The organism is Streptomyces sp. DH41 (genome assembly GCF_029813785.1).
Taxonomy (GTDB): Bacteria; Actinomycetota; Actinomycetes; order Streptomycetales; family Streptomycetaceae; genus Streptomyces.
Map to the genome: position 1 here is coordinate 109,507 of NZ_JARVKY010000016.1, position 57,671 is coordinate 167,177.

General features: G+C 73.0%; 48 protein-coding genes and 1 riboswitch (2 of these 49 only partly in view). Of the genes, 23 read left to right on the forward strand and 25 right to left on the reverse strand.

Going from position 1 to position 57,671, the window contains the following annotated elements:
• From QC283_RS24840 to QC283_RS24875, 8 genes are all read right to left on the reverse strand, one after another.
• Positions 1-590, reverse strand: partial view of a VgrG-related protein gene (locus tag QC283_RS24840; protein WP_279563879.1) — the beginning only. It extends 1,321 nt beyond the left edge of the window; only the first 590 of its 1,911 coding nucleotides appear in the window; it begins with the start codon at positions 588-590; its stop codon lies beyond the left edge, outside the window.
• Positions 590-1,312, reverse strand: coding sequence for a CIS tube protein (locus QC283_RS24845; protein WP_279563880.1), 723 nt, complete (start codon positions 1,310-1,312; stop codon positions 590-592). The genes QC283_RS24840 and QC283_RS24845 overlap by 1 nt, the downstream gene beginning before the upstream one ends.
• 28 nt (positions 1,313-1,340) lie before the next feature.
• On the reverse strand, positions 1,341-1,763 hold the full coding sequence (locus tag QC283_RS24850; protein WP_279563881.1) for a phage tail protein: 423 nt from the start codon (positions 1,761-1,763) through the stop codon (positions 1,341-1,343).
• Between the two features lie 121 nt (positions 1,764-1,884).
• A complete protein-coding gene (locus tag QC283_RS24855; RefSeq protein ID WP_279563882.1) occupies positions 1,885-6,066 on the reverse strand; it encodes a hypothetical protein in 4,182 nt (1,393 codons plus the stop codon).
• 3 nt (positions 6,067-6,069) lie between these two features.
• Entirely contained in the window at positions 6,070-6,228 is a 159-nt protein-coding gene (locus tag QC283_RS24860) for a DUF6760 family protein (RefSeq protein WP_279563883.1), read from the reverse strand.
• Positions 6,225-6,746: a hypothetical protein gene (locus tag QC283_RS24865; RefSeq protein WP_279563884.1), complete on the reverse strand. Its 522-nt coding sequence runs from the start codon at positions 6,744-6,746 to the stop codon at positions 6,225-6,227. The genes QC283_RS24860 and QC283_RS24865 overlap by 4 nt, the downstream gene beginning before the upstream one ends.
• On the reverse strand, positions 6,746-7,189 hold the full coding sequence (locus QC283_RS24870) for a phage tail protein (RefSeq protein WP_279563885.1): 444 nt from the start codon (positions 7,187-7,189) through the stop codon (positions 6,746-6,748). Before QC283_RS24870 ends, QC283_RS24865 begins: the two co-directional genes overlap by 1 nt.
• Positions 7,190-7,266: 77 nt before the next feature.
• Complete coding sequence (locus QC283_RS24875) at positions 7,267-8,871, reverse strand: phage tail sheath subtilisin-like domain-containing protein (protein ID WP_279563886.1); 1,605 nt, start codon at positions 8,869-8,871, stop codon at positions 7,267-7,269.
• A gap of 527 nt (positions 8,872-9,398) precedes the next feature.
• On the opposite strand from QC283_RS24875, the gene QC283_RS24880 reads away from it, so the two are divergent.
• From QC283_RS24880 to QC283_RS24895, 4 genes are all read left to right on the forward strand, one after another.
• Positions 9,399-12,035 (forward strand): hypothetical protein, encoded by a 2,637-nt coding sequence (locus QC283_RS24880; protein ID WP_279563887.1) that lies wholly within the window; start codon positions 9,399-9,401, stop codon positions 12,033-12,035.
• Between the two features lie 230 nt (positions 12,036-12,265).
• Positions 12,266-12,838 carry an eCIS core domain-containing protein gene (locus QC283_RS24885; RefSeq protein WP_279563888.1) on the forward strand — a complete coding sequence of 191 codons (573 nt, stop codon included), beginning with the start codon at positions 12,266-12,268 and terminating at the stop codon, positions 12,836-12,838.
• A 90-nt stretch (positions 12,839-12,928) separates the two neighbouring features.
• Complete coding sequence (locus QC283_RS24890) at positions 12,929-14,386, forward strand: RICIN domain-containing protein (RefSeq protein ID WP_279563889.1); 1,458 nt, start codon at positions 12,929-12,931, stop codon at positions 14,384-14,386.
• A gap of 95 nt (positions 14,387-14,481) precedes the next feature.
• Entirely contained in the window at positions 14,482-15,945 is a 1,464-nt protein-coding gene (locus tag QC283_RS24895) for an RICIN domain-containing protein (protein WP_279563890.1), read from the forward strand.
• Between the two features lie 108 nt (positions 15,946-16,053).
• Here QC283_RS24895 and QC283_RS24900 read toward each other — a convergent pair whose 3' ends face one another.
• From QC283_RS24900 to QC283_RS24910, 3 genes are all read right to left on the reverse strand, one after another.
• Entirely contained in the window at positions 16,054-18,099 is a 2,046-nt protein-coding gene (locus QC283_RS24900; RefSeq protein WP_279563956.1) for an ATP-binding protein, read from the reverse strand.
• An 80-nt stretch (positions 18,100-18,179) separates the two neighbouring features.
• Positions 18,180-18,923, reverse strand: coding sequence for a DUF4255 domain-containing protein (locus QC283_RS24905; RefSeq protein ID WP_279563891.1), 744 nt, complete (start codon positions 18,921-18,923; stop codon positions 18,180-18,182).
• A gap of 182 nt (positions 18,924-19,105) precedes the next feature.
• Positions 19,106-19,795, reverse strand: coding sequence for a helix-turn-helix transcriptional regulator (locus QC283_RS24910; protein WP_383526252.1), 690 nt, complete (start codon positions 19,793-19,795; stop codon positions 19,106-19,108).
• Positions 19,796-20,200: 405 nt separating this feature from the next.
• Between QC283_RS24910 and QC283_RS24915 the strand changes: the two genes are divergently transcribed.
• Complete coding sequence (locus QC283_RS24915) at positions 20,201-23,371, forward strand: AAA family ATPase (RefSeq protein WP_279563892.1); 3,171 nt, start codon at positions 20,201-20,203, stop codon at positions 23,369-23,371.
• A 139-nt stretch (positions 23,372-23,510) separates the two neighbouring features.
• Here QC283_RS24915 and QC283_RS24920 read toward each other — a convergent pair whose 3' ends face one another.
• From QC283_RS24920 to QC283_RS24930, 3 genes are all read right to left on the reverse strand, one after another.
• Entirely contained in the window at positions 23,511-24,395 is an 885-nt protein-coding gene (locus QC283_RS24920) for an aminoglycoside phosphotransferase family protein (protein WP_279563893.1), read from the reverse strand.
• 101 nt (positions 24,396-24,496) lie between these two features.
• Positions 24,497-25,999, reverse strand: a complete 1,503-nt coding sequence (locus tag QC283_RS24925) for an MFS transporter (RefSeq protein WP_279563894.1) — start codon at positions 25,997-25,999, stop codon at positions 24,497-24,499.
• Between the two features lie 154 nt (positions 26,000-26,153).
• Positions 26,154-27,314, reverse strand: a complete 1,161-nt coding sequence (locus tag QC283_RS24930) for an NAD(P)-binding protein (protein ID WP_279563895.1) — start codon at positions 27,312-27,314, stop codon at positions 26,154-26,156.
• Between the two features lie 153 nt (positions 27,315-27,467).
• On the opposite strand from QC283_RS24930, the gene QC283_RS24935 reads away from it, so the two are divergent.
• Positions 27,468-28,169 carry a pentapeptide repeat-containing protein gene (locus tag QC283_RS24935; RefSeq protein ID WP_279563896.1) on the forward strand — a complete coding sequence of 234 codons (702 nt, stop codon included), beginning with the start codon at positions 27,468-27,470 and terminating at the stop codon, positions 28,167-28,169.
• Between the two features lie 71 nt (positions 28,170-28,240).
• Here the strand turns inward: QC283_RS24935 and QC283_RS24940 are convergent, their stop codons facing one another.
• On the reverse strand, positions 28,241-28,741 hold the full coding sequence (locus QC283_RS24940; RefSeq protein WP_279563897.1) for a hypothetical protein: 501 nt from the start codon (positions 28,739-28,741) through the stop codon (positions 28,241-28,243).
• A 157-nt stretch (positions 28,742-28,898) separates the two neighbouring features.
• Between QC283_RS24940 and QC283_RS24945 the strand changes: the two genes are divergently transcribed.
• Together QC283_RS24945 and QC283_RS24950 are read left to right on the forward strand one after the other, a co-directional pair.
• Complete coding sequence (locus QC283_RS24945; protein ID WP_279563898.1) at positions 28,899-30,641, forward strand: protein kinase domain-containing protein; 1,743 nt, start codon at positions 28,899-28,901, stop codon at positions 30,639-30,641.
• Positions 30,642-30,776: 135 nt separating this feature from the next.
• Complete coding sequence (locus tag QC283_RS24950; RefSeq protein ID WP_279563899.1) at positions 30,777-31,760, forward strand: bifunctional GNAT family N-acetyltransferase/NUDIX hydrolase; 984 nt, start codon at positions 30,777-30,779, stop codon at positions 31,758-31,760.
• 12 nt (positions 31,761-31,772) lie between these two features.
• Here QC283_RS24950 and QC283_RS24955 read toward each other — a convergent pair whose 3' ends face one another.
• Together QC283_RS24955 and QC283_RS24960 are read right to left on the reverse strand one after the other, a co-directional pair.
• Entirely contained in the window at positions 31,773-33,176 is a 1,404-nt protein-coding gene (locus QC283_RS24955) for a M1 family metallopeptidase (RefSeq protein ID WP_279563900.1), read from the reverse strand.
• 129 nt (positions 33,177-33,305) lie between these two features.
• The gene (locus QC283_RS24960) at positions 33,306-33,875 is read right to left on the reverse strand and encodes a GlcG/HbpS family heme-binding protein (RefSeq protein ID WP_279563901.1); all 570 of its coding nucleotides are present in this window, start codon (positions 33,873-33,875) and stop codon (positions 33,306-33,308) included.
• 301 nt (positions 33,876-34,176) lie between these two features.
• Here QC283_RS24960 and QC283_RS24965 point away from each other — a divergent pair, with 301 nt between their 5' ends.
• Together QC283_RS24965 and QC283_RS24970 are read left to right on the forward strand one after the other, a co-directional pair.
• On the forward strand, positions 34,177-35,400 hold the full coding sequence (locus QC283_RS24965; protein WP_279563902.1) for a sensor histidine kinase: 1,224 nt from the start codon (positions 34,177-34,179) through the stop codon (positions 35,398-35,400).
• A gap of 31 nt (positions 35,401-35,431) precedes the next feature.
• Positions 35,432-36,253 carry a response regulator transcription factor gene (locus QC283_RS24970; RefSeq protein ID WP_279563903.1) on the forward strand — a complete coding sequence of 274 codons (822 nt, stop codon included), beginning with the start codon at positions 35,432-35,434 and terminating at the stop codon, positions 36,251-36,253.
• A 64-nt stretch (positions 36,254-36,317) separates the two neighbouring features.
• Here the strand turns inward: QC283_RS24970 and QC283_RS24975 are convergent, their stop codons facing one another.
• Complete coding sequence (locus tag QC283_RS24975) at positions 36,318-36,893, reverse strand: TerD family protein (RefSeq protein ID WP_279563904.1); 576 nt, start codon at positions 36,891-36,893, stop codon at positions 36,318-36,320.
• A 157-nt stretch (positions 36,894-37,050) separates the two neighbouring features.
• Between QC283_RS24975 and arfB the strand changes: the two genes are divergently transcribed.
• On the forward strand, positions 37,051-37,488 hold the full coding sequence (gene arfB, locus QC283_RS24980) for an alternative ribosome rescue aminoacyl-tRNA hydrolase ArfB (protein ID WP_279563905.1): 438 nt from the start codon (positions 37,051-37,053) through the stop codon (positions 37,486-37,488).
• A gap of 102 nt (positions 37,489-37,590) precedes the next feature.
• On the opposite strand, the gene QC283_RS24985 is transcribed toward arfB, so the two are convergent.
• The gene (locus tag QC283_RS24985; RefSeq protein WP_279563906.1) at positions 37,591-38,061 is read right to left on the reverse strand and encodes a GNAT family N-acetyltransferase; all 471 of its coding nucleotides are present in this window, start codon (positions 38,059-38,061) and stop codon (positions 37,591-37,593) included.
• Between the two features lie 48 nt (positions 38,062-38,109).
• Positions 38,110-38,718 carry a flavin reductase family protein gene (locus QC283_RS24990; RefSeq protein WP_279563907.1) on the reverse strand — a complete coding sequence of 203 codons (609 nt, stop codon included), beginning with the start codon at positions 38,716-38,718 and terminating at the stop codon, positions 38,110-38,112.
• A 326-nt stretch (positions 38,719-39,044) separates the two neighbouring features.
• Between QC283_RS24990 and cdgB the strand changes: the two genes are divergently transcribed.
• Positions 39,045-40,727, forward strand: coding sequence for a diguanylate cyclase CdgB (gene cdgB / locus QC283_RS24995; protein ID WP_279563908.1), 1,683 nt, complete (start codon positions 39,045-39,047; stop codon positions 40,725-40,727).
• A gap of 118 nt (positions 40,728-40,845) precedes the next feature.
• Complete coding sequence (locus tag QC283_RS25000; RefSeq protein ID WP_279563909.1) at positions 40,846-41,805, forward strand: CBM35 domain-containing protein; 960 nt, start codon at positions 40,846-40,848, stop codon at positions 41,803-41,805.
• A gap of 39 nt (positions 41,806-41,844) precedes the next feature.
• Here the strand turns inward: QC283_RS25000 and QC283_RS25005 are convergent, their stop codons facing one another.
• The 3 genes from QC283_RS25005 to QC283_RS25015 form a co-directional block, all read right to left on the reverse strand.
• A complete protein-coding gene (locus tag QC283_RS25005; RefSeq protein ID WP_279563910.1) occupies positions 41,845-42,777 on the reverse strand; it encodes a 1-phosphofructokinase family hexose kinase in 933 nt (310 codons plus the stop codon).
• Between the two features lie 125 nt (positions 42,778-42,902).
• A complete protein-coding gene (gene nagA, locus QC283_RS25010; protein WP_279563911.1) occupies positions 42,903-44,048 on the reverse strand; it encodes an N-acetylglucosamine-6-phosphate deacetylase in 1,146 nt (381 codons plus the stop codon).
• Complete coding sequence (locus QC283_RS25015; RefSeq protein WP_383526360.1) at positions 44,048-44,980, reverse strand: ROK family protein; 933 nt, start codon at positions 44,978-44,980, stop codon at positions 44,048-44,050. Before QC283_RS25015 ends, nagA begins: the two co-directional genes overlap by 1 nt.
• A 182-nt stretch (positions 44,981-45,162) precedes the next feature.
• Here QC283_RS25015 and QC283_RS25020 point away from each other — a divergent pair, with 182 nt between their 5' ends.
• From QC283_RS25020 to otsB, 3 genes are all read left to right on the forward strand, one after another.
• On the forward strand, positions 45,163-46,428 hold the full coding sequence (locus QC283_RS25020) for an ABC transporter substrate-binding protein (protein WP_443032682.1): 1,266 nt from the start codon (positions 45,163-45,165) through the stop codon (positions 46,426-46,428).
• Between the two features lie 55 nt (positions 46,429-46,483).
• Entirely contained in the window at positions 46,484-46,708 is a 225-nt protein-coding gene (locus QC283_RS25025; RefSeq protein ID WP_279563913.1) for a DUF3263 domain-containing protein, read from the forward strand.
• A gap of 104 nt (positions 46,709-46,812) precedes the next feature.
• Positions 46,813-47,691, forward strand: coding sequence for a trehalose-phosphatase (gene otsB / locus QC283_RS25030; protein ID WP_279563914.1), 879 nt, complete (start codon positions 46,813-46,815; stop codon positions 47,689-47,691).
• A 167-nt stretch (positions 47,692-47,858) separates the two neighbouring features.
• On the opposite strand, the gene QC283_RS25035 is transcribed toward otsB, so the two are convergent.
• Positions 47,859-49,262, reverse strand: a complete 1,404-nt coding sequence (locus tag QC283_RS25035) for an alpha,alpha-trehalose-phosphate synthase (UDP-forming) (protein WP_279563915.1) — start codon at positions 49,260-49,262, stop codon at positions 47,859-47,861.
• A gap of 144 nt (positions 49,263-49,406) precedes the next feature.
• Here QC283_RS25035 and QC283_RS25040 point away from each other — a divergent pair, with 144 nt between their 5' ends.
• Positions 49,407-50,117, forward strand: a complete 711-nt coding sequence (locus QC283_RS25040) for a hypothetical protein (protein WP_279563916.1) — start codon at positions 49,407-49,409, stop codon at positions 50,115-50,117.
• A gap of 3 nt (positions 50,118-50,120) precedes the next feature.
• Here QC283_RS25040 and QC283_RS25045 read toward each other — a convergent pair whose 3' ends face one another.
• Positions 50,121-51,092 (reverse strand): glucosyl-3-phosphoglycerate synthase, encoded by a 972-nt coding sequence (locus QC283_RS25045; RefSeq protein ID WP_279563917.1) that lies wholly within the window; start codon positions 51,090-51,092, stop codon positions 50,121-50,123.
• Positions 51,093-51,288: 196 nt separating this feature from the next.
• Positions 51,289-51,436: riboswitch (SAM riboswitch) on the forward strand.
• A gap of 17 nt (positions 51,437-51,453) precedes the next feature.
• Between QC283_RS25045 and thrC the strand changes: the two genes are divergently transcribed.
• The 6 genes from thrC to QC283_RS25075 all read left to right on the forward strand — a co-directional run.
• Entirely contained in the window at positions 51,454-52,758 is a 1,305-nt protein-coding gene (thrC, locus tag QC283_RS25050; RefSeq protein ID WP_279563918.1) for a threonine synthase, read from the forward strand.
• On the forward strand, positions 52,755-53,030 hold the full coding sequence (locus tag QC283_RS25055; RefSeq protein ID WP_279563919.1) for a MoaD/ThiS family protein: 276 nt from the start codon (positions 52,755-52,757) through the stop codon (positions 53,028-53,030). Before thrC ends, QC283_RS25055 begins: the two co-directional genes overlap by 4 nt.
• Before the next feature lie 416 nt (positions 53,031-53,446).
• The gene (locus QC283_RS25060) at positions 53,447-53,650 is read left to right on the forward strand and encodes a cold-shock protein (RefSeq protein ID WP_004929928.1); all 204 of its coding nucleotides are present in this window, start codon (positions 53,447-53,449) and stop codon (positions 53,648-53,650) included.
• A gap of 348 nt (positions 53,651-53,998) precedes the next feature.
• Complete coding sequence (gene groL, locus QC283_RS25065) at positions 53,999-55,624, forward strand: chaperonin GroEL (RefSeq protein WP_279563920.1); 1,626 nt, start codon at positions 53,999-54,001, stop codon at positions 55,622-55,624.
• 230 nt (positions 55,625-55,854) lie between these two features.
• The gene (locus QC283_RS25070; protein WP_279563921.1) at positions 55,855-56,985 is read left to right on the forward strand and encodes an NADH:flavin oxidoreductase; all 1,131 of its coding nucleotides are present in this window, start codon (positions 55,855-55,857) and stop codon (positions 56,983-56,985) included.
• A 42-nt stretch (positions 56,986-57,027) separates the two neighbouring features.
• Positions 57,028-57,671, forward strand: the beginning of a protein-coding gene (locus QC283_RS25075) for a carboxylesterase/lipase family protein (protein ID WP_279563922.1). 907 nt of this gene lie beyond the right edge of the window; only the first 644 of its 1,551 coding nucleotides appear in the window; its start codon is at positions 57,028-57,030; its stop codon lies off the right edge, out of view.

A 57,671-nucleotide genomic window follows, 5' to 3' on the forward strand; every position in this document is an offset into this window, starting at 1 on the left:
GCGGGCGAGGGCGCACCGTCGGACGTCTGCGGCTTGACGAACTGGAACCTGCCCTTGGAGTCGAGCGACATCACCCGGTTGTTCTCGTCGGCGAGCCGGGCGAGGAAGTCCCAGTCGGTGACGTTGGACTGGCTGATGAAGTCGTAGGTGCCCTTCGTCGCCGTGATCCGGCCGACGGGCACACCGTCCTGGCCGGCGAGTTTGCGGGCGATGTCGGAGCCGCGCTGGTTGCGGTAGGCGGCCACGCGGCGCTGGCGCATGAGGCGGTGCCCGTAGTCGTAGCCGCGGATGACGGTGAAGCTGCCGGTGCCGTCGTAGTCGGCCTCCATGCCGGTGACCTCGCCGGTCAGCAGCGGGTTGCCGGCGCCCTGGCCGTCGGCGATCGGGGTGATCACCACCTTGGTGCCGAACTGCACGTTCAGGTCGCCGAGGAGCAGCCGGTGGGGGTCGCGGAAGGTGAGCCGGAAGGCGGCGGGGACGCCCGCGCCCTGGTCGACCCAGCCCTCGACGAGCATCGTGGCGACGTCGGGCGGCAGTTTCGCGCCGCCGATCGTGACCTGGACGACGCTGGAGAACGATGCCTGCACCATCAGTGCCGCACCTCCTCGGCGGAGGGCAGCACGAGTTCGGTGCCGGTCGGCAGCCGGGACGGGTCGTCGATGCCGTTGATCTCGGCGATCGCGCGCCAGGCGTTGGCGTTGCCGTACTCGCTCCAGGCCAGCGACTGGAGCGAGTCGCCCGCGACGACCCGGTGCACGCGCTGCGCGGTGAGCGCGCCCGAGGTCGGGTTCTGCCCCTTGGTCTTGCTGGGGATCTCGTTCAGCTGCATCTGGCAGGTGGCGCGGATGGGCACGCCGGTGGTGCTGAACAGGGTGTACGAGGCCTCGATGGAGGCGACGTACGCGGTGAACCGGGCGGTGGAGAAGGAACCCCACTCGAAGATCACCCACGGAGGCGACGGCTGCTTGCGGGCGAAGCTCTTGGGCGTCACCTCGCAGCAGCTCAGCAGCGACTCGACCTTCTTCAGCACGGTGTTGCCGGTCGGCCTGGCGGACGAGTCCAGGAAGATCTCCAAGGACATCGAGCGCGGCTCCGTACCCATGAACTCCGGCTTGGAGCCCTCCCGCACGGCCGGGGCCGGGGTCGCCTTCCACTCGGCGCGGCGGCTGAGCGTCAGCTGCGACGGGTTGAACTCGAAGCTGAACATCTGCATGAGCCCACCGGGCGTGGTGCTCTTGCCGCTCGGGGGCTCGTGGATCGCGAGGGTGGCGCGTACGAGGCTCTTGCCGGCGCCCTTGCTGCCTTTGGCCATGGGTCTTCCTCTCTGCTCTGTGGCGCCGTCAGTCCGTGAATCCGTGGTGGGCGATCTCCAGGACCTCCGTGGCCACGGCGGGGCTGTTGGGGTCGAGGGTGGGTCCTTGCCAGCTGACGGGCAGGACGTCCATCAGCCCCCAGCGGGCGACCAGCGATCCGTCCGCGCGCAGGGCGGAGATCTGCGCGGTGGGCCGCTTGATCCCGGTCTGGATGGAGGAGATCCACTTGGCGACCTTGGCGGTGTCCGGGGTGAGGGGGCGGGTCAGCCGGACGTTGGAGAAGGTGACGCGGGTGGGCAGCTGCCAGACGAACCCGTTGTTGCCGCCCTCCTGGCGCTGCTCGATCTCCACCTGGGACGACAGGCCTTCGCACCCGTTGAAGAAGCCGAGGCTCTCGCCGTCGATGGTGAGGCTGAACCAGATCGTGGAGCCCGGGTCCTGGCGGGGCATCGGGGGTGGGCCTTTCTGTCGGGTGTGCGGCAGGGCGCGCGGGGTGCGTCGGCGGGTGGCCGGTCGGGGACGGGCGGTCGGTCGGGGTGTAACCGGTCGGGGCTGGTCGGTGGGTGGCCGGTCAGCGTGGATCGCGGAGTCTGCCGATCCGTTCGCGGTCCATCCGCAGTTCGGTGCGGACGAGGCGGGTGACGCGGCCGATGATCCGGTGCACCAGTTCGTCGAGCTGGAAGTCGGTCAGTTCGCGCGGGTCGAATCCGCCGTCCGGGACCGCCGTGTACGCGGGCGGCCGGTCCGCCTCCGCGCCGCCCGAGGAGGCGGCGACCGCCGTGTACGGGGGCGGGCTGCCGCCGGGCGGGGACGCGCTGTAGGCAGGCGGCGGGTCGGCCGGCGGGCTGTGCTGCGAGGACGCCGAGTGCCTCAGGCGGCTGAGGCTGGAGGCCACCGTGGACGCCGCCGCCGCGGCGAGGGCACCGGTGGTGGTGCGGCTGCCGCGGCCGAACAGGCGCTGTACGGGGAGCTCGGACGTGCTCTGCGCGGGCGTCGCCGCCGGTGCGCCGGCGGCGGGGAGCGCGACGGGCGGCGCCGGTGGGGGCGGAGTGAGGGCCGCCACGGGGAGCGCGGTCCGGGCGGCGTTCGCGCCGGGGAGCGCGGGCCGGCGCAGAGGTACGGCCGCCCTGGCGGACGCGGTCCGGGTGGCGGGGGCGCGCTGCACCGGGGGCGCGGGGGCGGGGCCGCCGGGGGCGAGGGACGCCGAGGTGAGGGGCGGCGACGTGAGAGACGGCGACGTGAGAGACGGCGACGTGAGGGACGGCGACGTGAGGGACGGTGCGAAAGCGGCCGCTCCGGGGAACGCCGGGGGCTCGGCGGCCATGGCGGGGGAGGGCGGTGTGGGTGCCAGGGGCGGCGCGGGTGCGGGGGGCGGTGCCGAGGGGGCGGTCGGTGCGGTGGCCCGCTGGACCGGCGGAGAGGTACGGCCCTCGGTGTGCGGGCTGTTGGGAACCGGGACCGGGGCCGGGGGTCGGCCCGCGAGCGGCTTGGTGTCGCCCGGTGCCTTGGAGAGGGGGGCGCCCAGCGGAGAACGGCGGGGGGCCGGGGCGGCCGGTGCCGGGCTCGGGGCGGGGGGTGCCTGCGGGGTGGCCGGGGGCTCCGTGCTCGGGCGTACGGCGGTGACCGGCCTGGAGGTGGGGGCGCCGAGGCCGGGGCGGGGCGCCGTGGCGCTGCGCTGCACCGGGCGTGCCGGGGCGGGGGTGGCCGCCTTCTTGGCGAGAGGCACGGCGGCCGGTCCGGCCGGTCCGGCCGATTCACCGGGTCCCGGGAAGGACCGCTGGACGAGGGGCGGCGACGAGGTGACGGGCGGCGTGGAGGCGACCGGTGGGGCGGAGGCGACCGGAGTGACGGAGGAGCCGGGGGCGACGTGGGTGTCGCGGTGCGCGGCGGGCGTCGGGCCGGCGCCGGGCGCGTTCGGCGCCGCTGTGGACCGGTCCGTGGCGCGCTGCACCGGGGGTTGCGCCGTGCGCGGGGTGGCGGCGGCGGGGCCGGCGGTGGGCTGCGGTGCTGTTCCGGGCGTCGTCGGGCCGGAGGCGTCGCGGGCGGCCGGCTGGGGCTGCGCGGGTTGAGGCGCCTTGGGCCGGTCGGGGGCTGCCGTCCGCCGTTGGACGAGGGGCTGCGCACCGCTCGGGGCGACGGGACGGCCTGTGGCTGCGGGGGAACGGTTCGCCGCCGGGGGAGGCGTCGCGGACCTCTGTACTCCGGTCGCTCCGCCGGCGCCGCCCGAGGGGGTGGCTCCGCGGGCGCCCGGGGGACGTCCCTGCCCGGCACCGCCGCCCGACGGCAGGTCGGTGCCGGCCGGCCGGGACGCGGTGGGCCGTCCTTCACCGCCGCCGGAGCCTGGCGCGGGGGTGGTGCGAGCAGCGGCGCGCTGTACCGGCGGCGTGCCGGGGGCGGCACCGGTTCGGGGGGCGCCGCCGGGGCTGTCGCCACGCGTGCCGGAGGCCGCGGTGGCGCGGTCGGCGCGGGTGGACGCCCGCTGGACCGGTGCGCCGGTCGTCGCGCCGCCGTCAGGCGCGGACGCCGCTCGCTCGGCGGGGGTGGCGGGCCGGTCGCGCGGGGGCACGGCCCGTTGGACGGGGGCACCGGCCGCGCTGTCGCCGACCGGGGACGCCGGCCGTCCGGCGGGCGGGACGGCCTTCGACGAGGGTGACGGTGACGGCGCTGACGGCGACGCCGGGTGCGGCGCCGCGTTGCCGGTGCGCGGGGCGTCGCCGGTGGGCCGGGGCGTCCGCTGCACCGGGAGGCCGGTCGTGCCGCTGTCGGCCGGGGTGGCCGTCCGGCCGGTGGCGGGGTCGGCCTTTGGCGTGGACGGGGCCGTGGGTGTGGGCGCGGGGGTGGTGCGAGGCGTGGCGGGGGTGGGCGCGGAGGCAGGGGTGATGGGCTGGGAGGCCGCCCGCTGCACCGGGAGGTTTCCCGCCGCGTCGCCCGACGCGGAGCGGGTCTGCGGCACGGCGCGTTGGACCGGGTTGCCGGTCGGTGCGTCGGCCGGTGTGGCGCTCCCGGCCGCGGAGGCCGCGGACGTCGCCGCCCCGCCGTCGGACCGGGAGGTGGCGGGCCCCGGGTTGGCGCGGGTGGCCGTATCGGGGCTGGACTGCCGGGACACCGCCCGCCGCGCCGGGGAGCCGGGCGTCGTGGACCCCGGCGAAGTGTCCCGGCGCCCGCCGGCGGGAGTGGCCCCGCGGGCGGGCTCGGTGCGGGCGGCCGGAGCCGGGCCCGATGGCGGTACGGCTCGCTGCACGGGTGCGCCGGACGCCGGGTTGCTGCCCGGTGCGTCCGGTGCGGGTGTGGGGGCGTTGCCGGGTTGCGGCAGGGGGCGTGGTGCCGGCGTGCCGGGTGCCGGGCCGCCGCTCGCCGCGCGAGTCGGCGCTTTGCCGGTCTGCGGCAGGGCTCGCTGTACGGGCGGGCCGGATGCCGGATTGTTGCCCGGAGCCGGAGCCGGAGCCGGAGCCGGAGCCGGGGCCGGAGCCGGTGAGGGCGAGGGTGTGGGTGAGGCTGCGCTGCCGGGTTGCGGCAGAGGGCGCCGGGGCGGCGTACCGGATGCCGGGCCGCTGCCCGCCGCGGGTGAGGTCCGGCCGCCGGACCGGGGCACGGCTCGCTGGGCCGGCGTGCCCGTTGCCGTACCGGTCGGCGTGCCGTCGCCGGAAGCGGTCGGTGCGGGGGAGGCACCCCAGGCGCCGGTGGCAGTGGCCGGGGTGGCACCCGGTCCGGGCACCGCTCGCTGTACCGGGAGGCCGGCCGAGGCGTCGCGGCCCGAAGAGGGCGCCGCCGGGACATCGGCGGCCGTCGACCGGTGCTGGTGCTGGCCCGGGCGCACGGCCCGTTGCACCGGGGCGCCGACGGGCGCGGCGGGCGCCGCGGGTGAGGCCGGTCCGCCGTTGGACGGCTGGGCCGGTGAGGTGTCCCGGGCGGGGGCCGAGCCGGGGTCCCCTCGGTCGCCGTCCGCCGACGACGGCGCCGTTCCCGAGGAGTCCGGCAGGGTGTTCGCGCTCCGGGGGCTCGCGGGCAGGGCCCGGCGCTGCACGGCCGGTGACCCGGACGGAGCCTTGGTCAGAGGGTGCCGCGGGCGGGGCGGGGCGGGCGGCACCGGTGTCACGCGGACGCCGCGACCGCTCTGGGCCGGTGTGCTCGCCGGTGCCCCGGACGAGGCCGGCCCGGCGGAACTCGCCCGCTGGACCGGCGTGGCCCGGGCGAGGGGCGCGGAGGCGGCGGCCGGAGCGGTCCGCGTGCCCGTGGCGGGGGCCGTGGGCGCGGGCGACGAGGCCGCGCCGGGTATCGCCCGCAGCGGCGCCACCGGCATGCGCTGCACCGCCGGTGCGCCGGACGGCGACGCCGACGCCGAGGACAGTGACTGCGCGGGGCGGGCGGAGCCCGCCGCCGGGCGGGCCGACGCGTCGGACGTGCCGGACGCGTCGATCGCGCCCGACAGCATGCTGCTGCCCGCCGCCGGGTCCAGTACCGCGGGGGACGGCGCCCCCGTGAACGACGGGTTCTGCCATGTCGGCAGCCGCCCGCCGAACCCGGCGTCCGCGACTCCCGTACGTGCCGCGCCCGTCGCCCGCTGGATCGGCGGCAGGCTCGTCCAGGCGGCGACGGCCACGGGTGGCGCGGGGTCGGTCGTACGCGTCGTACTCCCGCCCGCGTCAGAGCCCGATGCCTCGGCGGAGGTCTCGGCCGAGACCTCCGCCGGGAGCGTGTCGTGGCTCCCTCCGACGCCGTCCCGACGGCCCCGCAGCCGGTCCAGGATTCCCACCGATCAGCCCTCCGCCATTCCACGCGTCACGAGGGACGCGATCTGGTCCGTGTACCGGCGGCGGTCCTGGTGTTCCATGTCCAGGATCGCCTCCAGGCTCCAGTGGAAGTGGTAGGCGACGTACGCGATCTCCTCGTGCAGCCGGTCGGTCGCGTACGTCACGATTCCCCCAGGCGGCTCCCGCCGAGTTCCACCTCGAAGGGCTCCGTGCAGTGCGGACACTGAACGGCCGCGCGGGTGTGGCCCTCCGCGTTGATCTGCCGGTAGAAGTCCTGCAGGAACGCCAGGTCGGAGGCGAACATGTTCTCCACGATCCCGTCGTGCACCATCGTCAGCGTGCCCAGCCGGGTGATGACCCGGCCGAGCAGCACCACCGAGAGGTACGCCGGGTTCTCCTGGACGCGCACGTCGCGCAGCGGGATCAGCTCGTCCCGTGCCGTCGACAGACGCATGACACCGTCGCGGTGGACCGTGCCCGAGTCGTCGACGTACCCGCGCGGCAGCTCGAAGGGGAACTCGGTCTGCAGCTGCTGTCGCGGTGCCGCGGCGACGGGCGGACCGGCCGGCGGACCGGCCGGTGTCTCCGCCGGAGCGGCGGCGGGAGCCGAACGGGGGAAGTCCGCTCCCGCCGCCGCGGTCTGGGGGGCCGGGGCTGACGCCCCGGCGGCCGAACGCCTCATTACTCGATGACCAGCTCTTCGAAGACGATGGTCACGGTCTCGGTGAGCTGGGAGGCCTCGCCGGCCTTCAGCGCACTGGCGTCGATCTTGCTGCACCAGGCGTTGCGCATGTTGTAGCGCTTCACCGGGGAGTTCATGTAATCCATCATGATGATGGAGGCGTTCTTACGGGCCGTGCTCATCTGACCGGCGATCGAGTCGTTGATCCACGACGTGAACGCGGGGGACTGGGTCATGCCGCGAACGACGGTGCACTGCCCGTCCTTCTGCGTACCCGGCAGGAGGCTGACCTCCGGCTGGCCCGACTGGGTGTTCTGGTAGCTCTTGATGACGTCCTGCTCGATGCTGAGGCCGTTGACCTCCGCGAGGTACTCGACCATCACGCCGTCGATCTGGAGACCGAAATTATGTGAGGTAAGGGAGTCACCCGGGCTGAGACTCATGTGTTCTCTGTCCTTCTGATGCTTCGTGAGGGTGGTCTACGAGGTGGCGTACGAGGGTTACGGCGTAGGCGGGCGGCCTACTCCTCCAGCTCCCCGCTGCCGCTGGAGAACTGCGCCAGCCGGAAGATCACGAACTCGGCGGGCTTGACCGGGGCGATGCCGATCTCGCAGATCACCCGGCCGACGTCGACCGACTCCGGCGGGTTGGTCTCCTCGTCGCACTTGACGTAGTACGCCTCCTCGGGCCGGGAGCCGAAGAGGGCGCCGCTGCGCCACTCGTTGACCAGGAACGCGGAGACGTTGCGGCGGATGCGGGCCCAGAGGTTGTGGTCGTTCGGCTCGAACACCACCCACTGGGTGCCGAGCAGGATCGACTCCTCCAGGTAGTTGAAGTACCGGCGGATGTTCAGGTAGCGCCAGGCCGGGTCGGAGGAGATGGTGCGGGCTCCCCAGACGCGGATGCCGCGGCCTGGGAAGGCACGGATGCAGTTCACGCCGATCGGGTTGAGCAGATCCTGCTCACCGCGGGTGATCTGGAGCTCGAGGTCGACGGCGCCGCGGACGACCTCGTTCGCGGGGGCCTTGTGCACACCGCGCTCGAAGTCGTTGCGCGCCCAGATGCCGGCGACGTGGCCGCTCGGCGGGACCAGGCGGGACTGGCCGCTGGACGGGTCGAAGGACTTGATCCAGGGGTAGTACAGGGCCGCGTACTTGGAGTCGTAGCCGGCCGTCTCCTGGCGCCAGACGCGGATCTGGCGGGCGTTCTGGTTGGGCGGCGGGTCGATGATGGCGACGCGGTCGCCCATCAGCTCGCAGTGGGCGATGAGGCCGAGCTGGACGGCCTTCACGGCCTCCAGGTCGATCGCGCCGCGCTGGTAGGCGGCCATCAGGTCGGGCACCGCGACCATGGAGATCTCGTCGATGGCCTCGAGGCCGCCGAAGCCGGTGCGGTCCGCGGAGTCGCCGAGGTACTGGGCCGGCCCGGGGTGCGCGGTCTCGGCCTTCTGGGCCGGTACGGCGGGGGCGGCGGCCGGCGGGGCGGGCAGCGTCAGGGACTGGTTCTCCGGTCGGGCCAGCTGCGCGGACGGCGCGGCCTCCGTCACGGTGATGAGCTTGGAGCGCTCCTTGACCTGCGTGACGACGTAGGAGCGGTTGCCCTTCTTGGCGCTCACGTCGAACGTCTCGACCGGCTTGTCGCCGTCCTTGACGATCAGCTTGAAGCGCTCGGCGGGGCCCTCGCCCTCGGGGTCCGCGACCTCGACGGTCAGCGGGCCGTTCTGGCCGGGGGCGGTGGCCGTCACGGCGAAGGTGCCGAGCTGCTTGGGCTCGGCGGCGGGCAGCGCGGCCTGAGCGGCCGTGCCCGTCACGGCCGCGGGGGTGGAGCCCGCGCCCGTGGCGTCGCCGGTGGCGTCCTCGGCGGAGCCGCCGACCCGGACGACGTACGCGGCGCTGCCGCCGTTGTTGAAGAACCCGTAGACGGAGTGCGCGAGGTAGTACCCGCCGGTGAAGTCACCGAAGGCCGCGACGTACTGCGTCCAGTTGGTCACCAGCGTGGGCTCGTTCAGCGGGCCGGACGGGGCGAGTCCGACGAAGGCCGCCACCGAAGTGCCCACTCCCTCGATCGGGCGCGAGCCGCTGGCCACCTCCTCGACGTAGACGCCGGGCGACAGGTAGGACGGCATGCTCTGCTCTCCTCGGGGTACGAGACAGGACGCCCCTCAGCCTCACGCGCGCGTTGCCGTCACCGAAACGTCCCCGGGTGCCGGAGTGGGGGCATGGTGGTTGCCCCCGGCCGTGCCCGTTGGGGCAGACTCCTCACCTTTCTCCGGTGGACCCCTGGTGGACGACTGGTGTTTCTGTTTCAACATCGTGTGTTGAGTGTCAGTTTGCCAGGACGTCATCTCGCGATCAGGCCCCGTTGAGGGGCGTTCCGTCCCGCCGCGTCCGGCGCGGAGCAGCGGTCACATGAGTGGTGACGGAACGTCAGGAGGGGTTGTCCGTGTCGGACCGCTTGCACGAAACGCAGACCCGTCGCGCGGACACCGCCGCGCCGTCCCGGCCCCGCCCGCGGCAACCGCGACCGGCCTTGGCCTCCTTGCAGGCCAAGGCGGGGAACAAGGCCGTCGCCGCGGCGATCCAGCGAGCGGCGGTCACCCAGGAGGCCGAGGCCGTGGGCCAGTCCCGGGCGAGCTCTTCGGGGACGCGGAGTGTGGTGGCCGCCGGCACTGAGCGGCCGGGTTCCGTCGTCGGCTCCGTGAGTCCGGTCGCTCCGGCGTCGGGGGCCGGGCAGGCACCGCAGGAGCGTCAGGGGGACGACGCCGAGGCTCGGAAGCAGAAGGCCGAGGCCGAGGCCAAGGAGCTGAAGGCGCTGAAGGGCCGGACGGCGAGCGCGGCTCAGGAGCGGGTGAACGCCGAGGCTCTGACGCAGGGCAGGACCGAGGCGATGACTGACGCGCGGAGCCGGGTGGCTGGGGCCGAGCACAAGGCGAAGGAGTGGGCGGGTACGGCCGCGGCGGCGGAGCGGCAGCGGGCGGAGGCCGCGGGCGAGGTGGAAACGCGGACGGAGGAGGTCGAGAAGGCGGAGGAGAGGCGGAAGACGGCCGAGGGTGATGTGCGGACGCGGGCCGGCGAGGAGGCCGCGGCGAAGGAGCAGGTGACCGAGGCGGCGCAGGCGTTGAAGGACGCCGAGGCCGAACTGGGGACGCTCACGCGCAAGGCCGAGGCCGCGGCGAAGGCGTTGAAGGACGCCGAGGTCGAACTGGAGGCGCTCACGCGGAAGTTCGAGGCCGCGGCGAAGGCGTTGAAGGACGCCGAGGCCGAACTGGAGACGCTCACGCGCAAGGCCGATGCCGCGGCGAAGGCGTTGGAGGACGCCGAGGCCGAGGTGGAGAAGCGGGCGGCTGCCGAGGGCGAGGCGGAGGAGCAGGCGGAGCAGGCTGTGGCCGCCGCGCGGGACGAGGCGCAGAAGTGGGCCAAGGCGCTGGCGAAGGCGAAGGAGCAGATGGGTGGGTTCGAGAAGGCGGCGAAGGAGGGAGAGGAGAAGGTAGGCCCCGCGAACGAGAAGCAGGCGGATGCCGCCGCCGCCGTGCAGAAGTGGGCCAAGCCCGTGAACGACGCGCAGGAGGCGGTGGCCGCTGCCCAGGTTCTCGTGGAGGAGAAGGAGAGCGAGTGCGAGACCGCGGCGCGGGCGCGGGTGGCCGCGGAGACCGCGCTGGGGGATCGGGAGAAGGACGAGGAAACGGCGCAGGAGCAGCTGAGTAGGGCTGTGACCGAGCAGAAGACGTACGCGGCGGCCAAGGCCGAGGCTCAGGAGGAGATGAGGAAGGCTCACGCTGCCGCGGGCGTCCACAGACAGGCGGAGAACGAGGCGCGAACAGAGGCGGCGGCCGCGGCGCGGGAGCAGCTGCGGGCGAGGAAGGCCGAGGCCGCGGCACGAGAGGCTGTGGCCGCGAAGGAGAAGGCGGCGAAAGACGCGGCGGGGGCACAGCAGCCGGAAAAGCCGCGTTTCCTGGAGAAGGCCAAGGCGAAGACCAAGAGCGCCTTCGGTCTCACCAATGCGAAAAAGAGGCTCGATCCGAGCGACACGGCCATCCTTCGCGTCACCGCACCCTCAGGAGTGGCAGCTCAAGCACATGCGAAGGACTCGAACACCGACATGGCGTTCGGTAGCGCGCCACAGCTGCAGGTCGAGTCCGGGTCCAACGTCGTCGTCTCCGTCCTGGGGGCATACAACGACGGGCGCGGCTACCTCTCCGCGCGGAAGGCCAAGGACGCGAAGGGAGCCGAGGCCCACCAGGCGGACAAGGACAAGAAGGGAAAGCCCGCCGGCTTCGTTACGAACGCCCTCATGACCGTCAGCGACGGGCTGAAAGTGGGCAACGCCGCGATGAAGAACAAGGGCGTCGCGGAGGGGGTGGCGGGTCTCGGAGAGGGAACCGGCGTTCTCACCGGAGTGTTCTCCGTAGGTATCGGTGCTCGTGAGGGCCGAGTCATCCACCGTACCAAGCACAAGCGCCGTAATCTCAAGGAGCATTCTCTGCGGGATGTGGAAGCGGTTCGGAACCGAACGCTTCAGACGGTGCTGGACCGTTTGGACGAGGTGAGTGCGGAGCTGGCCGGGAAAACGGCCGGGCTGTCGGGCGGCCCCCAGGCCGGCCCGACCGCGGAACAGCTGAAATCCCTTGGCGAGTCCCAGGCGGAGGCGGACAGCCTGAGGAAGGAGCTGATGGAGCATCTCGCCAGCGGACAGCAGTACGCGATAAAGAAGCAGGACAGGAAGATCGTGAAGCGTGCGGTCAACCTGGGTGGCAACGTGGTTCGTACCGCAGGTGGCATCCTGGGGGTCATAGCCCTCGCGGGGACACTCGCCACTCCGGCCGCACCTGCCGTGGGCGGCGTGGCGGCAGCCACTCTGGGTGGCCTTGCCGCCTACAAGGGAGGCAAGGCCGGCTACAAGCGCGCCACCGAGGTGCGGCATCCTGCCAAGTGGGCCCGAACCACGCTGGCTCAGGGGGAGACCGAATTCACCGAGCAGACCGCGGAGAATGAGAAGAAGGGCAGCAAGCGGAGCGCGACGGCGGAATTCCTCAAGGTGACGAAGTCCGTCGGGCAGGGAGAGCGTCAGCTCACGGCGCAGGAAATCTACGCGCTCGCGGCCGGGCCGGCCGTCCCCGTGGGCAAGAGCGTACCCGCGGATGTTCGTGCCAAGGCCCGTGAGTTGCTCATAGACCTCAACTGCACCTGGGAGAGGCGCAAGGAGACGAAGGAGGAGTGGGAGGCCTCGCTCAACGACCCCGATCAGCAGGAGGGCTGGGAGAAGTACATAGCCAAGCAACTGGCCTCCTGAATGCCACCCACCGTGCCGGGCCCCGTCGTCCGGCGGTGACGCTGCCCCCGGCGTTGCCCGCGCGGGCCTGCCGGTGGCCGGGGCGGTCCGGTAAGGCTGGTGGCCGGACATCCGGTGTCGAAGGGAGCATGGTGCGCGCTCACGAGGAAGCCGCCGATCAGAAGGCCGTGAGAGGCGGTCAGGCTCCGCGCCGGGCCGTGACCGCGCCCGTCGGCGTGCGAGGCGGGCCGATGACCCCCGCGACGGCCCTTGCGCTCCAGCGCTCCGTCGGCAACCGGGCGGTCGCCCGCATGGTCGACCAGGGCCAGGACCAGCACGTGCACGGTGCCGGCTGCGGGCACGGCGGGGTCGAGGACAGCAGCCCCGAGGGCCAGCGCCAGCTCCTGGACGCGGCCATGGCCACGCCGAGCCGCCCGCTGGCCGGGTCGGTGCGCTCCGAGGCCGAGTCGTTCTACCAGAACGACCTCTCGCCCACCCGTATCCACGACAGCCCGACGGCCCAGCGCGCCACCGTGGCGCTGGGCGCCCAGGCCATGACGGTCGGCACCCATGTCTTCCTCGGGCCGCAGGCGTCCGGCCGGAAGGACCTCCTCGGCCACGAGCTGGGCCACGTCGACAAGAACCTCCGAGGCAACCGGGAGACCGGCAACAACAACGGCGCCGGAGTCACCGTGACCGACCCCGGCCAGGACTCCGAGCGGACGGCGGCGGCCGACGGCGCGGCCTTCGCGGCGGGGGTGCGGACCGCACCGTCCGTCGTCGCCCAGCGAGCGGCCACGGAACACGCGGACGACGTGGAGTAGCCCCGACCGCCACCCGAACGGCCTCTTCGGGCAACACGGTGTGCCCTATCGGCTCCTGACGGCACATCAGTGCGTCCGTAACCTCGCCAGGTGACACTTTGGACCTCCCTGGAGCCCGCGTCCGCCACCGTCGACCCCGGCAGCAGCACCTGTGTGCGCCTGAGGGTGCGTAATACCGGTGATGTCGTTGATGAGTACCGGTTCGAGCCGGTGGGGGATGTGGCCCCGTGGACGGTGGTGGAGCCGCAGACTCTGCGGTTGTATCCGGGGACTACGGGGACGGTGGAGCTGACGTTCGCTCCGCCTCGGACGCCGGATGCGGTGGCGGGTCCGAATCCGTATGCGGTGCGGATCACGCCGACGGAGCATCCGGACGCGGTGACGGTGCCGGAGGGGAATCTGACGGTCACGCCGTTCACGGAGGTGCGGGCGGAGCTGGTGCCGCCGACGGTGAAGGGCCGGTTCCGGGGGCGTCCGAAGCTGGCGGTGGACAACCTCGGTAATACGAAGGTGACGGCGTCGGTCGCCGGGAGTGATACCGGGGATCATCTGTCGTACGAGATCCGTCCGGGGAACGTGCAGATCGAGCCGGGTCGTGCGGCGTTCGTGGAGACGACGCTGAAGCCGCGGCAGATCATCTGGTTCGGGTCGAAGGAGGAGCGGCCGTACACGTTGGCGGTGCGCCGGTCCGGGGTCGATCCGACCGAGGTGGAGGGTACGTACGTCCAGCGGGGTTTCCTGCCGCGCTGGCTGGCGACGTTCCTGGGGATCGCTCTCGCGTTGACCGTGGCGTTCGTGATGATCTGGATCGCCTACAAGCCGCAGGTCCGCACCAGCGCCACCGAACAGCTGGAGCAGACGGGCATCGAGCTCGCCCCCAGCCCCAGCGCCGACGGGCAGAAGCTGCCGAGTGGCGGTGAGTCGGCGCCCGTCGAGCAGCCCCAGCCGGAGCAGACCTCCGAGGAACCCAAGAACGACGGTGGTGGCGGCGACGGCGATGGCGGTGGCGGCGACGGTGGCGGCGAGAAGCAGCCCGAGAAGCCGGCCAAGAAGGAGCCGTCCGTGGTCCCCGCCAACAACGTCCTGCTGCGCAACACCGTCACGAAGATGTGCGCCGAACTCCCCGGACGTGAGGGCGGAGAGATCAACGGCCCTGTCCAGCAGTCCGCCTGTCGTGAGGGAGTCGCCGACAACCAGGTCTGGAACCTGGAGGTGAAGTACCCGAAGGCGGGCCCCGGCGGGACGGCGCTCTTCCAGATCCGGAACATCAAGGACCAGCTCTGCATGGACCTGCCGGAGTACGGAGCCCAGCCCACCAAGACGCCGATCACCGAGTTCACCTGCACGGGCACCCAGGCCGACAACCAGCTCTGGTGGGTCGACAAGCAGAAGAGCGGCCACTACTGGATCCGCAACTTCGCCAGCAACAACAAGTGCCTCAACGTGGAGGGCTGGAGCGACGGCGGCGAGTTCGCCAAGCTCACCCTCTTCGACTGCCTGGACGGCGATGACCAGGAGTGGGAGATCCTCACTTCGCTGAAGGACTGACGACACGCTCCGGCTCACCGAGCGGGGTCGCCGGGGCAACAGGTTGTGCCCCAGCGGCTCCTGACCGGACATCGGTCATTGCGTAGCGTCGGGGCGTGAGCCTATGGACTTCGCTGGAGCCCGCGTCCGCGACTGTGGACCCCGGCAGTAGTACGTGTGTGCGCCTGAGGGTGCGTAATACCGGTGATGTCGTTGATGAGTACCGGTTCGAGCCGGTGGGGGATGTGGCCCCGTGGACGGTGGTGGAGCCGCAGACTCTGCGGTTGTATCCGGGGACTACGGGGACGGTGGAGCTGACGTTCGCTCCGCCTCGGACGCCGGATGCGGTGGCGGGTCCGAATCCGTATGCGGTGCGGATCACGCCGACGGAGCATCCGGACGCGGTGACGGTGCCGGAGGGGAATCTGACGGTCACGCCGTTCACGGAGGTGCGGGCGGAGCTGGTGCCGCCGACGGTGAAGGGCCGGTTCCGGGGGCGTCCGAAGCTGGCGGTGGACAACCTCGGTAATACGAAGGTGACGGCGTCGGTCGCCGGGAGTGATACCGGGGATCATCTGTCGTACGAGATCCGTCCGGGGAACGTGCAGATCGAGCCGGGTCGTGCGGCGTTCGTGGAGACGACGCTGAAGCCGCGGCAGATCATCTGGTTCGGGTCGAAGGAGGAGCGGCCGTACACGTTGGCGGTGCGCCGGTCCGGGGTCGATCCGACCGAGGTGGAGGGTACGTACGTCCAGCGGGGTTTCCTGCCGCGCTGGCTGGCGACGTTCCTGGGGATCGCTCTCGCGTTGACCGTGGCGTTCGTGATGATCTGGATCGCCTACAAGCCGCAGGTCCGCACCAGCGCCACCGAACAGCTGGAGCAGACGGGCATCGAGCTCGCCCCCAGCCCCAACGCCAGCGCCGGTGCGGAGAAGCTGCCCAGCACGGAGGAGCCGGCCCTCGCTCAGCCCCCCGCGCCGCAGCAGACCACCGAGGAACCGAAGAAGGACGGGAACAAGGACAGCGGCGGCGGCGGTGGCGGTGGCGGCGGCGGTGGCGACAAGCAGACCGAGAAGCCGGCCGAGGAGCCCGACGTCGTACCCGCCAGCAGGGTCCTGCTGCGCAACACCACCACCGAGTACTGCGCCGAGCTGCCGGGGCACGAGAAGGGGGAGATCGACGGTCCCGTCTGGCAGTCCGTCTGCGATCCCACCGACGCCGACAACCAGCTCTGGAACCTGGAGGTGAAGTACCCGAAGGGCGGCCCCGGCGGGGCGGCGCTCTTCCAGATCCGGAACGTGAAGGACCAGCTCTGCATGGACCTTCCCGGCCTCGGAGCCAACCCCATCAGGACGCCGGTCACCGAGTTCACCTGCGACGGCACGCAGGCCGACAACCAGCTCTGGTGGGTCGACAAGCAGAAGAACGGCAACTACTGGATCCGCAACTTCGCCAGCAACAACGCGTGCATGGACGTCGCCGGATCAAGCGTCCGCGTCATCAACGCCCAGATGATGATCTACGAGTGCGCCAACTCCGACGACGCGGAGTGGCAGATCCTCCCGTCGAACCAGGCCTGAGCCCCGCGATCGCCGGCCCCGCCTCACGGGGCCGGCCCGGGGCGGCCGGTCACCACTCCCGGCGACGCCGCGGGGCGGTTCCGTCGGCCGGGGAGTGACGGCGGGCGGCTACCAGACCGCCTCGCCCGGCACCAGCCGGCCGGCCTTGCGGTACTCACGGCGGGCGCCCTCCAGGAGGTCGTCCGCCGTCACCTGGCCGCCGCGTCCGGCGGCGAGGTAGGCGGCGGTGACCACCGCGCTGCGGATCGAACCGCCGGCCAGCTCGAAGTCCCGGGCCAGTGGAGCCGGATCGATGCCGTCGTCGGACGGCACGTGCGACAGACGGTGCCGCCACAGCGCCAGCCGCTGACCGGCGTCCGGGAACGGGAAGTCGACCACCAGGTCCAGGCGCCGGGTGAACGCCTCGTCGATGTTGGCCCGCAGGTTGGTGGTGAGCAGGGCGATGCCGTCGAAGGACTCCAGGCGCTGGAGCAGGTAGGCGCTCTCCATGTTGGCGTACTTGTCGTGCGCGTCCTTGACCTCGGAGCGCTTGCCGAAGACGGCGTCGGCCTCGTCGAAGAGGAGCACGGCGTCGGTGCGGTCGGCCTCCGTGAAGATCCGTTCGAGGTTCTTCTCGGTCTCGCCGACGTACTTGTCCACCACCGACGACAGCTGGACCACGTAGAGGTCGAGGCCCAGGTCGGCCGCGACGACCTCCGCCGACAGGGTCTTGCCGGTGCCCGACTCGCCCGCGAACAGACCCAGGACGCCCCGGCCGCGTCCGCCGCCCGCGCTGAGCCGCCAGTCGCCGAGGACGCGGTCGCGGTGGCGGGCGCGCAGGGCGAGTTCGTGCAGCTGGACGAGGGGCTTGTCGGGCAGGACCAGGTCCCCCCAGTCCACGTCGGGCCGGATCCGGCGGGCATGGCTCTCCAGGCCGGAGGCCGACTGCCGGCGGGCCGCGAGCCGGACGTGGGCGGCGGTGATCGGGGTGCCGTCGAAAGCGGCGAGGGAGCGGGCGGCGAGCGCGGCCCGCTGGATGCGGTCGCCGCCGAGCCGGTAGGGGGCGACGGCGTCGGCCAGGTCGAACGTGTCGCTGTCCGGTCCCAGCGCCGCCCGCCAGGCGGCCGCGCCGCCGGCCAGGCGGCCCGGCGCGTCCAGGACCAGTGGGTCGGTCGGGGACCAGTGCGGGTCGTACGGTCGCGGGTCGGTGAGCAGCACGGTCACGTCCGTCGCCGCCGTCAGCGCCCGTACCAGCGGGCCCGGCCGCTCGGGCAGGCCCGACACCACGACGGCCCGGCCGGTGAGGCGTGCCTCGCGCAGCAGCTCGGGGACGTGGTCCTCGGGCCGGGAGCAGCGCAGCGCGTCGATGCCCGCGGCGTCCAGGACGGAGGAGAGAGCGGCCAGGCCGTCGCCCTCGCGCGGCTCGCGCAGGTAGGCGGTGAGCGGGCCGTCGTGCAGACGGGCGGCGAGGCGGCGTACGAAGTCGTCGGCGCCGGGGGCGGGCAGCGGATCCGGCATCGGTTGCAGCAGGTCGAGGAGGGCGGCGTCCGGGGTGTCGTCGCCGAGCAGATGGCCGATCAGCCGGTCCGGGACCCGCAACGAGCGGGTGAGGAAGGGGCGCTCCGGCTCCTCGACCACCAGCAGGCCGAGGGCGCGCAGCGGCGTGGAGGCGTGGAACCGGGCCCGGGCCGCCGCCTGGTGCGGGGACACCCCGCACAGGTCGAGGGCGAGGCCCACGGTGGCGCGACGGCGGCTCACGTCGTCGTTGAGGTAGCCGTAGAGCGGCTCGAAGGTGCGGTCGATGTCGGGGGCGAGGGCGATGAGCAGGAGCGCGATGTCCAGCTCGGTCAGCCGCGTCCGCCCGGCCAGCCGGGCCAGCCGGTCACCCGGGCCGGCCGGCCCGCCGGCGGACCCGTGCGGCGGGGCGGAGCCGAGGGCGCCGAGAGCGCCTGGGGCATCGGTGGCAGTGGTGGCAGGGGTGGCCTGGGGAGCGTGGGTGGTGGCGGTGGCTTCGGGCGCGTCGCCGGACGGCCAGGCGCGCAGCAGGTGCTGTACGGCGTCGTTGGACAGGTAGAGGCCGCGCAGTGGGTCGTCGGCCGTGGGGTCGGCGGCCGAGCGGTGCTCGACCAGCGCGGCCACCTGCTCCCGCAGGGCGGAGAGGCGGCCGCGCAGCATGTGTGCGGGATCGCCGTCGTACGGGTCGGACGCGGGGCCGGCGGAGGCGGCGGTCGAAGCCGTCGGCACGAAGGGGGCGTTCACGGCTGTTCCGTCCGGTCCACCGGGTGGCCGGCCGGGTCCTTGCGGGCGGCACGGCCCGCCGCGTTCTCACGGGCGGTACGGGCGGCCGCCGCTTCCTCGCGGGCCGCGCGGGCCGCGGCCACCTGGTGGGGACGGTGGGAGCGCCCTTCCGACTCCGGCGGGTCGCCGTCCATACCGCGCAGCCGGACCGTCGCGCCCTCGGTGACCGGGGGCCCGGCGTCGTACTCCGGGAAGGCCGGGAAGGGCGCGGTCACCACCAGGTCCAGGGACGGCTTCAGCTCACCGCCCAGGGCGGACCAGATCTCGGCGAGGGAGCGGGACTCCGTCTGGATGCCGGCCACCGTCAGCGGCATCGACAGGCCCAGCGCCCCGAGCGAGCCGGGGAGTTCGTCGGGCGGCAGAAGCTCGCGGGGCAGCAGGGTCGCCAGTACGGCCGACAGCAGCCGGTGTTCGTCCTGGGGGGTCTTCGTCCACGCCGTCAGCAGGTACGACAGCCGGAACCAGCGCGGCGGCTGGCGGCGCCGCACCACGATGTCGCGCTCGTCCCGCACCGCGATCTGGCCGCGCTGACGCCGGTTCACATCCTCACGGATGTCGTACAAGTAGGCGTTGACCACGGGAGCGTTGCGCCGGGCCGCCCAGTCTCGGGTGGGTGCCTCGAAGGCCACGTCGATGCCCGAGCCCGTCAACGCCCCACCGCCGAGGAGCTTCTTGAGGACCTCGTCCACCTCGTGGATCACTCTTGCGCTCCCGCCCTGCCCGTACTGCCGTTCCGTCGGCCCGACCGCTGCCGCGGCCTGTCACCGGTTGTCACCGATCGTGCCCCGGGTGCCGCCCTGCCCGCGCGCGCGCCGGGGACGGCGGACGGGCAGGCCGCCTTGCCCTCGTGGCCCCATGGGGCCGGTCTCGAATGCCCTTTCGGTCAGATGTAGCCTTCCCTCAGGGCATAGGCCACGGCGTGCGCACGGTTGCGCAGGTGGAGCCGCGTGGTGAGTCCGTGCATGACGTTCTTGACGGTCCGTTCGGAGTAGGACAGCTTGCCCGCGATCTCTCCGGTGTCGAGGCCCTCGGCGACCAGGCGCAGGACGTCCACCTCGCGTGGCGCGAGCCCCAGCGAGGGGGCGCCGGGACGGCCCGCCGCGCCCCGATGCAACGTGCCCACCTGGGAGATGAGCCGGCCGAGCAGGTCGGCGGGCAGGTCGCCGTCGCCGCGGGAGGCCGCCAGCACCGCCTGCACCAGCCGGTGGGCGGTGGCCTCGTGCCGCCAGACGATGGCGCCGACGCCGCACTCGACGACGTCCAGCAGTTCGTTCTCACGGATCGCGCCGACCACGAGCACGGCGCGCGCGCCCTCGCTGCGCACGATCCTGCGCAGCCGGGTGAGTGCCGCCTCGTCCAGGGCGTCCTCGACGAGCAGGGCCACGGTGCCGGGGCCGGAATCCTCGCGCAGGTCGATCTCCGGGTGCCGGCGCAACTGGCTGACCGCGCCCTCGCGGCTGATCGGGTCCGGAGCGGACACCGCCACCGGGACGCGCCGGTCGGTGACCCCGACGGCCGCGCCGGTGCTGGTGCCGATGGTGGATGTGGTGGTGGTCCGGGGTGAGTTGAACAACCGTTTCCCCCCTGTTCACGAGCCCGCCGTCCGGCGCAGGCCAGTAGCGGATGAGCGTGTTCCACACTTCTGTGACGGCTGGGACCGCGCAATCGTGGAGCACCACGAGGCACACCACGAGACCAGTGCGGAGACCGTCACGAACGGACTACCGAGCGTGCGTTTTAGCAGGTCAGGAGGGTTTTACGGGAAAGTGCGGCAGTCCGTGGCGTCGGGTGCGCACCACCGTGAGCCTCGCCACAACCACCACAACGACCGCGAGCGCGGCCACCGTCACGACCGCCGCGGCGGTCACCGCCCGGCCCACCGGACATCGTTGCCACGCGTGGGCCACTTCACACCACCCACGTCCGCATTCGTTCGTCTCACAGAGCGGGGGAGCATCATCCACCACAGGAGGCACCGATGACCGGACCGCTCCGTGAACGCGACGACGCCCACGCGCTGCTCGCGACCGAGACCGAGCGCGCCCGGACCGGCACCGGCGGTCTCGTCCTGCTGCGCGGCGCCACCGGCACCGGCCGTACCGCGGTCCTGGAGGCCGTCGTACGGCACGCCGCGGACCGTGGCCTGCGCGTGCTGAGTGTCCGCTGCTCGCCCGAGGACACCGGTGTCCCCTTCGCCACGGTCTGTCAGCTCCTCGGACCGGTACCGGAGTTCACGGACCTGGCGCCCGGCGGCGACGACCGCGGCAGCGCGGCCCGGATGTGGCGGCTGCTGCGCTCGTACGCCGACGAGGGGCCGCTGCTGGTGGCCGTGGACGACGTCCACCTGGCCGACGACGCCTCGCGGCGCTGGCTGGTCGAAGCGGCCCGGCGCGTCGACCGATTACCGGTACTGCTGGTGGCCACCGAGCGCAGCCAGTACGACATCGACCCGCGGCCCGCCGGACTCACCCAGGCACTGTCCCCCTCCCTCGTGCGCACGCACACCCTCGCCCCGCTCAGCGACGCGGCGGCGGCCGGGCTGGTCCTGGACGCCTTTCCCGCGGCCGGACCGCGCTGGACGGCGCAGTGCGTACGGGCGGGCGCCGGCAGTCCGTTGCTGCTGCACGCCCTGCTCGACGACCTGCGCGGCATCCCGCGGCCGGACGGCCACGCGCCCGACGGCGCGCCGCCCCTGCCCGACACCTGCGCCGCGCTGTATCCCGGGACCTACCCGGCGGCCGTCTCCTGGTGGCTGAACAGCGCCGGGCCCGCGACGGCCGACGTGGCCCGGTGCCTCGCGGCACTGGAACAGGCGTGGCCGACGGGCACGGACGACGACCCTCCGGACGACGACCCCCCGGACACCCCGGCGGGCGACCCGGTGGACGACCCCGCGAACCGGCCGGGTGGACGCGGGGTGGTCCGGCATGCCCTCGTACCCCCCGACGCGGTTCCGCTCCGCGCCGCCGGGGCCCCCGAGTCCGCGCGGTCCACACCGGCCGCGCAGCCGCCCACACCGGCCGTGCGGGGCTCGCGGCCCACGCGGTCCATGCCCTCCACGCAGCCGGGCGGGGACGCGGAGTACGCGTGGCACGACCCGTACACACGGCGCGCTCCCCGGGAGGACGACCCGTACGCGCGGCCCACCCCCCGTGGCCGTACGGCCGAGGCGGGAGCCGGGGACCCGGTCGACCTGCTCGCCGAGGCGGCAGGCGCCGACCCCGCGCGGGTCGCCGGGTGGCTCGCCGCCATGACCCGGCTCGGTCTGCTGCGCCCCGACGCCGAGGGCCACCCCCGCTACGCGCACCCGCTGCTGCGCGACGCCGTGCTCACCGGCTGGCCCCGGCCCCGCCGGGAGGCCGCGCACCGGGCGGCGGCCGAGGCGATGCTGCGCCGGGGCGACCGGGTCGAGGCGATCGCCCGGCATCTGCTGCGGACGCCGGTCGTCGGGCTGCCCTGGGCGCTGCGCGTCCTGCGCGACGCGGTCACCGTCGCCGTGCACGACGCCCGCCCCGACGACGCCGTCGGCTATCTGCGCCGGGCCCTGGACGAGCCGCTGCCGGACGACCTCCGCCAGCGGCTGCTGACCGAACTGGGCTCCCTGGAGTACGCGTCGGCCGACACCCCGGCGGCCATCGCGCGCCTCGCCGAGGCCCAGCACCTGCCGGCCGATCCCCGCAACCGGGTGCGTACGGCCGTGGCCCTCGGCACCGCCCTGGCCGGACGCGGTGAGATCCGTACGGCCATGGAGGTGCTGCGCCGCACGGAGGGCCGGCTGGCCGGCCACCCGGGCCTGACCCGCACCGTGCAGGCCGCCGGCGCCCTGCTGTCCGACGTGGACCTGGCGACCCGGCAGGAGGTGTACCGGTGGCTGTGCGAGACCGGCGAGCACTCCCCGGAGCTGTTGGGCACCGCGGGGCAGGCCCTGCTCGTGCGGTACGCGGCGACGGCCGCGCTGATCTCGGCCGAGGAGGCGATGACCCGCGTACGGGCCCTGCTGGCGCAGCCCACCGACCCGCTGGCCGAGCCCTTCCTGCTGGGCACGGCCGCGGCGGTCGCCCAGTGGGCCGACGAACTCGACGAGGCGGACCGGCTGGTGGAGCGCGGCCTGGCCGGTCAGCATCCCGCCCTGCTCCACCCGATGCAGCACGCGCTCCTCAACACCCGCGCCGACATCGCCGCGGCCCGCGGCGACCACGCCCGGCTGCTCGCCACCGGCCCCGGCCGCGACGCGGTGGCGGCGGTCGGGATGACGGCGCCGTCCGGCGCCGGGCCCACCAACCGGGACGCCCACGCCCTGATGGCCCTGGTCCACACCGGCCGCACCGAGGAGGCCGGGCGGCTCGCGGGCGCCTTCGACCTGCGCCGGGCGCCGGAGTCCTGGGAGCTGAACCGCTTCCTGTACGCGCGGGGCGTGCAGCGGGCCGCCGCCGGCGACCCGGCGGGCGCGATCCAGGACTTCCTGGAGAGCGGGCGGCGTCAGTCCGCCCGTGAGGTGATCAGCCCGGTCGTCACCCCGTGGCGGACCGCGGTCGCGGAGTGCCGGCTGGCGCTGGGCGGCGGCCAGGAGGCACTCGCCCTGGCGACGGAGGAACTCAGGCTGGCCCGGGTGTGGAACACCCCGCGCACGGTGGGCCGCGCCCTGCGCGTCCTGGGCACGGCGACCGGCGGGCGGCGCGGCCTGGAGCTGGCCGAGGAGGCCGTACGCACCCTGCGGGACGCCCCCGCCGACACCGACATGGAGCTGGTCCCGGCGCTCATCGCCCAGGGCCGTCAGCTCACCGCCGCCGGTGAACGCGGCCGCGCCCGCGACTGCCTGCGCGAGGCGACGGAGCTGGCCGAGGGCAAGGGCGCCGTGCGGCTGCTCACCCTGGCGGGGCAGGCCCTGCGGGAGAGCGGCGCCCGGGGCCCGGTGACGGCCCGTACCGGCTCCGGGGCGCTGACCGGCAGTGAGCGCCGTATCGCCGAACTGGCCGCCGGCGGCCGGACGAACACCGAGATAGCCGACCTGCTGCACCTGGCCCGGCGCACCGTGGAGACCCATCTGACCAGCACGTACCGCAAGCTGCGGATACGCCGCAGGACCGAGCTGCCCGGCGCGCTGGCCCGCGGCCGGGCCAAGGACGCGCGGCCCACCATGCAGGACTGAGGGCCGGCGGGGGCGCGGTACGCCCGTGCGTGGCGCGCGGCTTCGCGGTGCGTCCCTGCGCGGCACGCGGCACGCGGCACGCGGTACGCCGCCCGGGGCCGTCCGCCGGCTCGGGGAGCGGCCGCCGGACGACCGGAGTTCACGCCGCCGTTCGCAGCAGCCGCCCGATCTCCAGCTGCCCGGTCTCCAGCGGGTCGCCGTCCTCCACGTTCCACAGGCAGTTCTGCAGGACGCGGCCGAGGGACCAGGCGCGGGCCCGCTCCCGGTCCAGTCCGAGGACGTCGGTCATGGCGTCGAAGCGCCACCGGGTCTCGTCCGGGTCGTAGCGGTTGTCGAGGGCCGGGAGCAGGTCGAAACCCGGGTCGCCGGCCAGCGGCTTGGGGTCGATGGCGAGCCAGGGGGCGCGGTCCGAGGCGAGGACGTTGTCGTAGTGCAGGTCCCAGTGCAGCAGCCGGTCGCCGGGCTCGTCCGCCACCTCGCGCACGGCGGCGGCGCAGTCGGCGACCAGACGGCGGTCGGCCGGGTCAGGGACGCGCTCCAGGACGTCCGGCGTCCGCTCCAGCATGCCCCGCGCGATGTCGCCGAGGCGGCGCACGCCGGGCGGCGCGGGGGCCCTGGTGAGGTGGGCCAGCAGCCGGGCGATGACGAGGACGGCCTCGCGGGAGTCCTCGACGTGACTGAGCGTGCGGGCCGAGTCCAGGCGCTCCAGGAGCATCGTGCCGGTGGCCGCGTCGTGGTCGAGCAGCCGCACCGCCCCGTCGCCGTCCCACAGCCGCAGGGCGACGGGCTCGCCCTCGGTCTCCGCGTCGAGGATCTGGAGTTTCAGCGCGGCCGGTGTGCCGTCGCGGCGTACGACGGGCAGTACGAGGGCGGCCCAGCCGTGCATCGACGGCCCGTCGAGGCGCAGTTCCCAGCGGTCCAGGAAACCGGCCGCCAGCGCGGGCAGCGCGTCGATGAAGGCGCGGCCCGCCGCTCCGTTGTACTTCGCCTGCGCGACGGCGAGCGCGTCCGGAACCTCGATCATGTCGGCCGACGCTACCGGTGGGCGGCGTGGCGGTCACGCGGATATCGGGCCTCGGGGGGGCGAGCCCCGGGGCGCGGACGTCCTGGACGGCGGCCCCGCCCTCAGGTCACCGGTTCCGGCACCGGCCGGTCGGCCGGGGGGCCGTGCTTCGGAGCCTTGGCCGTCACCATCAGGCCCGCGATCAGGGCCGCCAGCAGCATGACGCCGGCGGCCAGCCAGATGGCGACCGTGTAGCCGTGGACGATGCCCTCCCGGACGACCGATTCCCGCTGCGACGGGTCGGTGAGGTGGGAGGTGATGTAGGAGGCGCTGGTGCTGGTGGCGATGGTGTTGAGCAGCGCCGTGCCGATCGAGCCGCCCACCTGCTGCGAGGTGTTGACCGTCGCCGAGGTCACGCCGGAGTCCCGTGGGGCGACTCCGGCGGTGGCGGTGGAGAAGACCGGCATGAAGGTCAGGCCCATGCCGAGACCCATGAGGATCAGCGCGGGCAGGATCTCGGAGGCGTACTCCGAGTCCACGGTCATCCGGGTGAGGATCACCATGCCGCCGGAGGCGGAGAGCATGCCGGGGACCATCAGCATGCGCGGGCCGACGTGGCGCAGCAGCCGGGCCGAGATCTGGGTGGAGCCGATGACGATCGAGGCGGTCATCGGCAGGAACGCGAGGCCGGTCCGCACGGGGGAGTAGCCGAGGATGGTCTGGAGGTAGTAGGTCATGAACAGGAACATCCCGAACATGCCGATGACGGCCAGCATCATCGTCAGGAAGCAGCCGGCGCGGTTGCGGTCGCGGATGACGTGCAGTGGCAGCAGGGGGCTCGCGGCGCGGGCCTGCCACCACACGAAGACCGCGAGGAGTACGACACCCGCGGCGAACAGCGCCAGCACCAGCGGGTCGGTCCAGCCGCGTGGCTGCGCCTCGCTGAAGCCGTAGACGAGGGCGACCAGGCCGCCGCAGCCGAGGAACACGCCGGGGACGTCGAGGCGTGCCCCGGTGTGGCCGGGGCGGTCGCGCAGCAGGACCAGGGCGCCGATCACGGCGGCGACGGCGATGGGGATGTTGACGTACAGGCACCAGCGCCAGTTCAGGTACTCCGTGAGCACACCGCCGACGAGGAAACCGACGGCGGCGCCGCTGCCGGCCAGGGTGCCGTAGATGCCGAAGGCCTTCCCGCGCTCCTTCGGGTCGGTGAAGGCCGTCGCCAGCAGGGAGAGCGCGGACGGCGCGAGGACGGCGGCGAAGACGCCCTGGAGGGCGCGGGCTCCGAAGAGCATCGCCGGGGTGGTGGCGGCGCCGCCGATCGCGGACACGGCGGCGAAGCCGATGAGCCCGATGATGAAGGTGCGTCTGCGTCCCACCAGGTCGGCGACCCGGCCGCCGAGCAGCAGCAGCCCGCCGAAGGCGAGGGTGTAGGCGGTGATCACCCACTGGCGGTTGGTGTCGGACATGCCCAGGTCGCGCTGCGCGGAGGGCAGCGCGATGTTCACGATGGTCGCGTCGAGGACGACCATCAGCTGGGCCAGGGCGATGACCACCAGCCCCCACCAGCGGCGGGGATCGGCCTCCGCGGGCGCGGCCGGCCCACCTGTCCGGGTGCCACTCATCTGGTCAGAAGACCATGAAACGGGGCGTATCGCATCCCGTTGCGTGCGGCTGCGTGCGGCTGCGTGCGGCTGCGTGCGGCTGCGTGCGGCGGCCGAGGGCGCACGCGGCCCGTTACGTCCCGCGCGGGGCGGGGACGCGACGCGACCGGCGGACTCACGCGTGTTCGACGTCCAGCTCCCGTCGGCCGAGTGCCAGCGACACCGCCGTCAGGGCACTGTTGAACGACACCTCCGACAGCAGGCCGGGCGCGGCGACCTGGTCACCGGCGAGATAGACACCGTCGCCGCGGTCGATGGCGGGCCGGTCGCGCCAGGTGGTGCCGGGCGGGTCCACCGCACCGGTACGGCCGTTCGCGATCGCCTCGCGCCGCCAGGTGAGGCGCTCGCGCCAGCCGGGGAAGCCGAGGTCGAGCAGTTTCTCGGCGCGGGCGGTGCCGTCGGCCTTCGACTCGTGGGGGCCGATCGGGATCTGTCCCTGGATCAGCTGCTCGCCGGCCGGAGCCAGGGTGCGGTCCTGCGCCGAGAACCGCTCGATCCACCCCGGCGCGTCCAGGTCGGAGACCGCGAAGGCGTCACCGCGCCGGGTCCGTACGGCCAGGTCGATCAGGGTGGTGCGCCCGCTCGGCCAGGTCAGCGCGGGCTCGCCCAGCAGGCGGCGGGCGGCGTCCAGGGAGGTGGCGACGACGACGGGGTCGCCGGCCGGGACCGTGTCGACGCGGGAGACGGTCTCCACCCGGACCCCCAGGTTCCACGCCAGGGCGGCCATCCGGTCGATCACCCCGGACCAGCCGCCGCGCGGGTAGTGCGCCTCGGGCGGCAGCTTGGCGGCCCGGCGCAGGCGTTCCTGCACGAAGGCGGCGGACAGCGACCCGGGGTCGTGGTGGAAGAGGGCGACGGCGCAGTAGTGCGCGGCGGCCCGGGCACCCTCCTCGCCCGCGACGCCGGCCGCCCAGGTCAGGAAGTCGGTGTCGACGGGCGCCGGCCCGACGCCCCGGCGCAGCAGCTTGAGCATGGCGAGGGGCGGGGTGCGGCGCAGCGCGCCCTTGTGGCGCAGCCGCAGCCGGGCCGCCTCCAGCGGCGGGATCGGCGCGAGCGGGCCGATCAGGTCGCGCTGCCGCAGCCACGTCCAGTGCGGGCCGCCGTTGTAGAGGGCGTGCGGGCCGTCGTTGGTCCGGTAGCGGTCTTCGGCCGTCCGGGCCCGTCCGCCGAGGGTGTGGTGCGCCTCGTGGACGGTGACCTTGGCGCCCGCCTCGGCGGCGGTGATGGCCGCGGTCAGTCCGGCGAAGCCGCCGCCGATGACGGTGATGCGATGCATGGCTGGTGCTCTCCCTAGGGTCGGGGTCGCCTGGCGTGATGCCTGTCCGCCAGTACGACGTTCGCGGGGACGCCGGATGTGACATGAGGCCGGGGGGAGGACCGTTCGCGCAGCTCGGCGCCGGTTGTCAGTGGTGGGGTGCAGCATGGGGACATGGCGAGGAGAGCTGTGGGCGGCGGCGGTACGAAGACGACGGTGCGGGCGGCGCGGCGCCCGGAGCCGCGGCTGCCACCGCTGGAGCCCCATGACGGAGCGGAGCTGGAGCCGGACGGGGACTACGACGCGCTGGAGTTCCGGGAGACGGACTTCGCCGGGCAGGACGGCGCGGGCGCCCGCTTCATGGACTGCGCGCTGACGGGGTGCGCGCTGGACGAGGCGTCCCTGACCCGGGCCCGGCTCCTCGACTCCGTACTCACCGGTGTCCGCGGCGTCGGTACGCAGCTCGCCGAGGCGACCCTGCGCGACGTCGAGCTGGTCGACGCCCGCCTGGGCGGCACCCAGCTGCACGGTGCCGTGCTGGAACGGGTCCTGGTCCGCGGCGGCAAGATCGACTATCTCAACCTCCGCCGGGCCCGGCTCAAGGACGTCGTCTTCGAGAGCTGCGTCCTGGTCGAGCCGGACTTCGGGGGCGCCCGCCTGGAGCGGGTCGAGTTCGTGGACTGCGCTCTGAAGGGGGCGGACTTCAGCGCGGCGACCCTCACGGACGTCGACCTGCGCGGCGCCGCCCCGCTGGAGCTGGCCCGGGGTGTGGACCGGCTGTCGGGGGCGGTCATCAGCCCGGCCCAGCTGCTTGACCTGGCACCGGTACTGGCGGCGGAGCTGGGGGTGCGGGTGCTGGCGGGGGAGGGGGAGTAGCGCCGGGGGAGAGCAGGGGGCGGGGAGCCGCGCGAGACCCGAGGAGGAGCAGGAGGCGGGGTCCGGGATGCTCAGGAGACCCGGGGGAAGCGGGCCTGGAGGGTCCAGATCGCCGGGTTGTCCGCCAGGTCGTCGTGCATGTCGGTGAGGTCGGCGATCAGGTCGTGCAGGAAGTCGCGGCACTCCCGGCGCAGTTCGGTGTGGGAGAAGGAGAGCGGGGGCTCGCTCTCCGGCAGCCACTCGGCCTCGATGTCGACCCACCCGAAGCGGCGCTCGAAGAGCAGGCGGTCGGCGGACTCGGTGAAGTCCAGCTCCGCCCACTGCGGCCGGGCGGCCCGGGAGCCCGCGGGGTCCCGGTCGACGCGCTCCACGATGTCGCACAGCGCCCAGGCGAAGTCGAGCACCGGCACCCATCCCCAGGCTGTGGAGATCTCCCGGTCCGCCTTGGTGTCGGCGAGATACACGTCTCCGCAGAACAGGTCGTGCCGCAGCGCGTGGACGTCCGCGCGGCGGTAGTCCGTCTGCGGGGGGTCGGGGAAGCGGGTGGAGAGGGCGTAGCCGATGTCGAGCACGCAGGTGATGGTGTCATGGCCGTGGAACCGGCCGCGCCCGCCGCTCGTGAGTCATGACGGTGGTCGAATCAACTGCCCGTGACGCACCGGGTTTTCTCAGGGATACCTCGTGTCTCTATCCTCATGCGCACGGTGTCGCCAGGAAGAGGGAGCACGAATGAACGGGTTGGAGCCGGGCGATCCCGAATGGATCGGTACCTACCGATTGCTCGGCAGGCTCGGTGAGGGCGGTATGGGCCGGGTGTACCTGGCGCGGTCCGACCGGGGCCGGACGGTGGCCGTCAAGACCGTCCGCGAGGAGCTGGCCCGCCAACCCGACTTCCGGCGGCGCTTCGCGCAGGAGGTGAAGGCGGCACAGCGCGTCGGCGGCGAGTGGACCGCGCCCGTGCTGGACGCCGACACCCAGGCGCCGACCCCCTGGGTCGCCACCGGCTATGTCGCCGGGCCCTCGCTCGCCGAGGTCGTGGACCAGCAGTACGGGCCGCTGCCCCCCGCCTCCCTGCGGGTGCTGGCGGTGGGCCTGTTGCGGGCGTTGCAGACCATCCACGGCGCCGGTCTCGTGCACCGCGACCTCAAGCCCTCCAACATCCTGGTGACCATCGACGGCCCCCGCGTCATCGACTTCGGCATCGCCCGCGCGCTGGACGTGTCCACGCAGTCCGCGGACGGGTTCACCCGCACCGGGGCCGTCGTCGGCTCGCCGGGGTTCATGTCCCCCGAGCAGGTGCGCGGGGAGAAGGTGTCGTACGCCAGCGACATCTTCTGCCTCGGCGCGGTGCTGGCCTACGCCGCGACGGGCCGGATGCCCTTCGGTACCGACGAGGGCGGGATGCACTCGCTGCTCTTCCGCATCGCGACCGAGGAGGCGGACCTCTCCGGCGTACCCGAGCCCTGGCAGGGGCTGGTCGCGTCCTGCCTGGTCAAGGACCCCGACAAGCGCCCCACCCCGGACGAGCTGCTGACGTCGATCGAGGACATGGAGGGCGCGGACGCCGCACGGGGCGGCGCGTGGCTGCCCGGCGAGGTGCTGGCGGAGCTGGGCCGGCACGCCGTACAGCTCCTGGACAGCGAGGACCCGGAGAAGCGCGTGCCGGTCGGGGCGCCCGTCGCGGGCTTCGGCCCGCCGCCCACCGCCTACGGCCCGTCGACGCCTCCAGGGCCGGTCCCCACGCCGTTCGGTGCCCAGCCGGGCCCCCAGCGGTCTCCGGCGTACGCCACGCCCGTCCCCGGCCCGGCCGCCACCCCCTCCCCGTACGCCCGACGGCCCATGCGCCCGCTCCGGGGGCTGGCCCTGACCCTGAACGCCCTGCTCGGCGTGTACGCCTTCCTGCTGCTGGCCCGCGGTGCCGTCCTCGGGCAGGTGCTCGTCCAGCTCGGCGATCTCGACAGCGACGAGTCCCCGCGCGCCATCGAGAGATTCGACGACTGGGTCCTCGCGTCCGATCTGCTCTCCGGCCTCAACGGGCTGGCGATCATGGGGGCGGCGGGCATGTGGGTGTGCTGGTTCCGCCACACATGGCTGAACGCCGACGCGCTCGCGCCGGGCCGGATCCGCTACGGCCCCGGTCTGGCGGCGGGTGCCTGGTTCATCCCCGTCGCCAACTTCTACCTGCCCAAGCAGATCGCCAACGACATCTGGACGGCGACGACCGGCCGTGCGAAGGGCGCCGGGCGGTGGCTGGTGCACACCTGGTGGTGGCTCTGGCTCGCCCACTTCGTGACGTTCATGAACGACTCGTTCCAGGTCTGGAACGAGGACAAACTGGTCGAGGACGCCAGGGAGAGCGTCATCAACTCCCAGGGCGCCAACGTTGTCGGCATCGTGAGCACCGTGCTGGCGATGGTCCTGGTCTCCCGGCTCACCTCGCTCCAGCGGGCCCGCGCCGCCCAGACCGCCTGAGCGGCGCGGGGGAGGCGCGGGCGCCCGTCCGGCCCGGCCTGCCCCGCCCGGTGGCCGCCCCGTCCGCCGGCCTGCCCCGCCCGGAGCGCCCCGGGAACACGCCGCACGGACGCGCGGACCGGATAGGTTGCCCGAGTGATCCTCACTCCCCTCCCGCTCACCCCCGACCACGACATCCCGGGCCCCCTCCTCACCGAACTCACCGCCCTCTACGCCTCTAACCGCGCGTTTCACGCGCTCGGCGGCGAGTTCCCGGACCCGGACGACATCCGTCCGGAGCAGGTGGCGGCGGCGCTGGCCGACGAGTTGGCGCGACCGGGGGCCGAGGTGCTGCTCGCCAGGGACGCGGGCCGGCTGGTCGGGGTCGCGGTCACGCTCGCCCGGCACCCGGACCCGGCCGAGCCGGACCCGTGGATCGGGCTGCTGATGGTGGACGCGGGGCTGTGGCGGCAGGGACACGGCACACGGCTCGCGTCCCTCGTCGAGGACCGCCTCCGGGCCGGGGGCCGCACCGCCGTACGGCTCGCCGTCCCCGACGCCGACGCCGACGGACTCGCCTTCTGGACCGCCCTCGGTTACACGGCCGTCGACCACCGCCCCGACCTCCGGCGGGGCCGCCCCCGCACGGTGCTGCGCAAGCCACTGGGCGGCCCGGCGGACGGGCCGCCGCGCACCCCGCGCCGCGCCGCCCGCCTCGCCGTGCTCGACCCCGAGGGCGCGGTCTTCCTCCTCCGCTACGACAACGTGGAGGTCGGCGTGCACTGGGCGATGCCCGGCGGCGGTCTGGAAGCGGACGAGAGCCCTCGCGAGGGCGCCCTGCGCGAAGTGCGCGAGGAGACCGGCTGGACCGACCTGGAAGCCGGCCCCCTGCTCTGCACCTGGGAACACGACTTCACCCACCTGAGCGTCGGCCCCGTCCGCCAGCACGAGCACATCTACGTCGCCCGCGGCCCCCGCCGCGAACCCACCGGCCCTCACCTCGCCGCAGCCCACGCCGCGGACGGCATCCTCACCTGGCGCTGGTGGACCCCGGGGGAACTCGCCGAAGCCCCCGAACCCTTGTGGCCGCCGGACCTGGCCCGGCTGCTCGACGCGTTCGAGGCGCCCCGGAGCCTCTGAAGCCCCCGGGACTCACGGGCTGTCCGGCCTGCCGTCCCCGTACAGCCAGTCCTCCCAGATCCCCGAGAAGTCCTCGTCCGGCGCCGACTTCTCCACGTACGCCGTGAAGTCGCCGGTGTCCGCGTTGCCGTGGCGGTGGGCGGTGGCCCAGCCCCGCAGGAGCGTCAGGAAAGCGTCGTCGCCGACTGCCTGGCGGATCTTGTGCAGGACCATCGCGCCGCGCTGGTAGACGGGGCTCGCGGAGATGCGCTCCGCGTCGGGCGGGTCCGCGGGCGGGAACGCCCAGATCGAGTCGTTCGCGTCCTCGTCGGGGTAGTAGGTCCCGTCGTAGAGCGCGTCGAAGGTCTGCTGCGCGGTGTCGCCGCCCTCGTCCTCCTCCCACAGCCACTCGGCGTAGGTGGCGAAGCCCTCGTTGAGCCACATGTCCCGCCAGGTCTTCGGGCTGACGGAGTTCCCGTACCACTCGTGGGCGAGTTCGTGGACGAGCAGGACGGTGTCGGGGGCGCCGGGGAAGTAGGGCCGGTTCTGCGTCTCCAGGGCGTAGCCGGCGTCACCGGCGCGGTCGACGATCGCGCCGGTGGAGGAGAAGGGGTACGGGCCGAAGTTCTCCTGGGCCCACTCCATGACCTCGGGAATCCGCTCCAGAACCACCCGGCTCGCGTCGGCCTGCTCCGGGTCGACGGCCGTGTACACCGGCAGGCCGTCGTCGGTGGTGGAGCGGTCGGTCTCCCAGTCGCCGACGGCGACCGTGGCGACGTGGCTCGACATCGGCTCGGCGGTGTGCCAGGTGAACGTCGTGCGGCCGTCGCGGGTGGTCTCACCCGTCAACTCGCCGTTGGAGACGGCTCCCAGGCCCTCCGGCACCGTCACCGCGAGATCGTAGGTGGCCTTGTCGGAGGGGTGGTGGTTGCCGGGGAACCAGGCCATCGAGCCCGTCGGCTCGCCGAGCCCGACCGCGCCGTCGGCGGTGGGCAGCCAGCCCTCCTCGGAGCCGTCCGGGTCGGTCACCGTCACCGGGCCGCCGGAGTAGCGGACGGTCACTTCGAACGTCTCCCCGTCGTTCAGCTCGTCCGCCGGGCGGACGGTCAGCTCCTGTCCGGCCCGGTTGAAGCGGGCGTCCCGGCCCTCGACGGTGACCTTCTCGACGTCCAGGCCCTTGAGGTCGAGGTTGAAGGCGGACAGTTCCCGGGTGGTGCGGGCGGTGATCGTCGCGGTTCCGGTGAGGTGCTCCGCGTCGGGGTCGTAGGCCAGGGTCAGGTCGTAGTGGCCGACGTCGTAGCCGCCGTTGCCCGCCTTCGGGAAGTACGGGTCACGCACGCCCGAGCCGCCGGGGGTGCCGTCGACCCCGCCGCCACCGCTGCACGCCGTGAGGACGGTGACGGTGGCGGCGGCTACGAGCAGGCGGGAGGTGCGCACAACGTGATCCTATGAGGCGTTTCACGTGAAACGCCTCTCGGAACCGTCTGCTGGAGCCGTACGCCGGGCCCCGGATCGGTGCCCCGTCTCCCCGGCTCTCCGGCCCGTCTCCCCGGTCCTCCGGGGCGACTAATCGATCGCCGCCGCGCCCGCCCGCGCGAACTTCTCGTCCAAGGTGCCGGACGGTGCGCCCGCGACCCCGATTCCGGCGATCGGCGCCTTGCCGGCGGTGACCGGGACGCCGCCGCCCAGGAAGAGGGTGCCCGGGATGTCCTTCAGGTTCGGGGCGTTCTCCAGGCGTCCCTCCAACTCGGTGGTCGGGGCGTTCCAGGCGACCGCGGTGAACGCCTTCTTCACGGCAGACTCGTACGACTGCGGGCCCGCGCCGTCACCGCGCATGGTGAGGATCGTGTTGCCGTTGCGGTCGACGACCGCGACCGTGATCCGCTGGCCCTCCTTTCCGGCGGCCTTCAGCGCGGCCTGCGCCGCCTCGGTCGCGGCGGCGATCGTCAGATGCGTGGAGGTGGTGGTGTCGCGCCTGCCGGCCTCACTGGCGGGGGCGGCGGCCACCGCGGCGTTCCGGGCGGCGTCCGGCGCGGAGGCGTTCGCCGCCACCGTGCCGAAGGTGCCGGCGGCGACGGCGGCGAGGACGGTACCGCCGGCGGCGACGCGGGCGCGCCGGGAGAAGGTCTTCTTCATGGTGGTCTGCTCCTCGGAGAGGGATGGGGTCGGGCCGGACGGTCCGCGCCGGGGTCGCCCGGGGCACTTCCGTCCGGCTGCTCTCCACCCTCCGCCCGGCAGCCGGCGCGCACGGTCGCCGTTCCGGCTGCTCGTGGGCGACGGAACGGGCGACGGCGGGGTCGTCCGATCGGTTGACCCGCCGGCCGCCCAGGCGGGTCACCATGGGAGTGTCCGCGCAGCTCAGCGATCTCCTACGGCACGTTGTAGGACACGCGGGCGGAAAGCCGCAGGGCACACAGGCGAAAAGGAGGCGCGCCGGATGCCGAAGCCGTACGACCCGGACACCCGGTGGCTCGGCGCCGTCATGCACGCGGCGTTCTTCCTGCTGCTCGGGGGTGCCCTGGCCCGGTTCCTGCAGCGCCACCCCGGCGAGCCACGCACTCCGTGGATCCTCGCCCTGTCCCTCACCCTCGCCGTGCTGCACCTGCTCGGCCCCGTCCTGAGCGGCCCCGGGGCGCGGCACACCCTCCGGAGCCTGGGCCGACTGGGCCTGGTCGTCGTGGTGTGGATGGTGCTGGTCGTCCTCGCGCCCAGCTTCTCGTGGTGTGCGGTGCCGCTCTTCTACACCGGCCTGCGCACGCTGCCGGCCCGCGCGGCGCTCGTGCTGGTCACCGTCCTGACGGTGTTCGTCGTCGCCGCGCAGCTCCGCCTCGCCGGAAGCCTCGACCCGAACCTGCTCCTGGCGCCGCCCGCCGTCGCCGCGATCGCCGCGGGCGTCTTCCTGCACACCGAACGGCAGGCGACCCGGCAGCGCACCCTGATCGACGACCTGATCCGCACCCGCCGGGAACTCGCCGCCTCCGAGCGCCGCGAGGGCACCCTCGCCGAACGCCAGCGGCTGTCCATGGAGATCCACGACAGCCTCGCCCAGGGCCTGTCCAGTCAGCGGATGCTGCTCCAGGCGGCCGAGCGGGTCTGGGAGTCCGACCCGGACAAGGCCCGCACCCACGTCCGGCGTGCCGCCTCCGTCGCCGAGCACAACCTCACGGAGGCCCGGCGCTTCGTCCACGACCTCGCCCCCGCCGACCTCGCCCGCGGCGGCGGCCTGGAGGCGGCTCTGCGCGCATTGGCCGAGCGGGAGTCGGGCGGCCACCTCACCGTGCGCGTCCACGTGGACGACGGCGCCCGCGTCCCGCCGCTGCCCGACCGGGTCGAGTCCGTCCTGTTGCGCATCGCCCAGGGAGCGCTGGCCAACGTCCGGGAGCACGCGGACGCGTCCATCGCCGCGCTCACCCTCACCCTCCTCGACGACCAGGCCGTCCTCGACGTCACCGACGACGGACACGGCTTCGACCCGGCCGCGCTGCCCGACACCCCCACCGGGGTACGCGGACACGGACTGCCCGCCATGCGCGCACGGTTGCGGCAGCTCGGCGGCACCCTGACCGTCGAGTCCGCACCCGGCGAGGGCACTGTCCTGTCCGCTGCCGTCCCCCTGGAAGCGCCCCGGACCGGGCCGGCCGACGCACCCGAGGCACGATGACCATCCCGGCCGAAGCCCTGGAGGCACTCCGATGACCGATCCGGTGGACCCGCAGCCGGCTGCCGCATCCCTTCCCGTGCGTCTCCTGGTCTGCGACGACCACGCCGTCGTACGGGCCGGGCTGCTCGCCCTGCTCGACAGCGCACCCGGTATCGAGGTGGTGGGCGAGGCGGGCACCGGCGAGGAGGCACTCGCGCTCGCCGCGCGGCTCGCGCCGGACGTGGTGCTGATGGACCTTCAGCTCGGCGAGGGCATGGACGGTGTGGAGACCACCCGCCGCCTCACGTCCCCCTCGGCGGCAGTCGCCGCCGCTGGAACCGCGGGTGCCGAGGGAACCGCCGGAGCCCGGGCCGCGGGGGGAACGGAAGAAGGCGCTGGGAGTACCGGGGGAGCCGGAGGCGGCAGGGGCTCCGCAAGCGCCGGGGAAGCCGTCGGGGGCGGAGGCGTCCGGGGAGCGCCCCCGCACGTCCTGGTCCTGACCACGTACGACACCGACGCCGACATCACCCGAGCCATCGAGGCCGGGGCGACCGGCTACCTGCTGAAGGCCGAGCGCCCCGAGGAACTGTTCGCCGCCGTCCACGCCGCTGCCCAGGGCCGAACGGCGCTGTCCGGGCCGGTCGCCAGCCGGGTCATGGCCAACATGCGCCGCCCGCGTCCCTCCCTCACCGGCCGCGAACGCGACATCCTGGCCCAGCTCGCCACCGGACTCGGCAACCGGGAGATCGCCCGTGCCCTGTTCATCAGCGAGGCCACGGTGAAGACCCACCTGCGCCGCATCTACGACAAGCTGGACGTCGACACCCGCGCGGGCGCGGTCGCGGTGGCGAAGGAGCAGCGTCTGCTGACGTGACGCAGGGAGGCCCCCCGGCGCACGACCGGGAGGCCTCCGTACGAAACGAACGAGCGGGTGGGCGTCAGACGCTCACACCGAAGTCCTGGGCGATGCCCACCAGGCCCGAGGCGTAGCCCTGGCCGACGGCGCGGAACTTCCACTCGGCGCCGTTGCGGTACAGCTCGCCGAAGACCATCGCGGTCTCGGTGGCCGCGTCCTCGGACAGGTCGTAGCGGGCGATCTCGGCGCCGCCGGCCTTGTTGAGGATGCGGATGTAGGCGTTGCGCACCTGGCCGAAGTTCTGCGAACGGTTCTCGGCGTCGTAGATCGAGACCGGGAAGACGATCTTCTCGATGTCGGCCGGGAGGCCGGCCAGGTTGACGTTGATCGCCTCGTCGTCGCCGGCGCCCTCACCGGTGCGGTTGTCACCGGTGTGGACGATCGTGTTGTCCGGCGTCTGCTTGTTGTTGAAGAACACGAAGTGGCCGTCGGAGTAGACCTTGCCCTGCGTGTTGACCGCGATCGCGGAGGCGTCGAGGTCGAAGTCTGTGCCGGTGGTGGTACGGACGTCCCAGCCGAGCCCCACGGTGACTTCGGTCAGGCCCGGAGCCTCCTTGGTGAGCGAGACGTTGCCACCCTTGGACAGGCTTACAGCCATTGTTGGGAGTCCCTTCCCTCGTTTACGTACGGCAAGAAAGCTACAGCTACCCCCATGAACGACGAGAGGGGTACGCAAGGTTCCTGCTCTCTTTACTTTCTTTACCGAGGTCGGGATCAGGATATTGGGGTGACGCGGACCGCCCGGGGACGGGAACATGGACGGCATGTCCGGTCCCCATGTCATCCGCGGCTCCGTCTCCCTGCCCGAGGCCGAGCTCGTCTGGCGTTTCTCGCGTTCCTCGGGGCCCGGCGGGCAGCACGTCAACACCACGGACACCGCGGTGGAACTCCGTTTCGACCTGGCGAAGACCAGGTCCCTGCCCGAGGTGTGGAAGCGGCGGGCGCTGGAGCGGCTGGCCGGGCGCCTGACCGACGGGGTCGTCACCGTCCGCGCCTCCGAGCACCGCTCCCAGTGGCGCAACCGCGAGGCCGCCGCCGTACGCCTCGCCGCCCTCCTCGCCGAGGCCACCGCGCCCCCGCCCGGGCCCCGCAGACCGACCCGCATCCCGCGCGGCATCAACGAACGCCGGCTGCGCGAGAAGAAGCAGCGCTCGCAGACCAAGCGGGGGCGCTCCGCGCGGGACTGGGGGTGACCGACCGGTGGCACCCGACGAGTCCGTCCGCGGGTCCGTCGTGGTCGGCCGCGCGGTTCCCCGTGGCCCTCTCGGGGCGCACTCCGGGTCGGCCGTCCGCGTTCAGCCGAGGTCCAGCACGCCCACCGTCTCGCCCTCGCTCGTCTCCCCGTCCGTTCGGAAGCCCAGGCCCAGGTAGAAGCCCTCGGGGCCGTTCGGGCCCGGATGCCACGTCACGTAGCACTCCTTGCCGCCGCGGCGGCGCACCTCCTGGGCCACCGACTCCACGGCGAAGCGGCCGTACCCCCGGCCCTGCTCCCCGGCCGCGATGTTCAGCCGCCACAGCCCGGAGCGCCGCACGCTGCCGTCCTCGTACCAGTCGATGTCGTAGAAGGCCATGAGGAAGCCGACGGGACGGTCGCCGTCGACGATCAGGCGGGGCCAGGCGACACCGGGGTGGAGGTAGGCCTCGGCGAGGGACTTCATCACCGGGGAGACGGCGAACTCCTGCTCGGGGCGCACCCGTATGCCGACGGCGGCGTCGAAGTTCGCCGGAGTGATCTCTTCCAGGCGGGGCGTGGTGCTGGTCGTCATGCGCGCACCCTAGGCAGGCGCCGGGAGGACGGGCGAGCGGATTTCGGCTCAGCCCAGCTGCCGGTAGCGCCCCTTGAAGTACGCCAGCGGCCCCCCGTCGAGGCTCGGCAGCGCGGCGGTCAGTACGCGGCCGATCACCAGGGTGTGGTCCCCGGCCGCCACCCGCCGCTCGGTACGGCACTCCAGCGTCGCCAGGGCACCGCCCACCATGGGGGCCCCGGACGCCTCGCCCCGCACGTAGGGGATGTCCGCGAACAGGAGCCGGTCACTGACGCGGCCCTTCATCGCGAAGCGGCCCGCGATGTGCCGCTGGCTCTCGGACAGGACGGAGACCGCCCACAAGGGCTGCTCGTCGAGCAGGTCGTCCATGCGTGAGCCCTCCCGCAGGCTGACCAGGACCAGCGGCGGGTCCAGGGACACCGACATGAACGCCGTGGCCGTCATCCCGACGTCCTCGCCGCGCGGCGCCTGCGGGTCGTCGGGATCGAGCGACGCCTCCTGCGCGGTCACCAGGACCACACCGGAGGCCAGCCGGGACATGGCGGCGCGGAATTCCTCGTTGCTCACCCCCTCAGCATGCCCGGCGGCGGGCGACGGTGACGGAAGCGCGGGGGACGCGGGGGGTACGGGGGACGTGAGGGACGGAGAGTTCGGCACGCCCGCCACGCTAATCGCCGGGCCGCCGGCCCGGCATCGGCCCCTGGACCGAACCGGGGCACGAACCGGGACCTAGGACCCCGGAAGGAGACGGCGCACACCCACCAGGCTTTGCGTTCGGTAAACGCGTGGGGAAGACGCGGAAAAGCCATTCAATTGCTCACCTTTTGCTGTGACTTGAGTCACAAGGAGCGGTAATTGTTGACCCTGTGTACCGAGTGGGGAGCGCGCTGTGATTCAGTGGCGGGGAACCTGCAAGGGCACCAGCAGTACAGGCGCCGACGAGAACCCTTGATTCGCTGTGAGGCCTCGGGGGGAGGGTGAGCATGGAGACCGAGTCGGAGCCCTACGTCCGTCTTGCGTCCCTGCGTCAGCTGCACCAGGCCATGGCCGACATGAACACCGCCCGCAGTCTGGCCGATACCCTCCAGACCGTCGCCGACGGAGTCGTCCACGCCCTCGGGTACGAGCTGGCGTGCGTCAACCTGGTCCGCCCCGACGGCGACCTCGTCGTGGCCGCCTTCGCGGGCAACCAGGCCGCCGAGGCGCTGATCACCGGACGGGTCGGCTCCCGCGACTCCTGGGACCGCCGCCTGGCCATGGGCGAGCAGTGGGGCGACCTGATCTTCATACCCCACACCGAGGGCTGGATCCTCGACGACGACGACGTCCCGCAGTGGTACACCGACGGGCCCGCGCCCCGCTTCGAGGACGAGTGGCACCCCTCGGACCGGCTCTTCGCCCCGATGTACGCGCCCGGCCCGCAGGGCGGCGGCAACAGCGGCGAGCTGGTCGGCGTCCTGTCCGTGGACCGGCCGCGCAACGGCCGCCGCCCCGGCGCCTGGGGCCGCGAGGCTTTGCAGATGTACGCGTTCCAGGCCGCCATCGCGATCAGCAACGCCCGGCTCCGCTCCAACATGCAGCGCGCCCTGGTCCGCCTGGAACGCGACCAGCAGGCGCTGCGGGCCAGTGAGGAAAGCTTCCGGCAGGCCTTCGAGTACGCCCCCTCCGGCATGGCCATCGCCGAGATGGGCGGCGACCAGCACGGCCGCATCCTGCGCACCAACGACGCCCTGTGCCGCCTGCTCGGCCGCCCCGCCTCCGCGATGCGCCGCTACGCCTTCTCCGACCTCGTCCACCCCGAGGACATCGGCACCCTGCTGCGCACCTCCGCCGAGGGCGGCCGGGCCGAGCTGCGCCTGGGCCGCCGCGACAACACGTACGTCTGGGTCTCCCTGCGCAACAGCGTCGTCGCCGACGCCGCCGACGGGCCGCGTTTCCTGCTCTCCCACGTCGAGGACATAGAGGAGCGCAAGCGCCGCGAGCTCCAGCTCGCCCACCGCGCCTCCCACGACTCCCTCACCGGCCTGCCGAACTCCGCCGAGCTCCGCTCCCGGCTCGCCGCCCGGCTCTGCCGGCGCCCGCAGTCCTCGCACGTGGCCGTGGCCGACGCCATGGACGCGGCCTACGGGCAGGACGCGGTCCACGCGAGCTCCGCCGTGTTCGACTCCGGCGGCCACACCTTCGACTTCGGCGCGGTCACCGAGCCGTACGGCGCCTACGACCACCATGTGCACGCCGTCGCCCCCGCGGACGGCCGCGACGACGGCACCAAGGGGCTCGCGGTCCTCTTCTGCGACCTGGACGGCTTCAAGTCGATCAACGACCGGTTCGGGCACAACGCCGGCGACGCCGTACTCATCGAGGTCGCCCACCGGCTCAGCGGCGGTGTGCGCGACGGCGACACGGTGGCCCGGCTCGGCGGCGACGAGTTCGTGATCCTCGCCAACGGGCTCGGCCGGGCCGACGCCCAGGACCTCGCCGTACGCCTGCGCAGCGAGATCATCCAGCCGATCCGGGCCGAGGGCCGGGCCGTCCGCGTGGGCGCCAGCTTCGGCATCGGATGGGCCCACTGCGGCATGACGGCGGACGAGGTTCTCAAGTCCGCTGACGAACGGATGTACGTCGAGAAACGATCTCGTCCCAAACAGCATCGCCGAGCCGGATGATCACCAGGTCAGCGCCTTGATGCGGTTTGAGTCACCCTTTCGGGTCAGTGGGAGCGGGTAGGCTCGCTGTCTCACACCCGTACCGCACAAGCACCGCATCTGGTTAGGAGACCTAGGGATGACGCCCGGCAACAACGGCGCGAGCACGCCCGAGGACGACGACCCCTTCGGCTACCTCTACGCCGACGGGCAGGCCAACGGGGCCCAGCCGCCGTCCGGTGGCTACGGCTACCCGAACTCCGTCAACCGGGTGCGTCCCGTCGGCACACGGCAGTACGGGGCCCCGCAGGGCCAGCCCGCCCCGCAGCAGCAGGGCGTCTACGGCCAGGCCCCGCAGCAGCAGGGCGCCCACGGCCGGCCGAACGCGCACTACGCCGCGCCGGAGACCTTCCCCGGCGGCGGCGCTCCCACCGCCCCGCAGCACTCGGGACGCGGCGGGGGCGGCGGACGCCGCGGCCCCAACACCAAGGGCCTGCTGATCGGCGCGGTCGCGGTCGTCGCCGCGGTGGTCATCGGTATCGCCGTGGCCATGACGAGCAGCGGCTCCGAGGACGACAAGGGCGGCAACGAGGCCGGCGGCGGCGGCACGGCCGGCCCCACCCAGTCCGAGAGCACCGAACCGAGCCCGTCGGCGAGCGAGGGCGCCGAGGAGGAGGCCGAGCTCCCGTCGACGGACGCGAAGTCCCTCAGGCTGTCGCCCGGCGTGACGACCGCCTCGGACATCGAGGGCGCCGAGACCGAGGGCGGGGTCTACGTCACCGGTTTCAACCAGGTCGGCGCCAAGGTCACCTGGACCGTGGACGGCATCGAGAAGGCCGGCAGCTACCGGCTGAACGTGCGCTACGGCACCCCGGGCGTGGACGCCGACGCCACCCTGCTGGTCAACGGCAAGGCCGAAGCCCGTCCGCTGAACATGAAGAACTTCGGAGGCACGCCGGCCGGGGACTGGGAGAAGGGCTGGAAGTCCACCTGGGCCAACGTGAACCTCAACGAGGGCACCAACACGATCGAGCTCGCGTGCAACGCGGACAACAAGTGCGAAGTGGTCCTCGACCAGCTCTCGATCACGGCCGGATGACGGCCGGATGACGGCCTCGTAGGCCGGCCGCGGATCACATCACGCCGCGTCGGCCTCCGCCGTCACCGCGACCCCGCGTCCGAGCAGCTCCTCGTACGCCCCCCGGTCGAACTCGCCCGCCACCGGTGCCGACACCGTCGCCGCGGACAGGGCGACCGCGCGGGCCAGCCGCTCCGGCCAGGGCAGGTTCTCGACCAGACCGGAGAGCAGCCCCGCGACCGCCGAGTCGCCCGCGCCGGTCGGATTGCCCCGGAGACGGGCGGGCGGCGCGGCCCGCCAGCGGCCCTGAGGAGTCACCGCGAGCAGCCCCTCGGCGCCCAGTGAGGCGACCACCGAGCGGGCACCGCGGCGCCGGGCGGCCTGCGTGGCCCGCAGCGGCTCGTGCGAGCCGGTCAGCTCGGCCAGCTCCTCGGCGTTCGGCTTGATCAGATCCGGGCGGGCGGCGACCCCCCGGCGCAGCGGCTCCCCGCTGGTGTCCAGCAGCACCTGCACGCCCGCGGCGCGCGCCGTGCGCACCAGCCCGGCGTAGGCGCCCACCGGTACGCCCGGCGGCAGGCTGCCGCACAGGGCGACCGCCGAGGCGCCGGCCAGCAGATCCCCGTAGAGGTCCTGGAAGGCGTCCCACTCGGCGGGTGCGACGGCCGGTCCGGGCTCGTTGAGCTGGGTGGTGTCGCCGGTGCGCTCGTCGACGACGGCGATGGTGCGCCGGGTCGCCCCCGCGACCGGCACGAGCGCGTCGGCCACCCCGCGCACGCCGCCGAGCCCCTCGCGCACGACGTCTCCGGTGACGCCGCCCGCGAAGCCGGTCACCGTCACCTCGTGTCCGAGGGCCGCCAGCACCCGGGCCACGTTCAGGCCCTTGCCGCCGGGCCGCTCCGTCACTCCGGTGACCCGGTGGGAGGCGTGCGGCCTGAGGGCCGGGACGCGATAGGTGATGTCGAGCGCGGTGTTGAGTGTGACGGTGAGGATCACCTGGGCCGACCTCCCCCGATCGCCTGCGGCTGCCGTGTGGACACGATCATGCCAAACGGGTGGCGGCGGGCCCAGCCCCCGGGTCGGCCACCGCGGGCCGCTCCGGGGGTGGACTCGGGGACGGATCAGCCCAGCCCGGGATCGATCACCCATTCGCCCCGGCGCATCACGCCCACCAGGTCGAACGCGGCGTCCAGTACCACCAGGTCGGCGTCCTTGCCGGGCTCCAGGGAGCCGATCCGGTCGTCCAGGCCCAGCAGCCGCGCCGGGTTGGCGGAGATCGCCGCGACCACGTCCTCCACGGCCAGCCCGTCCACCGTCACCGCCCGCTTGAAGGCGCGGTCCAGGGTGAGCGTGGAGCCCGCGATCGAGCCGCCCTCCACCAGCCGGGCCACGCCGTCCGCGACCTCGACCTCCATCGGGCCGAGCAGATAGCGGCCGTCGCCGAAGCCGGCCGCGTCCATCGCGTCGGTGATGAAGGCGACCCGGGCGGCGCCCGCGTGGTGGAAGGCCAGCTGGAGCGCGGCCGGATGCAGGTGCGTGCCGTCGTTGATCAGCTCGACGGTGACCCGCTCGTCCTCCAGCAGCGCCGCGATCGGGCCCGGGGCGCGGTGGCCGAGCGGCGGCATCGCGTTGAAGAGGTGCGTGGCGACCGTGGCGCCCGCGTCGACGGCCTGGAGCGTCTGCTCGTACGTGGCGTCCGTGTGCCCGACCGCCGCGATCACGCCGTGCTCCGCGAGCAGCCGTACGGAGTCCAGGCCGCCCGGCAGCTCGGTGGCCAGCGTCACCATCTTCGCGTGGCCGTGCGCGGCGTCGATCAGCTTGCGGACCTCGGCCGGGTCCGGGTCGCGCAGCAGCTGCTCGTCGTGCGCGCCCTTGCGGCACGGGGAGATGAACGGCCCCTCGAAGTGGATGCCGGCGACGTCGCCCTGCTGGGCCAGCTCGGCCAGCACCCCGGCGTGCCGGGCGAGGAAGTCCAGGTCACCGGTGACGGCGGAGGCGACCGTCGTCGTCGTGCCGTGCCGGCGGTGGGTGTCGACGCCCTTGAGGATGTCCTCGTGGGTGCCGCCGGCGAAGGAGGCGCCGCCGCCGCCGTGGTTGTGGATGTCGACGAAGCCGGGGACCACCCAGTGGCCCGACACGTCGAGGACTTCCGCCTGAGGGGACGCCGTGTCCGCGATCCGCGTGCCGTCGACGATCACGCGGCCGTCGTCCACGGTCCCGGTGGGCAGTACCACCCGGGCACCGGCGAGAACCTTGCTTGGGGCCATCAGGTGGTTACCTCCGGGGGAGTCACGGTCGTGGGAGTGGTGCCGAGTGGGTCGGTGGTGAGCAGGTCCCAGGCCATGAGCCCGGCACCCAGACAGCCGGCGGTGTCCCCCAGGGCCGCGGGGACGATCTCCGGCAGCTTCTGGAAGGTGACGCGCCGCCGGACGGCGTCCCGCAGTGGTGTGAACAAGGTTTCCCCCGCCTCGGCGAGGCCGCCACCGATGATCAGGACGCGCGGGTCCAGCAGAGTGAGCGCGGTGACCAGTCCGTCGGCGAGCGCGTCCACGGCGTCCCGCCACACGGCGAGCGCCCGGGCGTCGCCCGATTCGACGGCCTTGGCGCAGTCGGCGGCGTCCGCCTCCGGGTCGCCGCAGACCTCGGCCCACGCCTGGCTGACCGCCGACGCGGACGCGAACCGCTCCAGGCAGCCGCGCTGCCCGCACGGGCACGGCGTCCCGCCGGGCCGTACGACGATGTGGCCGATCTCGCCCGCGAAGCCGTGCGCGCCCGACTCCACCCGGCCGTCGATGCCGATGGCGCCCGCGATACCGGTGCCCAGCGGCACGAACAGGAACCGGTCGGTGCCCTGCCCCGCCCCGATGCGCCCCTCGGCGAGCCCGCCGGTGCGCACGTCGTGCCCGAGGGCGACCGGAACGGCACCGAGCCGGTCGCTGAGCAGCGCCCGCAGCGGTACGTCGCGCCAGCCGAGGTTGGCCGCGTACACGGCGGTGCCGTGCTCCTCGTCGATGATGCCGGGGACGACGACACCGGCGGCGCGGGCGGGCTCGCCGAACCGGTCGGCGCCGTAGGCGCGCAGTTCGGCGGCGAAGTCCAGGATGCCCGCGACGACCGCCTCGGGACCGCGGTCGCGGCCGGTGGCCCGGCGGGCCTGGTGCAGCAGCTCGCCCCCCGGCCCGGCCAGGGCGGCCTTCATCCCGGTGCCGCCCACATCGAGGGCGATGACATGTCTCACGGGGACAGTGTGGCCCGTTGACCCGGGAGAGGTCTAGTCCACTGTCGTGGTGTAGACCTTATTCCGTTAAACGAACAAGCGCACAAGTGAACGCGCAAGCAAAGCAGCGAACGACAAGTCGTCGGCAGGGTTGGGGAATCAGGGTGCAGCGGCGTAGGACAGGAACGATCGCGGTGGTGTCCGCACTGGGCATGACGGCGGTCCTCGGCGGCTGCGGACTCACCGGGGACTCCGGCGAGGTGACCCTGAAACTGGTCGCCGCCGACTACGGCGACAGCAAGGCCAACAGCTCCCAGACCTACTGGGACGAACTGGCCAGGGCCTACGAGGCCACCCACCCCGACGTGCACGTGGACGTCACCGTGCACTCCTGGAACGACGTCGACCGCAAGGTCCGCGAGATGGTCGAGGCCGGGGACGCGCCCGACATGGCGCAGATCGGCGCCTACTCCGACTACGCGGACCGGGACCTGCTCTACCAGGCCGGCGACCTCCTCTCCATCCCGGTCCAGGCCAACTACGTCTCGCAGCTCGCCGGCGCCGGCCAGGTCAACGGAGCGCAGTACGGCCTGCCCTTCGCGGCCTCCACCCGTGTGCTCTTCTACAACAAGACCCTCTTCGACAAGGCCGACCTCACCCCGCCCAAGACCTGGGACGACCTCGCCGACGCCGCCGGGAAGCTCGAGGCGGAGGGCGTGAAGTACCCGTACGCGCTGCCGCTGGGTCCCGAGGAGGCACCGGCCGAGACGATGCAGTGGATGCTCAGCGGCGGGGGCGGCTACACCGACGACGTCGGCACCTACTCCCTCGACTCGCCGCAGAACGTCACCACCTTCACCTGGCTCAAGGAGGAGCTGGTCGAGAAGGGCCTCACCGGCCCGGTCGCCCCCGGCCAGCTCGACCGGGCCGACGCCTTCGCCGCCTTCGCGAACGGCGACGTCGGCATGCTCAACGGCCACCCCACGCTGATGAAGATGGCGTCCGACAAGGGCGTGAAGTACGGCATGGTGACGACCCCCGGCGTCGACGGCGCCAGCAGGAGCACGCTCGGCGTCACCGACTGGATGACCGCCTTCAAGGAGAACGGCCACCAGGAGGAGATCGGCGACTTCCTCGACTTCGTCTACAACGACGAGAACGTCCTCGACTTCTCCCGCCGGTACAACCTGCTGCCGGTGACCACCTCGGCGTCCCAGATCATGAGCACCGCTCCGGAGGACAAGGACCTCCGGCCGTTCCTGAACGAGCTGCTGCTCTCCGAGCTCTACCCGGTCGGCAAGACCTCCTGGGCCTCGGTCAGCGCGGACGTCAAGAAGCGCATCGGCCAGGCGGTCGCCCCCGGCGGCAGCACCGAGGAGGTCCTCGACCAGATCCAGGCGACGGCGATGCGCGCGGGCAGCGCGGAGTAAGCGCGGAGTAGCGGCCACCGGGCCGCTGTCGGTGGCGGGCGCTACGGTGCCGTACATGGACCTGGGACAGAGGGAACGGAGCATCCTCGCGCTGGAACGCCGCGGCTTTTCCGGCCCCGGCGCGAAGGAGCGCGCGATCCGCGAGGAACTGGGCCTGGCACCCGTCCGCTACTACCAGCTCCTCAACGCCCTCCTGGACGACCCCCGCGCGCTGGCGGCCGACCCGGTGACGGTCAACCGGCTGCGCCGGGTACGGGAGTCGCGGCGCTCGGAGCGGTGACGCCGCCGGCGCCCGCGGGACCGGCCGGCGTCCGTCCGGCCCGTGTCCGGCACGAGGCGCACGAGCGATGCGTGGGCCCCGCGCCGGCGGGATAGGTTCGCGGTATGGGCAGCCACCAGGACTCCACCCGTGACGATTCCCCGGACTCTCCGAACCACCTGCCGACGCCCGCGACGGAGGCCGGACGCGAAGGGCTCGACGCCCTTCTCGCCCGCCCCGGCCGCGCGGTGGTCGCGCTCGACTTCGACGGCACGCTCGCCCCGATCGTCGCCGACCCCGACCGGGCCCGCGCCCACCCGGACGCCGTACCGGCGCTCGCGGCTCTCGCCCCGAAGGTCGCCTCCGTCGCCGTGATCACCGGCCGCCCGGCGGAGGTCGCGGTCCGCCACGGAGGCTTCGCGGACGTCCCCGGCCTGGAACACCTCGTCGTCCTCGGCCACTACGGCGCCGAGCGCTGGGACGCCGCCACCGGCACCCTCACCACCCCCGACCCGCACCCCGGCGTCGGTGCCGTCCGCGCCGAGTTGCCGGAACTGCTGGAGCGGTCCGGGGCCGGGCAGGGCACGTGGACCGAGGAGAAGGGCCACGCGATCGCCGTCCACACCCGCCGCGCCCCCGACCCCCAGGCCGCCTTCGACACCCTGCGCGCCCCCCTCACCGACCTCGCCTCCCGCCACGGCCTGATCGTCGAGCCGGGCCGCATGGTCCTGGAACTGCGCCCACCCGGCATGGACAAGGGCGCCGCACTGCGGGAGTACGCCCGGGAACTCGACGCCGCCTGCGTCGTCTACGCCGGCGACGACCTCGGCGACCTCCCCGCCTTCACCGCCGTCGACACCCTCCGCACGGAGGGCACCCCCGGCCTCCTGGTGTGCAGCGGCAGCGACGAGGTCCCGGACCTCCGCGAACGAGCCGACGTGGTCGTCGACGGCCCGCCGGGAGTGGTCCGCCTACTCCGTTCCCTGGCCACACGGCTCGCATAGCCGCAGCCCGCCCCCGGCCGCCCCCCTGCGGGCAGTCGTGCCTCCCCCAGTGCCTGAACGGCCTGGGAGGCACCCCCAGGGCGGCACGGGTGGGCGCAGGCTGCACCCCGTCAGCGCCGGGCCGCGCGACCCACCGCAGCCCAGCCCCAACGCCGGATCACCGGCAATCAAGACCTCAGCGCATCCAACTGCTCCAAGAACCACCGCGCCGGAGGCAACGCCGTCCCCGCCGCCGCCAACCGCTTCGTCCGCTCCGCCCGCTCCCCCGGCGCGACCCCCAACGCCTCGTGCAGCGCGTCGGCCGTACCGACCACGTCGTACGGGTTCACGACGATCGCGTCCTCCCCCAGCTCCTCGTACGCCCCCGCTTCCCGGGACAGCACCAGCACGCACCCCTCGTCGGAGACGACCGGCACCTCCTTCGCGACGAGGTTCATCCCGTCGCGGACCGGATTGACCAGCGCCACGTCCGCCAGCCGGTACGCCGCCAGCGACCGCGCGAAGTCGTCCTTCACATGCAGCACGACCGGCGTCCATCCCGCCGTACCGAACTCGTCGTTGATCGAGTCGGCCACCCGCCGCACCGCGGCGGTGTAGTCCCGGTACACGGCGAGATCCTGCCGCGAGGGGTACGCGAACGCGACGTGCACGACCCGCTCCCGCCACTGCGGCCGCCCGGTCAGCAGCTCCCGGTACGCCAGCAGCCCCCGCACGATGTTCTTCGACAGCTCGGTCCGGTCCACCCGCACGATCGTCCTGCGCGCGCTCCCGTCCGGGCCGGCGCCGATCTCCGCCCGCAGCGCCGCCATCCGCTCGTCCACGTCGGCCTCGTGCGACCGCCGCCGCAGGAAGTCCGCGTCGGCGCCCAGCCCGTGCACGCCGATCTCCGTGGAGCCGAGCCCGCCCACCAGCGCGTCGCAGCAGGCGGTGAACGAGTCGGCCCAGCGCCGGGTGAGGAACCCGAGCCGGTCGGCGCCGAGCATGCCCCGCAGCACCTGCTCGGCGATGTCGTCCGGCAGCAGCCCGAAGTAGTCGACCGGCGCCCACGGCGTGTGCGAGAAGTGCCCGATCCTGAGGTCCGGCCGCAGCTCCCGCAGCATCCCCGGCACCAGCGTCAGGTGGTAGTCCTGCACGATCGCGACCGCGCCCTCGGCGGCCTCCTCGGCCAGCGCCTTCGCGAAGGCCCGGTTGTACGCCTCGTAGGAGGCCCACTGCCGCCGGAACTCCGCGTCGAAGACCGGCTCCAGGGGCGTCTGGTAGAGCATGTGGTGCACGAACCACAGCACGCTGTTGGCGATCCCGTTGTACGCGTCCGCGTGCACGTCGGCCGGTACGTCCAGCATCCGCACGCCGTCCTCGCCGACCCCGCGCCGCACCGCCTCGCGGTCGCCGTCGCCGAGTGCGGAGCACACCCACAGCGCCCCCGCGTCCGGCCCGATGGCCGACAGCCCGGAGACCAGCCCGCCCCCGCCGCGCTTGGCGTGCAGCGAACCGTCGTCCCGCACCTCGTACGAGACCGGCCCCCGGTTGGAGGCGACCAGTACCTGAGCAGCACCGAAGCTTGAAGCCATACGCCTCAACGTAGCCAGGCCCCGGAACCCTCAAACGTGGTCGGACGACACTTCGGCATCGATTGCGTCACGCGCCTTGTGTGGATGATGTGAACAGATCGAGCATGTGTGGTGCGTATTTCAACTTTCTGGGGGGTGGGCGGCATGCCCATACGTATCCGCCGGTTCGCCGGCACCGCGGCACTGGTCGCGGCCTCGGCGCTGGCACTGGCCGGCTGCGGGGACGGAAGCACCGGTACCGAGACGGCGGCCGAGCGACCGGCCTCGGCCACCGCCACACCGACCCCGACTGCCACGCCCACCCCCACCGCCACACCGGCCTCGACTCCCTCGCCGACCCCCACTCCCACCCCCGCCGCCGTCACGCTGGACGACCACACCGGTTCCGCCGTCGGTAAGGCGGTCGGCGCGGCGAAGAAGGCCGGGCTCGCCTACGCCGTCCAGCTCCAGGGCACGGGTGGCAAGCGGGCCTCCTCCTGGTCCGCGGGCGAGGAGGTCTGCGCGCAGACCGACGAGCCCGGTGGCTCCTACGACGTGGCGTTCACCGTCCCGCGCAACGGCCGTGACTGCTCCGGTGACCTCCTGCACACCCCGGAACCGGTCCGGACGACGGCCCCCGCCCCGGATTCCGGCACGGACACGGGTTCCGGCACGGGTTCCGGCACGGGTACGGGCTCCGGAACAGGCACCGGCGGCTGCGAACTGACCAGCCCCGCCGGCAACTGCTACGCCGACGGCCAGTTCTGCGCCAAGAAGCACCGCGGTCTGAGCACCCACGGGCGCGGTGGCGAGTACCTGACCTGCGCGCAGGACTCGGGCGGCAGGTGGCGCTGGTCGGACGGCGTCACCGGCTGACGCTCAGGCCACCCTCCGGGCCGCGTACTCGGCGATCTCCGTCATCGGGGGGCGCTCCTCGGTGTCCACCGAGTACGTACGCGGCTCGAAACCGTCCGCGCCCCGTTCGAACTGGATGAGGGACGGCCGGACCAGGTGGCCGCGGGCCAGCCGGAGCTGGGCGGTGCGGTAGATCGCGGCGGACATGCGGCCCAGCGCCTGGCCGTCCTGGTGCCGGTGTCTGCGTACGCCGACGTCGACCTGCGCGAGGGCGTCCAGGCCCACCAGGTGCAGGGAGTCGACCAGCATGCCCAGCTCGACCCCGTAGCCGACGGGGAAGGGGAGTTGTTCGAGGAGGGAGCGGCGGGCCGCGTACTCGCCGCCGAGCGGCTGGACGAAGCCGGCCAGCTGCGGCCAGTGCATGTTGAGCAGCGGGCGGGCCATCAGTTCCGTGACCCGGCCGCCCTGCCCGGCCGCGGGCACGGCGGAGGCGCAGCCGTCGGGCACGGTGAGCGGACGGTCGTACATGGCCTTGACGAGGTGCACGCCCGGATCGGTGAGCAGTGGCCCCACGATCCCGGTGACGAAGTCGGCGGAGAACTCGCGCAGGTCCGCGTCGACGAAGCAGACGATGTCGCCGCCGGTGACCAGCAGCGAACGCCACAGCACCTCGCCCTTGCCGGGCACGGCCGGGATGCGGGGCAGGATCGTGTCGCGGTGCACGACGCGCGCGCCCGCCGCCGCGGCCACCGCCGACGTGCGGTCGCTCGACCCGGAGTCCACGACCACGATCTCGTCGACGAGCGGGACGCGCCCCATCAGGTCCCGGCGGATCACCGTGACGATGTCGCCGACCGTCGCCTCCTCGTCGAGGGCGGGGAGCACCACGCTGACCGACTGCCCGGTGGCGTGCTTGGCGGACAGGAGCTGCTGGATCGGCCGGTCCGACACGGACCAGGAGCGTGCGCTCAGCCAGCGCTCGACTTCTTCCAGCACGTTCGGTGGCTCCTTCGTGATCCGGTGTGATCCATCTCGCGGTGCGGACGACTGTCTCAACCGCCCTGGCCTTCGGTTACAGTCTTGAACAACGCGGAGGCCCACCGCATGCCGGGGGTCCCGCACGCACCACCGCTCGACAAGCTCGATATGCGCGGCAAGCGCGACAAGCCGAGCAAGATCAACAATCGAATACCGCTCATCCAGAGGGGCAGAGGGATACGGCCCGTTGAAGCCCCGGCAACCCTCCAGTCGGTTCTTGTCACGCGGACGTGGCGAGGCTCCCGACTCGGGAAGGTGCCAAATCCGTCTCACGGCGAGATGCGTCGTGAGGAAGATGAGGAGAAAGGGCCTCGCCTCCATGGCTGTGCAGACTGTCGAAAGCACCACCACCCCCGACGCTCCCGCCCCCGCCGGCTCCGTCGATCTGGGCCCCGCCGCCGCGCTCTCCTGCCGCGAATGCGGCCACCGCGTTCCGCTCGGCCCCGTCTTCGCCTGCGAGGAGTGTTTCGGCCCGCTGGAGATCGCCTACGACTTCTCGGCCCACGACACCGAGGAACTCCGCGCGCGCATCGAGGCGGGCCCCGCGAACATCTGGCGTTACGCCCCGCTGCTGCCCGTCCCCGCCGACGTGGCCGACAAGCCGAACATCAACCCCGGCTGGACCAAGCTGGTCAAGGCCGACAACCTGGCCCGCGAGCTCGGCGTCACCGGCGGTCTGTACGTCAAGGACGACTCCGGCAACCCGACGCACTCCTTCAAGGACCGCGTCGTCGCGCAGGCCATCGAGGCCGCCCGCGCCTTCGGTTTCACCACCCTGTCCTGCTCCTCCACCGGCAACCTCGCGGGTGCCGTCGGCGCCGCCGCCGCCCGCGCCGGCTTCCGCTCCTGCGTGTTCATCCCGCACGACCTGGAGCAGGGCAAGGTCGTCATGGCCGCCGTCTACGGCGGTGAGCTGGTCGGCATCGAGGGCAACTACGACGACGTGAACCGCTTCTGCTCCGAGCTGATCGGCGACCCGGCCGGCGAGGGCTGGGGCTTCGTCAACGTCAACCTGCGGCCGTACTACGCGGAGGGTTCCAAGACCCTCGCGTACGAGATCTGCGAGCAGCTCGGCTGGCGGCTGCCCGACCAGCTCGTCGTCCCCATCGCCTCCGGCTCCCAGCTCACGAAGATCGACAAGGGGCTGAAGGAGCTGATCCAGCTCGGCCTGGTCGAGGACAAGCCGTACAAGATCTTCGGCGCCCAGGCCGAGGGCTGCTCGCCGGTGTCCACCGCGTACAAGGCCGGCCACGACGTCGTACGCCCGCAGAAGCCGGACACCATCGCCAAGTCCCTCGCGATCGGCAACCCGGCCGACGGCCCGTACGTCCTCGACATCGCGCGCCGCACCGGCGGCGCCGTGGAGGACGTGAGTGACGAGCAGGTCGTCGACGCCATCAAGCTGCTCGCGCGCACCGAAGGGATCTTCGCGGAGACCGCGGGCGGGGTGACGGTCGGCGTCACGAAGAAGCTGATCGAGAACGGTGACCTGGACCCGTCCCTCACCACCGTCGTGCTCAACACCGGCGACGGCCTGAAGACCCTCGACGCGGTGGCCGGTACCGGCCTGACCGCCACCATCCGCCCGAACCTGGACTCCTTCCGAGAGGCTGGCCTCGCATGAGCGTGACCGTTCGCATCCCGACCATCCTGCGCACCTACACCGGCGGCAAGGCCGAGGTCGGTGCCGAGGGCGCCAACCTCGGTGAGGTCATCTCCGACCTGGAGAAGAACCACACCGGCATCGCCGCCCGCGTCCTGGACGACCAGGGCAAGCTCCGCCGCTTCGTCAACGTCTACGTCAACGACGACGACGTCCGCTTCGAGCAGGGCCTGGAGACGGCGACCCCGGACGGCGCGGGAGTCTCCATCATCCCCGCGGTCGCCGGCGGCTGATACGCGTCGATACACGTCGTAGTACGAATTGCCCTCTCCGTAAGAGAAACGGAGGGGGCAATTCCATGTGGTTGAGCGCGGTAGAGTTGGGGAACGCGCTCCCGATCGCGAGATCGGGAACTTCGCCTCCCTGCCGCCGGCCCGACAAGAAATAGCCAAAATGCGGGCGTATTTCGCGGCTTTTGTTCCCTTTGTGGACCCCGACTTGACCCGAATTCAGGCGAATTCTCGCCACATTCCGGACCGGGTGCGTCCAGATTTCTCGTCCGACTGACCTGTTGCAGAGGGCAGTTGGACAGATACATTCGGCCGCGGTCGACGCGTTCCGGCGCACGCCCCCAGTCGTGGGGGGCGAGGTCTGACCCGGGTCCGCGAAGTGCGGATCTGTGCAAGGGCCAGTAATAGGGGAGTTAGGCATGGCTCAGGGCACCGTCAAGTGGTTCAACGCGGAGAAGGGGTACGGCTTCATCGCGGTCGACGGTGGTGCGGATGTTTTCGTCCACTACAGCGCGATTCAGATGGACGGCTACCGCACCCTCGAAGAAGGCCAGCGGGTCGAGTTCGAGATCTCGCAGGGTCAGAAGGGCCCGCAGGCCGACATGGTTCGCCTCAGCGCCTGAGACGCGCGGCCACCGCAGCGCGGTCTTCAACCGAAGGGCCCGTACCTCCCGGGGTACGGGCCCTTCGGCCTGCCCGGCCCCGCCCCCGAACCTGCCCCCCGAACCTGCCCCGGCCCGTGTTCGCGGGTGGCTGATCGCTGGTGTCGATCCCCGAGAGGCGCTTGCACTCGGCAGGGGCGAGTGCTAATCATTGCGTTAGCACTCTGAAGGTGAGAGTGACAACGAAGGACCGGGTCGGTGAGGCCCGCAGGCCGGGTGGGGAAGGAACCGCACGGCAGGCGAGCCGTCCGTCGCGGGCGCGGGCGCGGTCCGAAGGAATCACCCCCAGTCCTGGAGGGACCACTTCACATGGCCAAGATCATCGCGTTCGACGAGGAGGCGCGGCGCGGCCTCGAGCGCGGCATGAACCAGCTCGCGGACGCCGTCAAGGTGACGCTCGGCCCCAAGGGCCGCAACGTCGTCCTCGAGAAGAAGTGGGGCGCCCCCACGATCACCAACGATGGTGTCTCCATCGCCAAGGAGATCGAGCTCGAGGACCCGTACGAGAAGATCGGCGCCGAGCTGGTCAAGGAAGTCGCCAAGAAGACGGACGACGTCGCCGGTGACGGTACGACCACCGCGACCGTTCTCGCCCAGGCCCTGGTCAAGGAAGGCCTGCGCAACGTCGCGGCCGGCGCCAACCCCATGGCCCTCAAGCGCGGCATCGAGAAGGCCGTCGAGGCCGTCTCCGCCGCCCTGCTCGAGCAGGCCAAGGACGTCGAGACCAAGGAGCAGATCGCCTCCACGGCCTCCATCTCCGCCGCCGACACCCAGATCGGCGAGCTCATCGCCGAGGCGATGGACAAGGTCGGCAAGGAAGGCGTCATCACCGTCGAGGAGTCCCAGACCTTCGGTCTGGAGCTCGAGCTCACCGAGGGTATGCGCTTCGACAAGGGCTACATCTCGGCGTACTTCGCCACCGACATGGAGCGTATGGAGGCGTCGCTCGACGACCCGTACATCCTGATCGCCAACTCCAAGATCGGCAACGTCAAGGACCTGCTGCCGCTCCTGGAGAAGGTCATGCAGTCGGGCAAGCCGCTGCTGATCATCGCCGAGGACGTCGAGGGCGAGGCCCTGTCGACCCTGGTCGTCAACAAGATCCGCGGCACCTTCAAGTCCGTCGCCGTCAAGGCCCCGGGCTTCGGCGACCGCCGCAAGGCCATGCTCGGCGACATCGCCATCCTCACGGGCGGCGAGGTCATCTCCGAGGAGGTCGGCCTCAAGCTGGAGAACGCGTCCCTGGACCTCCTGGGCAGCGCCCGCAAGGTCGTCATCACCAAGGACGAGACCACGATCGTGGACGGCGCCGGCTCCGCCGACCAGGTCCAGGGCCGGGTCAACCAGATCCGCGCCGAGATCGAGAACAGCGACTCGGACTACGACCGCGAGAAGCTCCAGGAGCGCCTGGCGAAGCTGGCCGGCGGCGTGGCCGTCATCAAGGCCGGTGCCGCCACCGAGGTCGAGCTCAAGGAGCGCAAGCACCGCATCGAGGACGCCGTTCGCAACGCGAAGGCGGCCGTCGAGGAGGGCATCGTCGCCGGTGGTGGCGTGGCCCTGCTCCAGGCCTCCCAGGTCTTCGAGAAGCTGGAGCTCTCGGGTGACGAGGCGACCGGCGCCAACGCCGTGAAGCTCGCCCTGGAGGCCCCGCTGAAGCAGATCGCCGTCAACGGTGGTCTCGAGGGCGGCGTCGTCGTGGAGAAGGTCCGCAACCTGACCGTCGGCCACGGCCTGAACGCCGCGACCGGTGAGTACGTCGACATGATCGCCGAAGGCATCATCGACCCGGCGAAGGTGACCCGCTCTGCCCTGCAGAACGCCGCCTCCATCGCCGCGCTGTTCCTCACCACCGAGGCCGTCATCGCCGACAAGCCGGAGAAGGCCGCCGCGGGCGGCGCCCCGGGCGGCATGCCGGGCGGTGACATGGACTTCTGATCGACCCCGGTCGATCAACCGTCCTTCACGTACCGAGGGCGGCACCCCCTGTTCCGGCAGGGGGTGCCGCCCTCGGGCGTTTTCGGGGGCCCGGCCGGGTGGTGTGCGCCGGATCACCGCGGGCCGGGAGCGACGCGAGGAATGACGCGACGGGGTGGACCGGTTGTCGCAGGAGTGCGATGAATGCGTGCGCACATACCGTACGGTACCCACTCCTGAGGAGCCCCCACGTGACCGTCACCGCCTCCGACGCCGCCTCGCGCGCCGCCCAGATCCTCGCCCGCCCGGCCACCATCAACGGCCTGACCGTGCCGAACCGCATCGCGATGGCGCCGATGACCCGGATGTTCTCCCCGGGCGGCATCCCCGGCGACGACGTCGTCTCGTACTACTCCCGTCGGGCCGCCGCCGGTGTCGGCCTGGTCATCACCGAGGGTACGTACGTCGGCCACGACTCGGCCGGGCAGAGCGACAGCGTCCCGCGCTTCCACGGCGAGGAGCAGCTCGCCGGGTGGGCGAGGGTCGCCGACGCGGTGCACGCGGCGGGCGGCACGATCGTGCCGCAGCTGTGGCACATCGGCATGGTCCGCAACGAGGGCGAGCAGCCTTTCCCCGACGCCCCCGCCGTCGGCCCCTCCGGCCTGCGCATCGGCGAGGACGAGGTCACCGGCAAGGCGATGACCCAGCGCGATCTGGACGACGTCATCGGCGCCTTCGCCGAGGCCGCCGCGGCCGCCGAGCGCATCGGCTTCGACGGTGTGGAGCTCCACGGCGCCCACGGCTACCTCATCGACCAGTTCCTGTGGGCGGGCACCAACCGCCGCACCGACGCCTACGGTGGCGACCCGGTGGCCCGCACCCGCTTCGCCGCCGAGATCGTGGCCGCCGTACGCGAGAAGGTCTCGCCCGACTTCCCGGTGATCTTCCGCTACTCGCAGTGGAAGCAGGACGCCTACGACGCCCGCCTCGCCGAGACCCCCGAGGAGCTGGAGGCGATCCTCGCCCCGCTCGCCTCGGCCGGCGTCGACGCCTTCCACGCCTCCACCCGCCGCTACTGGCTGCCCGAGTTCGACGACTCCGACCTCAACCTCGCCGGCTGGACCAGGAAGCTCACCGGCAAGACCGCCATCACGGTCGGCTCGGTCGGTCTCGAAGGCGAGTTCGGCAAGGCGTTCCTGGGCGAGGGCGCCGCGCTCGGCAGCCTCGACAACCTCCTGGACCGGATGGAGCGCGACGAGTTCGACATGGTCGCCGTCGGCCGCGCGGTGCTCCAGGACCCGGACTGGGCCCGGAAGGTCCTCTCCGGCCGCTTCGACGAGCTGGCGCCGTTCGACGCGGCGGCGCTCAAGACCCTGAGCTGACCCGGCCGCTGCGGGTGCGCACCACGGCGTAGGGTCCGTGGGATGACGAATCCCGGACCCGTGGAATCAGTGGAATCAGCAGGCCCTGTGGTGCGCACCGGCACCGGTTCGGTGCGCGGGCGGCGGGAGGACGGGCTGACCGTCTTCCGCGGCATCCCGTTCGCCGAACCGCCGGTGGGCGAGGCGAGGTTCGCCGCCCCGCGCCCGGCCCGCGCCTGGGACGGCATACGCGAGGCGTACGCCTTCGGTCCGCCGCCCCCGCAGGACGCCGGCGTAGCGGGCACCACCGGCCACGTCGACGTGCCCGTGGGCGACGACTGGCTGACCGTCAACGTCTGGACGCCCGCCCCGGACCCGGCCGTCCACCGCCCGGTGATGGTGTGGATCTACGGCGGCGCGTACAAGCTCGGCCACGCCGGCAGCCCCGGCTACGACGCCCGCCGCATCGCCGAGGACGGCGACCTGGTCGTCGTCACCTTCAACTACCGCCTCGGCATGGAGGGTTTCGCCCGTATCGAGGGCGCCCCCGCCAACCGTGGCCTGCTCGACCAGGTGGCCGCGCTGGAGTGGGTACGGGAGAACATCGCGGCGTTCGGCGGCGACCCGGACCAGGTCACCGTCTTCGGCGAGTCGGCCGGCGCCGGGTCCGTCGCCTCGCTGCTGGCCATGCCGAGCGCGACCGGGCT

Bases quoted from the DNA above. Each gene is read 5' to 3' on its own strand.
- QC283_RS24845 (WP_279563880.1), bottom strand. From the start codon at position 1,312: ATGGCCAAAGGCAGCAAGGGCGCCGGCAAGAGCCTCGTACGCGCCACC.
- QC283_RS24850 (WP_279563881.1), bottom strand. From the start codon at position 1,763: ATGCCCCGCCAGGACCCGGGCTCCACGATCTGGTTCAGCCTCACCATC.
- QC283_RS24865 (WP_279563884.1), bottom strand. From the start codon at position 6,746: ATGAGGCGTTCGGCCGCCGGGGCGTCAGCCCCGGCCCCCCAGACCGCG.
- QC283_RS24870 (WP_279563885.1), bottom strand. From the start codon at position 7,189: ATGAGTCTCAGCCCGGGTGACTCCCTTACCTCACATAATTTCGGTCTC.
- QC283_RS24875 (WP_279563886.1), bottom strand. From the start codon at position 8,871: ATGCCGTCCTACCTGTCGCCCGGCGTCTACGTCGAGGAGGTGGCCAGC.
- QC283_RS24885 (WP_279563888.1), top strand. From the start codon at position 12,266: ATGACCCCCGCGACGGCCCTTGCGCTCCAGCGCTCCGTCGGCAACCGG.
- QC283_RS24900 (WP_279563956.1), bottom strand. From the start codon at position 18,099: ATGCTGCGCGGCCGCCTCTCCGCCCTGCGGGAGCAGGTGGCCGCGCTG.
- QC283_RS24915 (WP_279563892.1), top strand. From the start codon at position 20,201: ATGACCGGACCGCTCCGTGAACGCGACGACGCCCACGCGCTGCTCGCG.
- QC283_RS24920 (WP_279563893.1), bottom strand. From the start codon at position 24,395: ATGATCGAGGTTCCGGACGCGCTCGCCGTCGCGCAGGCGAAGTACAAC.
- QC283_RS24925 (WP_279563894.1), bottom strand. From the start codon at position 25,999: ATGAGTGGCACCCGGACAGGTGGGCCGGCCGCGCCCGCGGAGGCCGAT.
- QC283_RS24930 (WP_279563895.1), bottom strand. From the start codon at position 27,314: ATGCATCGCATCACCGTCATCGGCGGCGGCTTCGCCGGACTGACCGCG.
- QC283_RS24935 (WP_279563896.1), top strand. From the start codon at position 27,468: ATGGCGAGGAGAGCTGTGGGCGGCGGCGGTACGAAGACGACGGTGCGG.
- QC283_RS24945 (WP_279563898.1), top strand. From the start codon at position 28,899: ATGAACGGGTTGGAGCCGGGCGATCCCGAATGGATCGGTACCTACCGA.
- QC283_RS24960 (WP_279563901.1), bottom strand. From the start codon at position 33,875: ATGAAGAAGACCTTCTCCCGGCGCGCCCGCGTCGCCGCCGGCGGTACC.
- QC283_RS24965 (WP_279563902.1), top strand. From the start codon at position 34,177: ATGCCGAAGCCGTACGACCCGGACACCCGGTGGCTCGGCGCCGTCATG.
- QC283_RS24970 (WP_279563903.1), top strand. From the start codon at position 35,432: ATGACCGATCCGGTGGACCCGCAGCCGGCTGCCGCATCCCTTCCCGTG.
- QC283_RS24975 (WP_279563904.1), bottom strand. From the start codon at position 36,893: ATGGCTGTAAGCCTGTCCAAGGGTGGCAACGTCTCGCTCACCAAGGAG.
- arfB (WP_279563905.1), top strand. From the start codon at position 37,051: ATGGACGGCATGTCCGGTCCCCATGTCATCCGCGGCTCCGTCTCCCTG.
- QC283_RS24985 (WP_279563906.1), bottom strand. From the start codon at position 38,061: ATGACGACCAGCACCACGCCCCGCCTGGAAGAGATCACTCCGGCGAAC.
- cdgB (WP_279563908.1), top strand. From the start codon at position 39,045: ATGGAGACCGAGTCGGAGCCCTACGTCCGTCTTGCGTCCCTGCGTCAG.
- QC283_RS25000 (WP_279563909.1), top strand. From the start codon at position 40,846: ATGACGCCCGGCAACAACGGCGCGAGCACGCCCGAGGACGACGACCCC.
- nagA (WP_279563911.1), bottom strand. From the start codon at position 44,048: ATGGCCCCAAGCAAGGTTCTCGCCGGTGCCCGGGTGGTACTGCCCACC.
- QC283_RS25015 (WP_383526360.1), bottom strand. From the start codon at position 44,980: ATGAAGGCCGCCCTGGCCGGGCCGGGGGGCGAGCTGCTGCACCAGGCC.
- QC283_RS25025 (WP_279563913.1), top strand. From the start codon at position 46,484: ATGGACCTGGGACAGAGGGAACGGAGCATCCTCGCGCTGGAACGCCGC.
- otsB (WP_279563914.1), top strand. From the start codon at position 46,813: ATGGGCAGCCACCAGGACTCCACCCGTGACGATTCCCCGGACTCTCCG.
- QC283_RS25035 (WP_279563915.1), bottom strand. From the start codon at position 49,262: ATGGCTTCAAGCTTCGGTGCTGCTCAGGTACTGGTCGCCTCCAACCGG.
- QC283_RS25040 (WP_279563916.1), top strand. From the start codon at position 49,407: ATGCCCATACGTATCCGCCGGTTCGCCGGCACCGCGGCACTGGTCGCG.
- thrC (WP_279563918.1), top strand. From the start codon at position 51,454: ATGGCTGTGCAGACTGTCGAAAGCACCACCACCCCCGACGCTCCCGCC.
- QC283_RS25055 (WP_279563919.1), top strand. From the start codon at position 52,755: ATGAGCGTGACCGTTCGCATCCCGACCATCCTGCGCACCTACACCGGC.
- QC283_RS25060 (WP_004929928.1), top strand. From the start codon at position 53,447: ATGGCTCAGGGCACCGTCAAGTGGTTCAACGCGGAGAAGGGGTACGGC.
- groL (WP_279563920.1), top strand. From the start codon at position 53,999: ATGGCCAAGATCATCGCGTTCGACGAGGAGGCGCGGCGCGGCCTCGAG.